Source organism: Agromyces mariniharenae, from assembly GCF_008122505.1.
GTDB classification, from domain to species: domain Bacteria; phylum Actinomycetota; class Actinomycetes; order Actinomycetales; family Microbacteriaceae; genus Agromyces; species Agromyces mariniharenae.
In genome coordinates this window covers 578596-636266 of the sequence record NZ_VSSB01000001.1, presented here as the reverse complement: position 1 = coordinate 636266, position 57671 = coordinate 578596, and the positions used below count along the sequence as shown (strand labels likewise).

42 protein-coding genes and 1 pseudogene (2 of these 43 only partly in view) are annotated in these 57671 nt (G+C 71.9%); 31 read left to right on the top strand and 12 right to left on the bottom strand.

Annotated features, from left to right (window positions below; translation table 11 throughout):
* The 3 genes from FYC51_RS02860 to FYC51_RS02850 all read left to right on the top strand — a co-directional run.
* Positions 1-2162, top strand: the 3' portion of a protein-coding gene (locus FYC51_RS02860; RefSeq protein ID WP_148732169.1) for a DUF4062 domain-containing protein. The gene continues 421 nt to the left of window position 1, outside the view; only the last 2162 of its 2583 coding nucleotides appear in the window; the start codon falls outside the window, past its left edge; the stop codon is at positions 2160-2162.
* Between the two features lie 64 nt (positions 2163-2226).
* On the top strand, positions 2227-4770 hold the full coding sequence (locus tag FYC51_RS02855) for a DUF4062 domain-containing protein (RefSeq protein WP_148732168.1): 2544 nt from the start codon (positions 2227-2229) through the stop codon (positions 4768-4770).
* 96 nt (positions 4771-4866) lie between these two features.
* Positions 4867-7473 carry a DUF4062 domain-containing protein gene (locus FYC51_RS02850; RefSeq protein WP_148732167.1) on the top strand — a complete coding sequence of 869 codons (2607 nt, stop codon included), beginning with the start codon at positions 4867-4869 and terminating at the stop codon, positions 7471-7473.
* A 40-nt stretch (positions 7474-7513) separates the two neighbouring features.
* Here FYC51_RS02850 and FYC51_RS02845 read toward each other — a convergent pair whose 3' ends face one another.
* The 3 genes from FYC51_RS02845 to xylA all read right to left on the bottom strand — a co-directional run bounded on the left by FYC51_RS02845 (position 7514) and on the right by xylA (position 10674).
* Positions 7514-7795, bottom strand: a complete 282-nt coding sequence (locus tag FYC51_RS02845) for a hypothetical protein (protein WP_148732166.1) — start codon at positions 7793-7795, stop codon at positions 7514-7516.
* 114 nt (positions 7796-7909) lie between these two features.
* Positions 7910-9313, bottom strand: coding sequence for a xylulokinase (gene xylB / locus FYC51_RS02840; RefSeq protein ID WP_148732165.1), 1404 nt, complete (start codon positions 9311-9313; stop codon positions 7910-7912).
* 170 nt (positions 9314-9483) lie between these two features.
* Positions 9484-10674, bottom strand: coding sequence for a xylose isomerase (xylA, locus tag FYC51_RS02835; protein ID WP_148732164.1), 1191 nt, complete (start codon positions 10672-10674; stop codon positions 9484-9486).
* A 192-nt stretch (positions 10675-10866) separates the two neighbouring features.
* Here xylA and FYC51_RS02830 point away from each other — a divergent pair, with 192 nt between their 5' ends.
* From FYC51_RS02830 to FYC51_RS02805, 6 genes are all read left to right on the top strand, one after another.
* A complete protein-coding gene (locus FYC51_RS02830; RefSeq protein ID WP_148732163.1) occupies positions 10867-11877 on the top strand; it encodes a LacI family DNA-binding transcriptional regulator in 1011 nt (336 codons plus the stop codon).
* Between the two features lie 117 nt (positions 11878-11994).
* Positions 11995-13287, top strand: coding sequence for an ABC transporter substrate-binding protein (locus FYC51_RS02825; protein ID WP_148732162.1), 1293 nt, complete (start codon positions 11995-11997; stop codon positions 13285-13287).
* 72 nt (positions 13288-13359) lie between these two features.
* Positions 13360-14364 carry a carbohydrate ABC transporter permease gene (locus tag FYC51_RS02820; protein WP_148732161.1) on the top strand — a complete coding sequence of 335 codons (1005 nt, stop codon included), beginning with the start codon at positions 13360-13362 and terminating at the stop codon, positions 14362-14364.
* Positions 14361-15302, top strand: coding sequence for a carbohydrate ABC transporter permease (locus FYC51_RS02815; protein WP_148732160.1), 942 nt, complete (start codon positions 14361-14363; stop codon positions 15300-15302). Before FYC51_RS02820 ends, FYC51_RS02815 begins: the two co-directional genes overlap by 4 nt.
* A gap of 2 nt (positions 15303-15304) precedes the next feature.
* Positions 15305-17446, top strand: coding sequence for an alpha-xylosidase (yicI, locus tag FYC51_RS02810; RefSeq protein ID WP_148732159.1), 2142 nt, complete (start codon positions 15305-15307; stop codon positions 17444-17446).
* A 50-nt stretch (positions 17447-17496) separates the two neighbouring features.
* The gene (locus tag FYC51_RS02805; protein WP_148732158.1) at positions 17497-18522 is read left to right on the top strand and encodes a LacI family DNA-binding transcriptional regulator; all 1026 of its coding nucleotides are present in this window, start codon (positions 17497-17499) and stop codon (positions 18520-18522) included.
* Between the two features lie 93 nt (positions 18523-18615).
* On the opposite strand, the gene FYC51_RS02800 is transcribed toward FYC51_RS02805, so the two are convergent.
* The 6 genes from FYC51_RS02800 to FYC51_RS02775 form a co-directional block, all read right to left on the bottom strand.
* Positions 18616-19179, bottom strand: coding sequence for a DUF4232 domain-containing protein (locus FYC51_RS02800; protein ID WP_187432459.1), 564 nt, complete (start codon positions 19177-19179; stop codon positions 18616-18618).
* 136 nt (positions 19180-19315) lie between these two features.
* Positions 19316-23377 (bottom strand): endo-1,4-beta-xylanase, encoded by a 4062-nt coding sequence (locus FYC51_RS02795; protein WP_187432458.1) that lies wholly within the window; start codon positions 23375-23377, stop codon positions 19316-19318.
* A gap of 161 nt (positions 23378-23538) precedes the next feature.
* Complete coding sequence (locus FYC51_RS02790) at positions 23539-25938, bottom strand: beta-xylosidase/alpha-l-arabinosidase (RefSeq protein ID WP_148732155.1); 2400 nt, start codon at positions 25936-25938, stop codon at positions 23539-23541.
* The gene (locus FYC51_RS02785; protein ID WP_148732154.1) at positions 25935-26828 is read right to left on the bottom strand and encodes a carbohydrate ABC transporter permease; all 894 of its coding nucleotides are present in this window, start codon (positions 26826-26828) and stop codon (positions 25935-25937) included. The genes FYC51_RS02790 and FYC51_RS02785 overlap by 4 nt, the downstream gene beginning before the upstream one ends.
* Before the next feature lies 1 nt (position 26829).
* Positions 26830-27822: a carbohydrate ABC transporter permease gene (locus FYC51_RS02780; protein ID WP_148732153.1), complete on the bottom strand. Its 993-nt coding sequence runs from the start codon at positions 27820-27822 to the stop codon at positions 26830-26832.
* A 2-nt stretch (positions 27823-27824) separates the two neighbouring features.
* Positions 27825-29114: an ABC transporter substrate-binding protein gene (locus tag FYC51_RS02775; RefSeq protein ID WP_148732152.1), complete on the bottom strand. Its 1290-nt coding sequence runs from the start codon at positions 29112-29114 to the stop codon at positions 27825-27827.
* Positions 29115-29259: 145 nt separating this feature from the next.
* Here FYC51_RS02775 and FYC51_RS02770 point away from each other — a divergent pair, with 145 nt between their 5' ends.
* From FYC51_RS02770 to FYC51_RS02720, 11 genes are all read left to right on the top strand, one after another.
* Complete coding sequence (locus tag FYC51_RS02770) at positions 29260-30429, top strand: ROK family transcriptional regulator (RefSeq protein WP_148732151.1); 1170 nt, start codon at positions 29260-29262, stop codon at positions 30427-30429.
* Between the two features lie 190 nt (positions 30430-30619).
* Complete coding sequence (locus FYC51_RS02765) at positions 30620-31894, top strand: multidrug effflux MFS transporter (RefSeq protein WP_148732150.1); 1275 nt, start codon at positions 30620-30622, stop codon at positions 31892-31894.
* Between the two features lie 85 nt (positions 31895-31979).
* Complete coding sequence (locus FYC51_RS02760) at positions 31980-32855, top strand: phosphatase PAP2 family protein (protein ID WP_238476181.1); 876 nt, start codon at positions 31980-31982, stop codon at positions 32853-32855.
* Positions 32856-32911: 56 nt separating this feature from the next.
* Positions 32912-33232: a hypothetical protein gene (locus tag FYC51_RS02755; protein ID WP_148732149.1), complete on the top strand. Its 321-nt coding sequence runs from the start codon at positions 32912-32914 to the stop codon at positions 33230-33232.
* A 5-nt stretch (positions 33233-33237) separates the two neighbouring features.
* Positions 33238-34005 carry a hypothetical protein gene (locus FYC51_RS02750; protein WP_148732148.1) on the top strand — a complete coding sequence of 256 codons (768 nt, stop codon included), beginning with the start codon at positions 33238-33240 and terminating at the stop codon, positions 34003-34005.
* A gap of 89 nt (positions 34006-34094) precedes the next feature.
* Positions 34095-35120, top strand: coding sequence for a LacI family DNA-binding transcriptional regulator (locus FYC51_RS02745; protein WP_148732147.1), 1026 nt, complete (start codon positions 34095-34097; stop codon positions 35118-35120).
* Positions 35121-35467: 347 nt separating this feature from the next.
* The gene (locus FYC51_RS02740) at positions 35468-36796 is read left to right on the top strand and encodes an ABC transporter substrate-binding protein (RefSeq protein ID WP_148732146.1); all 1329 of its coding nucleotides are present in this window, start codon (positions 35468-35470) and stop codon (positions 36794-36796) included.
* A 70-nt stretch (positions 36797-36866) separates the two neighbouring features.
* Positions 36867-37820 (top strand): carbohydrate ABC transporter permease, encoded by a 954-nt coding sequence (locus FYC51_RS02735; protein WP_148732145.1) that lies wholly within the window; start codon positions 36867-36869, stop codon positions 37818-37820.
* Positions 37820-38764, top strand: coding sequence for a carbohydrate ABC transporter permease (locus tag FYC51_RS02730; RefSeq protein ID WP_148732144.1), 945 nt, complete (start codon positions 37820-37822; stop codon positions 38762-38764). Before FYC51_RS02735 ends, FYC51_RS02730 begins: the two co-directional genes overlap by 1 nt.
* A gap of 88 nt (positions 38765-38852) precedes the next feature.
* Positions 38853-40364: an arabinosylfuranosidase ArfA gene (arfA, locus tag FYC51_RS02725; protein ID WP_148732143.1), complete on the top strand. Its 1512-nt coding sequence runs from the start codon at positions 38853-38855 to the stop codon at positions 40362-40364.
* A gap of 67 nt (positions 40365-40431) precedes the next feature.
* Complete coding sequence (locus FYC51_RS02720) at positions 40432-41244, top strand: hypothetical protein (RefSeq protein WP_148732142.1); 813 nt, start codon at positions 40432-40434, stop codon at positions 41242-41244.
* Positions 41245-41259: 15 nt separating this feature from the next.
* On the opposite strand, the gene xdhC is transcribed toward FYC51_RS02720, so the two are convergent.
* Genes xdhC through FYC51_RS02705 form a run of 3 tightly spaced genes read right to left on the bottom strand, consistent with a single transcriptional unit; the run spans position 41260 to position 46039 of the window.
* A complete protein-coding gene (gene xdhC, locus FYC51_RS02715) occupies positions 41260-42090 on the bottom strand; it encodes a xanthine dehydrogenase accessory protein XdhC (RefSeq protein ID WP_148732141.1) in 831 nt (276 codons plus the stop codon).
* 11 nt (positions 42091-42101) lie between these two features.
* On the bottom strand, positions 42102-44570 hold the full coding sequence (gene xdhB, locus FYC51_RS02710; RefSeq protein WP_148732140.1) for a xanthine dehydrogenase molybdopterin binding subunit: 2469 nt from the start codon (positions 44568-44570) through the stop codon (positions 42102-42104).
* Entirely contained in the window at positions 44567-46039 is a 1473-nt protein-coding gene (locus tag FYC51_RS02705) for a xanthine dehydrogenase small subunit (protein ID WP_148732139.1), read from the bottom strand. The genes xdhB and FYC51_RS02705 overlap by 4 nt, the downstream gene beginning before the upstream one ends.
* Positions 46040-46176: 137 nt before the next feature.
* Here FYC51_RS02705 and aceB point away from each other — a divergent pair, with 137 nt between their 5' ends.
* From aceB to menC, 11 genes and pseudogenes are all read left to right on the top strand, one after another.
* The gene (gene aceB / locus FYC51_RS02700; protein WP_148732138.1) at positions 46177-47775 is read left to right on the top strand and encodes a malate synthase A; all 1599 of its coding nucleotides are present in this window, start codon (positions 46177-46179) and stop codon (positions 47773-47775) included.
* 2 nt (positions 47776-47777) lie between these two features.
* Positions 47778-49034 carry a DUF6986 family protein gene (locus tag FYC51_RS02695; protein WP_420797240.1) on the top strand — a complete coding sequence of 419 codons (1257 nt, stop codon included), beginning with the start codon at positions 47778-47780 and terminating at the stop codon, positions 49032-49034.
* Between the two features lie 40 nt (positions 49035-49074).
* The gene (locus tag FYC51_RS02690) at positions 49075-49920 is read left to right on the top strand and encodes a bifunctional allantoicase/(S)-ureidoglycine aminohydrolase (protein ID WP_148732137.1); all 846 of its coding nucleotides are present in this window, start codon (positions 49075-49077) and stop codon (positions 49918-49920) included.
* 8 nt (positions 49921-49928) lie between these two features.
* Positions 49929-51296: pseudogene (gene allB / locus FYC51_RS02685) on the top strand (allantoinase AllB); the annotation flags it as partial.
* Between the two features lie 21 nt (positions 51297-51317).
* Positions 51318-51812 (top strand): 2-oxo-4-hydroxy-4-carboxy-5-ureidoimidazoline decarboxylase, encoded by a 495-nt coding sequence (gene uraD, locus FYC51_RS19400; RefSeq protein ID WP_222863253.1) that lies wholly within the window; start codon positions 51318-51320, stop codon positions 51810-51812.
* Positions 51809-52162, top strand: a complete 354-nt coding sequence (gene uraH / locus FYC51_RS02680) for a hydroxyisourate hydrolase (RefSeq protein WP_148732135.1) — start codon at positions 51809-51811, stop codon at positions 52160-52162. Before uraD ends, uraH begins: the two co-directional genes overlap by 4 nt.
* A 2-nt stretch (positions 52163-52164) precedes the next feature.
* On the top strand, positions 52165-53064 hold the full coding sequence (gene pucL / locus FYC51_RS02675) for a factor-independent urate hydroxylase (RefSeq protein WP_148732134.1): 900 nt from the start codon (positions 52165-52167) through the stop codon (positions 53062-53064).
* An 891-nt stretch (positions 53065-53955) separates the two neighbouring features.
* Entirely contained in the window at positions 53956-54519 is a 564-nt protein-coding gene (locus tag FYC51_RS02670; RefSeq protein WP_148732133.1) for a hypothetical protein, read from the top strand.
* Between the two features lie 537 nt (positions 54520-55056).
* A complete protein-coding gene (locus FYC51_RS02665; RefSeq protein ID WP_148732132.1) occupies positions 55057-56331 on the top strand; it encodes a saccharopine dehydrogenase family protein in 1275 nt (424 codons plus the stop codon).
* The gene (locus tag FYC51_RS02660) at positions 56328-57224 is read left to right on the top strand and encodes a hypothetical protein (protein WP_148732131.1); all 897 of its coding nucleotides are present in this window, start codon (positions 56328-56330) and stop codon (positions 57222-57224) included. Before FYC51_RS02665 ends, FYC51_RS02660 begins: the two co-directional genes overlap by 4 nt.
* Positions 57224-57671 carry the start of an o-succinylbenzoate synthase gene (gene menC / locus FYC51_RS02655; RefSeq protein WP_148732130.1) on the top strand. 779 nt of this gene lie beyond the right edge of the window, so 448 of the gene's 1227 nt are visible here — the first part of the coding sequence; it begins with the start codon at positions 57224-57226; the stop codon falls past the right edge of the window. Before FYC51_RS02660 ends, menC begins: the two co-directional genes overlap by 1 nt.

Below are 57671 nucleotides of genomic sequence, written 5' to 3'. Positions count from 1 at the left end.
CCGACCTCGTCACCGCCGACCTCGCGACCCTGCTGGCCGAGCGCTTCGGCGCGGCCGACGTGCGGCGCACGCCGATCGCCGAACCCGAGCCCGACGTCGCGTCGACCGCGCTCGTGGGGCTGCCGTCGCCGCGGACGGTGCTGCGCGGTCGCGAGAGGGAGACCGCCGAGCTCGCCCGACTGCTCGCCGACGGCCGACGGCTCGTCACCGTCACGGGTCCGGGCGGGATCGGCAAGAGCCGCCTCGCCGTGGCAGCTGCCCGGGCGTCGGAGGCGTCCTTTCCGGACGGCGTCGCGTTCGTCGCGCTCGCCGGACTCGAGGACGCGGCCGACGTGATGGCGGCGGTGGCCAAGGCCCTGGGCATCAGGGACGGGACCTCGCCCGACGACGCCGTTCGGATCTCGCTCGGCGATCGCCGCATGCTGCTCGTGCTCGACAACGTCGAGCAGGTCGTCGACGCAGCCCCCGATCTCGGTCGTCTCCTCGACGACACGGCCGTCGCGATCCTGGCGACGAGCCGTATCCCGTTGCGGCTCGACGGGGAGGTCATCGTGGAGCTCGGTCCGCTCCAGCCGGCTCCGGCGGAGGCCGTCTTCATCGAGCGCGCACGCGCCGCGAAGCCTGGATTCGAGCGGACGGGGGCGAACGCCGGCGACATCGCCACGATCGTCGCCGCGCTCGACGGCGTCCCGCTGGCACTCGAGCTCGCGGCCGCCCGGATGCGCGTCATGACTCCCGAGGCGCTCGTCGATCGGCTCGACGAGGCGCTTCCGCTGCTGGCCCACGGCGGGCGCGACCTCCCCGAGCGCCAACGCACGATCCGGTCGACGATCGAGTGGAGCGTCCGCCTGCTCCGGGACGATGCACGACGCCTGCTCCTGCGCCTCGGAGTCTTCCGGAGCGGTTTCGCCCTGGAGGCGGCCCTCTCGATGGCGCAGGACGAGGACACGACGGAGGCGCTCGACGCGGTCAGCACACTGGTCGAGGCGAGCCTGATCCGAGAACGGGATCACGGCCAGCGCGTCTGGTACACGATGCCGGCCACCGTTCGGGAGTACGCCCTCGACGAGCTCAGCGCCGGCGGCGGCCTCGGGCAGGCCCGCGACGCTCACGCGGACTTCTACGTCGAGTTCGCCGACCGTGCCGGGCGAGCACTGACGACGCCGGAGCAGCGACTCTGGATGCCGCGGCTGGTGGACGAGCGCGACGAGCTCCGAGCCGCGATCGAGCACCTCATCGACTCGCATCGGAACGACGACGCGACGGAGGTGCTCTGGTCGCTGCTGTGGTTCTGGTGGGCCGGCGGGCAGATCGTCGAGGCGACTGACTGGGCCCTCCGGCTCCGGGCCGTCGAGCACGACCTGTCCGCGCGCTCGCAGGCGATCATGGCATTCTTCTCCTCGAGCCTGGCATCGTGGCAGTCGCTCGAGCCCATTCGCGTTCGCCGGCCGCTGGTGAGCGCCGCGAAGGTCTTCCGCAGGGAGGGCGATCGCCGGGGTGAGGGAATGGTGTTCATCGCCCTCGCCGCAGCACGACTCGCGAAGCGCTTCCCCGACTACTTCGGGGCCGTGCGTGCTGCGAACCGGGCCTACGCCCTCATGACCGAGATCGACGACCCGTTCGGGCAGGGGATCGCCGGCACGACGCTCGGCTTCCTCGCGCTCTTCCGTCGTGATTTCGCCGTGGCGCGCCGGAGGTTCGAGGAGGTCATCGACCGTGCGCGGTCGATCGACGACCGCTTCGGGGAGGGCATCGCCCACTACCATCTCGGATGGGTCGGCGTGCTGACCGAGGACCTCGACGAGGCGCGATATCGGTTCGGCGAGCAGATCAGGGTGTCGACCGAGATCGGAAGCGACGAAGGACTGGCCTTCGCCCTCGAGGGGCTGTTCGCCGTGGCCGCCCGGCAGGGTGAGATCGAGCTGGCGGGACGTCTCTTCGGCGCGGCCGAGGTCCTGCGAGAGCGCAAGAACCTCTTCTGGAACCGGCGATTTCTGTTCCATGGCAAGATCCTCGACGGGGTGCGTGCCGGGCCCGACGCCGCCCGGCTCGAGGTCGGCCGTGCGGCCGGCCGCGCGGCCGACCTCGACGACATCGTCGCGATCGCCCTGGCCATGTCGCGGGAGACGGCGCACGACGAGCCGCTCCCCGCGAACCCCTGACCGGCCGTTCTGGGGGAGTGGCGGTGCTGGACACCTGCGCGAGCGGGCGGCGAGACTGTGACGCATGATCCCGGCCGCCGGCGGCATCCGAACGCCCGACCAGCGCCTGCGCGTGTTCGTCAGCTCGACGCTGAAGGAGCTGGCGCCCGAACGCCGCGCGGCACGTGCCGCGATCGAGCGGCTGTCGATGGCGCCCGTGATGTTCGAGCTCGGCGCCCGGCCGCACCCGCCGCGGGAGCTCTACCGCGCCTACCTGGGACAGAGCGACATCTTCGTCGGCATCTACTGGGAGCAGTACGGGTGGATCGCCCCGGGCGAGCAGGTGTCGGGCCTCGAAGACGAGTGGAACGTCGCGCCCGACATCCCGAAGCTCGTCTACCTCAAGCGGAGCGACCGACGGCAGGAACGGCTCGACGACCTGCTCGCCCGCATCCGCGACGCCGACGGCGCCTCGTACGTCGCGTTCACGGATGCCGCGGAGCTCGCCGATCTGGTCACCGCCGACCTCGCGACGCTGCTCGCCGAACGGTTCGACGCGGCGGGCGGCCGGCACGACTCGCTCGGCGATCCCGCCGCCGAGGTGTTCTCGACCGAGCCCGTGCGGCCGCCGTCGCCCCTCACCCGGCTCGTCGGCCGAGCGGGCGAACTCGCGACCGTCGCGAGGATGCTGACCGACGACGGGCAGCGGCTCGTGACCATCACCGGTCCGGGCGGGATCGGCAAGAGTCGCCTCGCGGTCGCCGCCGCACGCGCCGTGGAGGCGGCGTTCCCCGACGGCGTCGTGTTCGTCGACCTCGCGCCCGTGCTCGACGTGGGACTCGTGATCGCGGCGGTCGCCAACGCGCTCGGCATCCGCGACACCGGCGACCGGCCGCTCGCGGAGAAGCTCGCCGGCGCGCTCGGCCGACGGCGGCTGCTCCTCGTGCTCGACAACGTCGAGCAGGTGGTCGACGCCGCGCCCGAGCTCAGCGGGCTGCTCGGCGGGTCGTCGGCGTCCGTGCTCGCGACCAGCAGGATCCTGCTCAGGGTGCGGGGGGAGCAGACCGTGGCGCTCGGTCCGCTCCCGTCGGCGGAGGCCGTGGAGCTGTTCGTGGAGCGCGCCCGTGCGGTCAAGCCCGACTTCGAGCTCACCGACGACAACGCGCCGAAGGTCGTCGCCATCTGCGACGCCCTCGACGACGTTCCGCTCGCACTCGAGCTCGCCGCCGCTCGACTTCGGGTGCTGACGCCTGCTGCGCTCCTCGAACGGCTCGACCACGCCCTGCCCCTGCTCGTCGGCGGCGCACGCGACCTCCCCGAACGCCAGCGCACGCTGCGGGCGACCATCGACTGGAGCGCGCAGCTGCTGTCGGAACCCGTGCGGGAACTGCTCGTGCGGCTGGGAGTCTTCCGCGCGGGCTTCGGCCTCGACGCCGTCGAATGGGTGGCCGCCGACCTCGCCGACGTGGACGTCGTCGACGCGCTCGGCGCCCTCGTCGACGGGAGCCTCGTCCGCGAACAGGATCGCGGGTCGCGGGCGTGGTTCACGATGCTCGCCACGGTGCGCGAGTACGGTCGTGACCGGCTCGCCGAGGCCGGACGGCTGGCGGCGTCGCTGGAGCGGCATGCCGACTTCTACCTCGGGCTCTTCGTCGCAGCCGGAGCGTCGGCGACCTGGCGCGGGCAGGTCGAGGGGATCACGCGCCTCCTCGACGAGCACGACGAGGTGCGCGCCGCGGTGGACCACCTCTTCGCGGCGCGTCGGTTCGATGCCGTCGCGGAGATCGGCTGGTCGCTCTACACGTTCTGGTGGGGCGGCGGCCGGTCCGGCGAGCTCGTCACGTGGATGGACCGGCTGCTCGAACCGGGCGTCGAGCTCAGCGAGCGGTCGAGGGTGCTTGCCGAGTACTGCCGGAACTCCATCCGGTACTGGAGCACGTCCGACGAGTCGATCGTGCCGACCATGCGCCGGTGCGTCGACCACTTCCGTCGTGAGGGCGATCCCCGCGGTGAGGCCCTCGCGCTCGCCTCGCTCGCCGTCGCGCAGTTCGCACAGGTGCCGCCCGACCTCGAGGGGGTGGAGGAGAGCGCCCGGCGGTCCCTCGACCTCGCCGCGGAGTACGACACCGCGTTCGCCGGTGCGATGCCCGGAGTCATGATCGGTCGGGTCCGCCTCGCGCAGGGCCGGGCGGACGATGCCGTCAGGCAGTTCGACACGAGCCTGACCGTGGCGCGCGGCATCCGCGACCTGCTCGGCCAGGCGATCGCGCTCAGCCACCTCGGATGGGCGCACATGCTGGCCGGCGAACCCGAACGCGCCCGCCAGTGCTTCGGTGAGCAGCTCCTCCTCGCGTCGACGATCGGGCACGAGGAGGGCCTCGCGGACGCGCTCGAGGGGATGTTCGCGGTCGCGACCACCTCAGGCGAGGTCGAGCGCGCCGGCCGGATGCTCGGCGCGGCTGAGGACATCCGGACGCGCAAGGGCCTGCCGACGCGCTCGCCGCTGTCGTTCTTCGAGCCGTTCCTCGAGCGGATGCTGGCGGGGCCTGAGGCGTCGCGGTTCGAGGCGGCACGTCGAGGCGGACGCGAGGCGGAGCTCGCCGACGTCGTCGAGCTGGCCCTCGCGTGATCAGAGGGCGACGGATGCACCGTGGCATCCGTCACCCTCGTTCTCGGGTGCCGCCGGTGCTGGACAGTCGGCGCCGCACGGCAGGAGACTGGCCGCATGGACCGGGTCGCGGGGGGCATCCGAACGCCCGATCAGCGCCTGCGCGTGTTCGTCAGCTCGACGCTGAAGGAGCTGGCGCCCGAGCGCCGCGCGGCCCGGGCGGCGATCGAGCGGCTGTCGATGGCGCCCGTGATGTTCGAGCTCGGCGCGCGGCCGCATCCGCCGCGATCGCTGTACCGCGCGTACCTCGAGCAGAGCGACATCTTCGTCGGCATCTACGGGGAGCAGTACGGCTGGATCGCCCCCGGCGAGGACGTGTCGGGCCTCGAGGACGAGTGGAACCTCGCCCCCGACATCCCGAAGCTCATCTACCTCAAGCGCACCGAGCGGCGCGACGATCGGCTCGAGGGCCTGATCGCGCGCATCCGCGCCGACGACCACGCCTCGTACGCCTCCTTCACGGATGCCGCGGACCTCGTCGACCTCGTCGCCGCCGATCTCGCGTCGCTGCTCGCCGAGCGCTTCGACGCGGCCGATCCCCGTCGTGTGCCGTTCACCGAACCGGCGCCCCAGCCCGCGTCGACGGAATCGGTGCGCCTGCCGTCGCCGCTCACCCGGCTCCTCGGACGCGATGCCGAGCTCGCGACCGTGACCCGCATGCTGGCCGACGACGGCAACCGGCTCGTGACGCTCACCGGGCCCGGTGGCATCGGCAAGAGCCGACTCGCGATCGCCGCCGCCCGCGAGGTCGAGACGTCGTACCCCGACGGCGTGGTGTTCGTCGACCTCGCGCCCGTGGTCGATCCCGGGCTCGTCATCACGACCGTGGCGAGCACTCTGGGCATCCGCGACACCGGCGAGGCGCCCATCGCCGAGACGCTGCGCGTCGCGCTCGCCGATCGACGCATGCTGCTCGTGGTCGACAACGTCGAGCAGGTCGTCGAGGCCGCGCCGACGCTCGCGGCGCTCCTCGGCGCGACCGAGGTGTCGATGCTGGCGACGAGCCGCATCCCGCTGCGGGTGGGCGGCGAGCAGAGCATCGAGCTCGGTCCGCTGCCGCCTGAGGCTGCGATGGACCTGCTCGTCGAGCGTGCCCGTGCGGTGAAGCCCGACTTCGAGCTCACCGACGCCAACGCGGCGCAGGTCGCCGCGATCTGCACGGCGCTCGACTGCGCGCCGCTCGCGCTCGAATTGGCTGCGGCTCGCCTGCGCGTGCTGACGCCTGCCGCGCTCGGGGAACGCCTCGACCACGCGCTGTCGCTGCTGACCGGCGGCGCTCGTGACCTGCCAGAGCGCCAGCGCACGCTGCGGGCGACGATCGACTGGAGCGCGCAGCTGCTCCGCGAGGAGGAGCGCGAGCTGCTGCTGCGGCTCGGCGTGTTCCGGTCGGGCTTCGGACTCGACGCCGCCGAGTGGATGGCGGACGGCCTCGGCGACGTGGACGCGATGGACGCGCTCGCCGCCCTGATCGACGGGAGCCTGGTGCGCGAGCAGGATCGAGGCGATCGGGCCTGGTACACCATGCTCGCCACGGTGCGCGAGTACGGACGCGAGCGTCTCGAGGAGCGCGGCATCCTCACCGCGACGGAGGAACGGCACGCCCGGTTCTACGCGGCGCTCTGCGACACCTCGAGCCGGCAGTACACGTGGATGGACCAGATCACCCTCATGTCGCGGCTCGCGGACGAGCGCGACGAGCTGCGGGCCGCCGTCGACCACTTCCTCGCCACCGCGGAGTTCCGCGATCTCGCCGAACTGGTGTGGCACCTGCACTGGTTCTGGTGGGTCGGCGGACAGCTCGGCGAGGTCCATGGCTGGATGAACCGGATGCTCGAGTCGGGTGCCGAGCTCGACGAGCGGAGCCGCACCATCGCGCGGTTCTACTCGAGCTCGATCCGCTTCGGCGAAGCGACGGATGCCGCGGGAGTCGCCGTGCTGGCCGACTGCGTGGCCTACTTCCACCGCACGGGTGACGTCTACGGCGAGACGCTCTCGCGCGTGATGCTCGCCGTCGCGCAGCTCTCGCTCGACCCGCCCGAGCTGGATTCCGCCGAGGCGAACCTCGACCGGGGGCTCGAGCTCGCCGAGGACCTCGAGAGCACGTTCGGTCGGACCCTGGTGCGGATCATGCTGGCCAGGGCGGCGATGGCGCGCGGTCAGCTGGACCGTGCCTTCGGACTGCTGAGCGACGGCCTCGCGATCGCCCGCGCCGGCGGCGACCGCCTCGGCGAGGCCATCGCCCTCAACCACCTGGGCTGGGAGCGACTGCTGAGCGGCGACGTCGCGCAGGCTCGGGCGGCCTTCGTCGAGCAGCTCGACATCTCCTCGTCCTTCGGCCACGAGGAGGGCTTCGCCTACGGACTCGAGGCGATGTCGGCGGTGGCGGCGGTCACCGGCGACCTCGAGCGGTCCGGGGTCCTGTTCGGGGCGGCCGAGAACGTGCGGGAACGCAAGGGCCTCGCGACGGGCGGGAGCTTCTCGCTGCACGGCCGGATCCTCGAGCAGGCGCTCGAGCGCGGCGGCGCGGACGGCACACGCATGTTCGAGCGGGGCCGACGCGCAGGCCGCAGCGCCGACCTCGCCGACATGGTCGCACTCGCGCTGGCGGCGCCGGGGTCGCAGGACTCGTCAGCGCCGCAGGGCGCGCCGACCACACTCGCCTGACCGGATCGTCGCCCGGTCGGCTCGCCTGATCGGGAGTCCGTCAGACCGTGTGCTTGCCCGGGTGCGGCTTCGGGGGCTCGGTGCGGATGTACTTGCCGTGGCGCTCCGACGGATCGACCGCGTCGGGATGCTCGGCCGTCGAGGTGTAGTCGCCCTCGACCGACTCGTCGTCGGCCACGCCGTCGGTGCGGGTGTACTCGCCGGCGACGCCGCGGACCTCGGGGCCCTCGCCGTCGACCTCGGTGTAGCGGCCCACGAGGCGGTCGGTCGACTCGGTCGCGTCGTCCTGCTCGGCGGGCTCGTTCGGAGTGGAATCGGACATCATCGCTCCCTCGCTCATGGTCCGGGGCGGCGCCGTGGTACGGCGACGTCTCGGCTTCATGCTACGCCCGCGAGCCGCGAGCACGGCTGGAAGACGGCCCTGACCTCGGCGTTCTCAGCCCGCGACGCCTGCAGCCGCCGCCGCGTACCGCTCGCGGATCACCGCGCGCGTGTCGGGCGCGAGCTCCTCGGCGGTCTCGACCGGCCACACCGGCCGCTCGCCCGTGAGCACCCACGCCGCCTGCCGCGCCGCGCCGTCGGCCACGTACTCGCCGGGCGCGGGCACCGTCACCGGCACGTCGAAGACCTGCGCCGCAACCTGCCGCACGGCGGGGTTCTGCGCCGCCCCGCCGATGAGCAGCACGCGCTGCGCGTCGACGCCCTGGCCGCGCACGGCGTCGAGCCCGTCGGCGAGTCCGCACAGCATGCCCTCGATCGCGGCGCGCGCGATCGACGGCCGCGTCGTGTTCGCGAGCGTGAGGCCCGAGAACGACGCGGTCGCGTCGGGCAGGTTCGGCGTGCGCTCGCCCTCGAAGTACGGCACGAGCACGGCGCCGGATGCCCCGGGCTCGCCCTCGAGCGCGATCCGCCCGAGCTCGGCGTGGTCGACGCCGAGCAGGCGGGCGGTGGCGTCGAGCACGCGAGCCGCGTTGAGCGTGGCGATGAGCGGGAGGAAGCGCCCCGTGGCATCCGCGAACCCGGCGACCGTGCCCGAGGCGTCGGCGACGGGGGCATCCGTCACGGCGAAGACCGTGCCGCTCGTGCCGATCGACACCACGACGTCGCCGGATGCCGCGTCGAGGCCGAGCGCGGCCGCCGCGTTGTCGCCCGCGCCGGGGCCGACGAGGATGCCGTCGGGCGTGCGGCCCGCCGCTTCGCCGGGGCCGAGCACGCGCGGGAGGATCGCGTCGTGCCCGAGCGCCCGGGCGAGGAGGTCTCGGTCGTAGCCGTCGGCGCCCCAGTACGCGGTGCCGCTCGCATCCGACCGATCGGTCGTGAGCTCGGTGAGCACCGGACCGAGCGGCGACTCGCCCTCGGGGCCGTAGCCGCGCAGGCGCCACGTCAGCCAGTCGTGGGGCAGCGCCACCGCCGCGACGCGCGCCGCGGCATCGGGCTCGGCGTCGCGCAGCCAGCGGAGCTTCGTCGCCGTGAACGACGCCACCGGCACGACGCCCGTGCGGCGCGCGTACTCGTCGGCGCCCACCTCGTCGATCAGGTCGCGCGCGGCCCCTGCCGACCGGGTGTCGTTCCAGAGCAGGGCGTCGCGGATGACCCGGCCCTCGGCATCGAGCACGACCATGCCGTGCTGCTGCCCGCCGATCGAGATCGCCTCGACGCCGTCGAGCCCGCCGGCATCCGTGAACGCCTGCAGCAGGGCGCCCCACCAGGCGGCGGGGTCGACCTCGGTGCCGTCGGGGTGCGGGGCCCGGCCGGAGCGCACGAGCGCGCCGGTCGCGGCATCCCGGATCACGACCTTGCAGGACTGCGTCGACGAGTCGACGCCGGCGACCAGGGCCATGGGAACTCCTTCGTCAGCGGGACATGCTGATCGTTGCGCCACTTGCGCGTCCTCTGCGCCACTTCACGTGGCGCGTCGGCCGCCGAAGTGGCGCAGAGGGGCGGCGGTGGGTGGGGGAGGGTGGGGGAGGTGGCGGCATCCGCGCGGTGCCGGCGGATGCCTCCAGGGCCTCAGCGCGCGCCGAGCACGTGCTCCGTGGCGAGCTGCTGCAGGCGCACGAAGCCGAAGCCCTTGCCGCCCAGGTACGCCGAGGCGTCGAAGTCCTCGAACGCCGAACGGTCGGCAAGGAGGTCGTCGTAGGACTCGCCGTCGCCGAGGGTCGGCTGCGCGAGCTCGAGCACCTTCGCGGCCTCGAGCGCCTCCTGCACCTCGGGGTCGGCGCGGAAGGCCGCGGCGCGCTCCTTCAGCAGCAGGTAGGTGCGCATGTTCGCCGCGGCGGAGTCCCAGACGCCGGTCTCGTCCTCGGTGCGGCTCGGCTTGTAGTCGAAGTGGCGGGGGCCCTCGTAGGCCGGTCCGCCGTTGGGGCCGCCGTTCTCGAGCAGGTCGACGAGCGCGAACGCGTTGTGCAGGTCGCCGTGGCCGAACACGAGGTCCTGGTCGTACTTGATGCCGCGCTGGCCGTTGAGGTCGATGTGGAAGAGCTTGCCGTGGTACAGCGCCTGGGCGATGCCGGCGGCGAAGTTGAGGCCCGCCATCTGCTCGTGGCCGACCTCGGGGTTGAGGCCGACGAGCTCGGGCCGCTCGAGCGAGTCGATGAAGGCGAGCGCGTGGCCGACGGTGGGCAGCAGGATGTCGCCGCGGGGCTCGTTCGGCTTGGGCTCGATCGCGAACTTCAGGTCGTAGCCCTTGTCGGTCACGTAGTCGCCGAGGAGGTTGACGGCCTCGCGGTAGCGCTCGAGGGCCGAGCGGATGTCCTTGGCGGCGTCGTACTCCGCGCCCTCGCGGCCACCCCACATCACGAACGTCTTCGCGCCGAGCTCGGCGGCGAGGTCGATGTTGCGCAGCACCTTGCGGAGCGCGAAGCGGCGCACCTGGCGGTCGTTCGACGTGAAGCCGCCGTCCTTGAAGACGGGCGCGCTGAACAGGTTGGTCGTGACCATCGGCACGATGATGCCCGTCGCCTCGAGCGCACCCTTCAGGCGGTCGATCTGCGTCTGGCGCTCGGCATCGGACGAGCCGAACGCGAACAGGTCGTCGTCGTGGAAGGTGAGGCCGTAGGCGCCGAGCTCGTCGAGCTTCTCGACCACGTGCACGACGTCGAGGGGCTTCCGCGTCGGGCCGCCGAAGGGATCGGTGCCGTTGTAGCCGACGGTCCAGAGGCCGAAGGAGAACTTGTCGTCGCGGGTGGGCGCGCTGGCCATGGGTGACCGCCTTTCAGCGTCATCGGTGATTTGTTGGCAGATACAACATAAGGCTCCGCCCGGTCGTGGCGCAAGTCCGGAGGCACCGAGAGCCATTTGTTCGAGATTTCCACAAAACACTTGCGAAGCGCTTCGACATGTGCGTACAGTTCCCGACGAACCGATCGAAACGTTTAGACGATGGAGTCCGACATGGCGAAGATCCACGAGGTGGCCAAGGCCGCCGGTGTGTCGATCAGCACCGTGTCGTACGCCCTGAGCGGCAAGCGCACGATCTCCGCCGAGACACGGCGACGCATCGAGCAGGCCGTGCGCGACCTCGACTACCGGCCCAACGCCGGCGCTCGCATGCTCGCCGGCCGCCGCACGAACATCTTCGCGCTCACCGAGCCGTTCCGCGCCGACACCCACGCGCCGGCGCACATGGCGTTCGTGCTCGCGACCTCCATCGCCGCCCGGCGCTTCGACTACGACATCCTGCTCCTCACCGAGGAGGAGGCGTCGGCCGGCATGCGCCGGGTCGCCTCGAGCGGGCTCGTCGACGGCGTGCTCGTGCTCGACGTCGCCCCCGACGACGAGCGCGTCGACCTCGCCCGGCGCATCTCGCTGCCGTCGGTCTTCATCGGCGTGCCGAACGACCACGAGGGCCTCGTGTGCGTCGACCTCGACTTCGAGGCGGCGGCGGGCCTCGCCGTCGATCGCCTCGCCGAGCTCGGCCACCGCGTCATCGGGCTGGTCGGCCACCCGCCCGTCGCCTACGAGAAGTCGAACTTCCCGCCGCGCGTGCGGTCGGGCTTCGAGCGCCGCGCCGCGGAGCTCGGGCTCGTTGCATCCGTCGAGCTGCCCGAGCCGAACGGCCGGCGCGGCGAGGGGGTGCGCGCCTCGGTGCGCGCGCTGCTCGACGCCGGCACGACCGGGCTCGTGCTGCACTGCGACGACGCGGGGCACGCCGCCGCGCTCGACGAGGTCGCCCGGCGCGGCCTCGTCGTGCCGCACGACGTCTCGGTCGTGTCGGTCGGCGCGACGTTCGACACCACCGCCTTCCATCCGCCCATCGACTCGGTGCCGCTGGTGCCGCAGGCGTCGTGCGACCTCGCGGTCGACCTCGCCATGCGCCTCGTGGAGGGCGACGACGTCGCCCCCGGCGTGCACCTCATCGAGCCCGGGTACCAGGACCGGGGCTCGACCGCGCCGCCGCCCTGACCGGCGCGGCGCCACCCTGTCGGGGTGCTTCGCGGCTTCCTATCGAAGCGCTTCGACAATTCACCACCATCCACGCACCACACGAACACCCCAACCACATCCCCCACGGAGGTAGCAATGAAGCACACCAAGACCCTCGCGGTCGCCGCGTCCCTCGCGGCCGCCGCGCTCGCCCTGAGCGGTTGCTCGGGCGGCGACGCAGGCGGCGACGCCGACACGCTCCGCCTCTGGCACTACGAGGGCGCCGACAGCGCGATGGGCAAGGCCTGGGACGAGGCGATCAAGGTCTTCGAGGAGGAGACCGGCGCGACCGTCGAGTTCGAGGAGAAGAGCTTCGAGCAGATCCGATCGACCGCCAGCCAGGTCCTCAACTCCGACGAGGCCCCCGACCTGCTCGAGTACAACAAGGGCAACGCGACCGCGGGCCTCCTCTCGAGCCAAGGGCTGCTCACGCCGCTCGACGACGCGGTCGAGGAGTACGGCTGGGACGACGCCCTCGCGCCCTCGCTGCAGACCACGGCGAAGTACGACGAGGACGGCATCATGGGCTCGGGCAGCTGGTTCGGCGTGCCCAACTACGGCGAGTTCGTCGAGGTCTACTACAACAAGGACGCGTTCGCGGCCGCCGGCCTCGAGGTGCCGACGACGCTCGACGAGTTCGAGGACGTGCTCGCCGCCTTCGCCGCGCAGGGCGTGACCCCGCTCGCCGAGTCGGCCGCGGAGTACCCGCTCGGCCAGCTCTGGTACCAGCTCGCGCTCTCCAAGGCCGACCGCCAGTTCGTGAACGACTACCAGCTCTACGAGAACCCCGTCGACTGGACGGGCGACGAGATCACGTACGCGACCGAGACCATCGCGGACTGGACCGGGAAGGGCTACATCTCCACCGACTCGAGCGGCCTCAAGGCCGAGGACGCGGGCGTCGGCTTCATCAGCGGCGACTACCCGATCTTCTTCTCGGGCAGCTGGTGGTACGGCCGCTTCGCGAGCGAGATCTCCGACTTCGAGTGGGGCACGTTCCTGTTCCCCGAGACCGAGCTGTCGCCGGGATCCGCGGGCAACATGTGGGTCGTCCCCGAGCAGGCGAAGAACAAGGAGCTCGCCTACGAGTTCATCGACATCACGATGCGCCCCGAGATCCAGGCGATCCTCGGCAACAACGGCGGCGTGCCGGTGGCGGCCGACGAGGCCGACATCACCGACCCGAAGTCGCAGGAGCTCATCGCGAACTTCAACGCGCTCACCGAGAAGGACGGCATCGCCTTCTACCCCGACTGGCCCACGCCGACGTTCTACGACGAGCTGAACGCCGCGCTCCAGGAGCTGGTCAACGGCACCAAGTCGCCCGCCGACGTCCAGCAGCAGCTCGGCGAGCAGTACCAGGCCGGTGTCGAGGACATCGTCGGCTGACCGATGACGGATGCCGCGGGCGCACGTCGGCCCGCGGCATCCGCCCCTCGACCCACCTCGGAAGGAACCATCATGTCCGAAGCCCTCGACACGCGGGCGGCGACCCTGCCGGAGCGCGGCGACGCCGCCGCGCGACGCGAGGCGCGTCGCCCCGCGCGCGGCGGCCGGAGCCTCATCCCCGGCTCGGGCCGGAACGCGTTCTGGCTCTACCTCGTGCCGGGCCTCGCCCTGCTCGCCGTCATCGTCGTGATCCCGCTGGGGTGGAACGTCTTCCTCACCTTCACGGAGTACCGCGGCATCCGCCCGCCCGAGTGGATCGGCCTCGACAACTGGGTCGAGCTGATGGGCGACGAGGTCTTCTGGACGTCGTTCGGCAACTCGATCGCGATGATCGTCGCGATGGTGGTCGTGCCGACGCTCGTCGGCCTCGTGCTGGCCGCCATGCTGTTCGACCTCATCGGCAAGAAGTTCGGCGGGAAGCTCGCGAGCTTCCTGCGCGCCACCTACTACCTGCCCCAGATCCTGCCCGCCGTCATCGCCGCGATCGTCATCGGCTGGATCCTGCGCCCGCAGAACGGCGCCCTCAACCAGGTGCTCGAGGCGATCGGCCTCGGCGACCTCTCCCACAACTGGCTCGGCAGCCCCGACACCGCCCTCGCCAGCATCATGGTGATCATGGTCTGGGTGCAGCTCGGCTACCCGATCGTCATCTTCATGGCCGCGCTGCAGCGGGTCGACCCCGAGCTCTACGAGGCGGCCGAGCTGGACGGCGCGAACTGGTTCCAGCGGTTCCGCGCGATCACGCTCGGCATCATCCGGCCCGAGATCTTCGTCGTCACCCTGACCTGCACGATCGCCGCGCTCAAGGTGTTCGGCCCCGTCTACGCCCTCACGGGCGGTGGCCCGGGCACGGCCACGATCGTGCCGGCCTACTACGCGTACAGCGAGTTCTTCCAGTCGCAGCAGGTCGGATACGGCGCCACCATCGCGACGGCCCTCACGATCGTCATCGCGGCGGTGAGCGTGGTGTTCATCCTCGTGCAGAACCGCGTCGAGAAGCAGGAGGAGGAGCGATGACCGCCATCATCGAGGAGCTCGACCCCGACCACCGCGCGGTCGAGCTGCCCCCGCCCCCGTCGAGCCGCCGTCGCGCGTCGCGCCGCGGGTCAGGCCGCGGCGCGAACGGCCCCACGAAGCGCACGACCGGCGACTGGGTCGTGCTCGTCGTCGCGATCGTGCTCGGCTTCTTCATCGCCGTGCCGTTCCTGCTCATCCTGATCAACTCGTTCAAGTCGCCGGCCGACTACAACACGTCGGGGCCGCTGACACTGCCGACCGAGTTCTACGTCGACGGCATCGTCGCGTTCTGGGAGCGCGTCGACTTCCCGCAGAAGCTCTGGAACAGCGTGTTCATCTCGGGGCTCGTCGCGGTCTTCGCGGTGGCGCTGTCGATGTTCAACGCCTTCGCGCTCGGCATCGGCCGGGTGAAGGGCCGGCTCTGGATCGTCGTGCTCATCCTGCTCGCGAACATGCTGCCGCAGGAGGTGCTGCTCTACCCGCTGTACTTCATGTTCAAGGAGGTCGGCCTCTACGACAGCCAGTGGGCGGTGATCATCATCTTCACCGTCATCCAGTCGGCGTTCGGCACCTACCTGCTCGCATCCGTGTACTCGACGTTCCCGAAGGAGATGCTCGAGGCGGCCTCGCTCGACGGCGCGAGCCGGTGGCAGATCCTCTGGCGGGTCGTGTACCCGATCTCGCGGCCGACGCTCTCGGTGCTGCTGATCTTCTTCTTCATCTGGACGTGGAACGAGTTCCTGATCCCGCTCACCTTCCTCGTGTCGAACGACACGCAGACCGTGCCGGTGGCGATCACCGTGCTGCAGGGCGACCGGCTCATGGACGTCACGACGACGAGCGCCTCGGCGCTGCTCGGGCTCATCCCGACCCTAGTGTTCTTCCTCATCTTCCAACGCACCCTCACCCGGGGCATCACCGCAGGAGCAGTCAAGTAGTCATGAAGTTCACCGATGGGTTCTGGCACACCCGGCCCGGCGTCGAGGCGCTCTACGCGCAGGAGGCCCGCGACCTCGCGGTCGACGGCGACGAGCTCGTCGCCTGGGCGCCGACGCGCGTCGTCGCGACGCGGGGCGACACGCTCAACCGGCCGATGCTCACGGTCTCGCTCGCGAGCCCGGCCGAGGGCGTGATCCGGGTGCGCATCGAGCACCACTGCGGCACGCCGCGCGACGTCGGCTTCGGCATCGGGTCGGATGCCGCGCACCGCCCGGTCATCGCGATCGACGACGAGGGCGGCGTGGTCGACGCCGGCTCGCTGCGCGCGCGCATTCGACGCGGCGCGCCGTGGGACCTCTCGTTCGAGCACGACGGCGGCACGTACACGTCGAGCGGGCACAAGTCGGTCGGGTACATGCGGCTGGAGCCGGGTGCCCCCGTGGCGGCCGAGCCCGCGGGCGTGGCCGGCATCACGACGACGGGCCTCGCTGCGGCATCCGCCTACCTGCACGCGCAGCTCTCGCTGGGCGTGGGCGAGCTCGTCTACGGGCTCGGGGAGCGCTTCGGCCCGCTCGTGAAGAACGGCCAGACCGTCGACGTGTGGAACGCCGACGGCGGCACGTCGAGCGAGCAGTCCTACAAGAACGTGCCGTTCTACCTCACGAATCGCGGCTACGGCGTGCTCGTGAACCACGCGGGCCACGTCTCGTTCGAGGTCGGCTCCGAGGCCGTGGAGCAGGTGCAGTTCTCGGTCGCGGGGGAGTGCCTCGAGTACTTCGTCATCGCGGGTCCGACCCCTGCCGAGGTGCTCGACCGGTACACGCGGCTCACCGGCCGACCGGCGCAGGTGCCCGACTGGTCGTACGGCCTCTGGCTCTCGACGAGCTTCACGACCGACTACGACGAGGACACCGTCAACGCGTTCATCGACGGGATGGCCGAGCGCGACATCCCGCTCGAGGTGTTCCACTTCGACTGCTTCTGGATGCGCGAGTTCCACTGGACCGACTTCGAGTGGGATCCGGCCGTGTTCCCCGACCCCGAGGGCATGCTCGCGCGCCTGCACGACCGCGGCCTGCGCGTGAGCGCGTGGCTGAACCCGTACATCGCGCAGCGCTCGAGGCTGTTCCGGGAGGGCGTCGAGCACGGCTACCTCGTGCGCCGGCCCGACGGCAGCGTCTGGCAGTGGGACCTCTGGCAGGCCGGCATGGCGCTCGTCGACTTCACGAACCCCGAGGCGACGCGCTGGTTCCAGGCGCACCTGCGGCGCCTTCTCGCGCAGGGCGTCGACGCGATCAAGACCGACTTCGGCGAACGCATCCCCATCGACGTCGCCTGGCACGACGGCAGCGACCCCGAGGCGATGCACCACCGCTACACGCAGCTCTACAACCGGGCCGTGTTCGACGTGCTCGAGGAGGTGCGCGGCCCGGGCGAGGCGGTGCTGTTCGCCCGGTCGGCCACGGCCGGCGGCCAGTCGATGCCCGTGCACTGGGGCGGCGACAACTCGTCGACCTTCACCTCCATGGCCGAGAGCCTGCGCGGCGGCCTGTCGCTCGCGCTCAGCGGCTTCGGCTACTGGAGCCACGACATCGGCGGCTTCGAGGGCGACCCCGACCCGGCGGTGTTCAAGCGCTGGCTCGCGTTCGGGCTGCTCTCGAGCCACTCGCGGCTGCACGGCTCGACGAGCTACCGCGTGCCGTGGGCGTTCGACACCGGCGACGAGGCACCGGGCCAGAGCGCGGTCGAGGTCGCTCGCGCGTTCACGAAGCTCAAGGCTTCGCTGCGCCCGTACCTCGTCGCCGCGGGCGACGAGGCGCACCGCACCGGCCGGCCGGTCATGCGACCGATGCAGCTCGAGTTCCCCGACGACCCGGCGACGGCCTACCTCGACCGGCAGTACCTGCTCGGGCCGAGCTTGCTGGTGGCGCCGGTGTTCTCGGCGTCGGGCGAGGTGGACTACTACCTGCCCGCGGGCCGGTGGACGAACTGGTTCACGCGCGAGGTCGTCGAGGGCGGTGGCTGGCGCCGCGAGGTGCACGGCTTCGACACCGTGCCGCTGTGGATCCGCGAGGGCGCCGTCGTGCCCGTCGTCGACGAGGAGGGGCGTGCCGGCGAGGTGCGCGGTGCCGCGGCATCCTGAGTCGGCTGCGCTGTTCACGGATCGCAAGTTTCGGCGATAGGCTTCGAAACATGGCAACGGATGTCGCGGGGGAGCGGGTGACGCTGGCCGAGGTCGCCGAGGAGGCGGGCGTCTCGCTGTCGACCATCTCCAAGGTGCTCAACGGACGAACGGATGTCGCGCCGGCGACGCGTTCGCGCGTCGAGCAGCTCCTGCACGATCGTGGGTACGTCCGTCGCGGCGCCGGCCGCTCCGAGGCGCACGCCGACCTCATCGAGCTCGTGTTCCACGAGCTCGACCCGATCTGGTCGATGGAGGTCATCGGCGGGGTCGAGTCGGTCGCGAAGGCGGAGGGCCTGAGCGTCGTGCTCACCGTGAGCGGCAGCCGGCACGCGCCCGATCCCGACTGGATCGACGGCGTCATCCGCCGCCGGCCCGTGGGCGTCGTGCTCGTCTTCTCGGAGCTCGCGCCCGAGTACCGGGAGCAGCTGCGCGCACGGGCGATCCCCTTCGTCATCGTCGACCCGGCCGGCGACCCGTCGCCCGACGTGCCGAGCGTGGGCTCGGCGAACTGGTCGGGCGGCCTCGCCGCGACCCGGCACCTCATCGAGCTCGGACACGAGCGGATCGCGGCGATCACGGGGCCCGAGGACATGATGTGCTCGCTCGCGCGCCTCGACGGCTATCGTTCGGCGATGAACACCGCGGGACTCCCCATCCGCGAGGAGTGGATCCGGTTCGGCGACTTCCACACCTCCGGCGGCCGCGACCGGGCGCGCGAGGTGCTCGACGGCCCCGAGCGGCCGACCGCGATCTTCGCCGGCAGCGACATGCAGGCGCTGGGCGTGCTCGAGGCGGCGCGGGAGCGCGGCATCCGCGTGCCCGAGGACCTCTCGGTCGTCGGCTACGACGACATCCCGCTCGCGCGCTGGCTCACGCCGAAGCTCACGACCGTGCACCAGCCGCTCCGGCGCATGGGCGAGGAGGCGGCACTGCTCGCGCTGCGGCTCGCCGAGGAGGCCGTGGAGTCGACGCCGCGCATGGACCTCGCGACGAGCCTCGTGGTGCGCGACAGCACGGCGCCCCCGCGAGCCTGAGCGCGGGTCACGCGCCTGGCTTCGACCCCTTCACGTGATCATCCTCCGGTCGAAGCAGGTCGGGCTTCTGAATCGATGGGGCCGACCTGGAGGTCATCCTCGTCGGCGTCCAGGCACACTTCGATGTCGACCGGCGCGACGATCGGACCGGATGCGTCGGGCAACACCAGGGTGACACCCCGTCGCGGCGACCGGGAACTGGCAGGGGTCATCGCTCGCCCGATCGGCCGTCTGCGCGATCCGGGCCCAGATGTAGGCGCGTTGCCCGGGAGCGATGGTCACGACCTCGCCGGCGCGGCCGTAGTCGTCGGCCGTTGCAGCGCCTTCGACGCCGTAACCCACGGTCTCGATCGGCCCGGACGCGCCCAGGAACGCCGTCTCGCTCGGGAATCCGGAAAGGGAGCAGTCCGTGTCGCCGGTGTTGGTGAGCGCGATGTACGCGGTCTGCGGAGCGGCCGGATCGGTTCCCCACTCGATCTGCGCGATGAAGTGGTCTTGGCACGCGACGCCTTCAGACGGCGTCGGAGTCGGTGCCGCGAGCGTGGTCGGCGAAGCGGACTGCGGTGGCGGATCGGTCGACGCTGTGCACGCGGCCAGGGTCGCGACTGCCCAGGCTGCCAGCAGACCCACCGCGAATCGGGATGCTGCGCTGCTCATGTCCCGCATCGTAGCGGTTTGCCCGGCTTTATGGGCATATATCTTCCTATAATCCGGGCTCTGGTCGCGGCATCCGACGCACGGCGCCGCCGGCCGGGTGGGGAGTCCCGGCCGGCGGCGCCGCCGATCGCCCGCGCTAGGGAAGCGGGCGGCCGATCCCGGGAACGGTGACGGGCGAGGTGGCCGCGACGCCCGCGTCGAGCCCGTCGGCCGTCGCGGTGACGATGACCGTCAGCGCCGAGCCGCGGTCGAGGCCGTGCACGCGGTACAGCGCACCGGTCGCCCCGGGGATGTCGACGCCGTCGCGCTGCCACTGGTACGACAGCTCCACCGGCGACGGGCTCCACTCGCCCGGATCGGCCGTGAGCACGCGACCCGCGAGCGACTGGCCCTGGATCGACGGCGCGACGACGTTCTCGACGGCGGTCGGCGCGGCCGGGCCGACGAACTCGCCGACGCCCCAGCGCGCCGTCGACTGGTACCCGGCACCCGTGGGGTCGGCCCAGTTGCGGATCGCCGTGCGCTGGCCACCCGACGCGTCGTTGACCTGGAAGTCCAGCCCGTGGAAGGTGCCGAGGCCCGCAGCGTCGCCGAGGTCGACCGACAGCTCGACGACGTACCCGCCGTCGACGAGCGCCGTGGCACTCTGCACGCGTGCCCGCTGGAACCCCTCGTCGCCCGTGCCGAACGACACCGCGTTCGCGGCGCTCACCCGGATCTGCGTGTCGTCGTACCGGTACGAGCCGTTCTTCGCGTTCCCCGGGTCGACGTAGACCTCGACCGAGTCCTGGATCCAGGGGTCGGAGCCCGAGACGTCGACGATCGGGTCGGCGACCTCCGCGAGCACGTACAGCGTGTCGCCCGACCAGAGCGTGCGGACGTCCGCGGTCGCGCCGGTCTCCCCGAGCACGGGCTTCTCGGTGCGCACGGTGTTCGCGTCACTCCACGCGGCCTCGATCGCGCCGTCCACGGCGGGTGCCGCGTCGGCCTCGACGACCTCGAGGACGGACAGCGGCTCGACGAGCGTGAGCGTGCCGAGCACGCCCGGCGCGTTCCAGCCCACCGTCTCGCCCGAGGCATCCGTCACCCGCAGGTCGAACGCGAGCGTGTCGCCCTGCACGGCACCCGACAGCGGCAGGTGCGCGACGAGGTCGTAGCCGCCCTCGTGCTCGGTCACCTCCGCCGCGACGCCGCCCGACCCGTCGCGGCCGACGGTGATCACGGCGTCGCCGAGCCGCAGCTCCACGCCGTCCACGGCATCCGTCGTCGCGTCGTCGACGCTCGCGAACACCGTGAGGTGGTCGCTCGCCCAACGGAGCTGGAACTCCGCCACGCCCTCGACGGCGTGCCGCGGCAGCCGGTCCCACTCGGGCGACGCGGTCGCCGCATCGTCGAGCGGCACGTCGCCGGCGAACACGTTCGCGGTGCGCTGCGGCGCGGGAAGGTCGCCGTCGATGGCACCGTGGTACGCGGGCTTGGCCCGGTACTGGTCGTCGAAGATCAGCGGCGCACCCGAGCCGGCACGCCAGCTGCGACCGTCGGTGAGGCCCCACACCGTGACCGAGTACAGCGAGTCCGCGTGCTCGCGGAACACCCGGAACGCGTCGCGATAGTAGTAGCCCTGGTCGACGAGCTTCGCCTGCGCGACCGGGGTGCCGGTCGTGACGTCGAGCTCGGTGACCGCCTGCGTGACGGGCAGGTCCTCGAAGGCGACGATCGCCTGCTCGAGGGCCGAGACGGGCATCGCGAGGCTCACGTGGAACTGGTGTCCCACGCCGTCGACCGGCACGCCACGTGCGAGCAGCCGCTCCACGAGGGCGCGGTAGCGCTCCTGCTTGCCGCCCTGCTCGGTGTTGTAGTCGTTGATGAAGAGGGCGACCGGCCGGTCCGCGCCATCCGCCGCGTGGACCTCGTTGAAGGCCTCGTCGGCGTATGCGAACGCGAGGTCGATGAACTCCTCCCCGAGGATCCGGTACCACTCGCTGCGGCGCAGGCCGTCGGTGAACTCGCCGCCGTCGGAGACGACCTCGTTCACGACGTCGAACGCGGTGAGCGGGTTGGTGTCGGAACCGAACGGACCGTACTTCCCGGCGAGGTACTCGGCCACGTCGAAGATGTGCGTTCGCATCCGGTCGCGCAGCACCGCCCTGCCGGCGTCGTCGGCCGCGAGCGGCTGACCCGCGTCGTCCTGGAAGAACCAGGCGGGCGTCTGGCTGTGCCACACGAGCACATGCCCGTACACGCGCAGGTCGTGCTCCTGCGCGAAGTCCATGACGGCGTCCGCCTCGGCGTTCGCGGCGACGAAGTCGCCGTCCGCGTCGTACCAGGCCTCGGGCTTCATGAAGTTCTCGGGCGTCACCTGGTCGAAGTGGCGCAGCAGCAGCTCGGATGCCGCACCCGACGTCTCGCGGCTGTCGATCGCGACGCCCACCGGGAAGTCGACCGTCTCCCGGATGCCCGTGAGGTCCTCGATGACCGGAGGCTCGGGCACGCGGAGCACGATGTCGTCGACGTAGAGGTCGCTGATATTGCCCACCGCGCCGTTGTCCCACCGGGTCTCGAAGTAGAGCAGCGAGCCGTCGGCGTCGGAGCCCTGGAAGGTCGCCGTCACCTCGGTCCATCCGCTGTTCGTGACGGTGTCGAACTGCGCGAGCGTCGCGAAGGCGGTGGTGCCGCCGGTCGTGTTCGCGCGGCTCAGCCAGACGTCGTCGACGTCCTGGCCCTCGCCGAAGCGCAGCCAGGCGGTGAGCTCGTAGGTCACGGACGGGTCGAGCAGCCCGGTCACGTCGTGGCCGATTCCGTCGCCCTGGGTCGACCGGTCCGTCACGACCGCCGCCTGCGCGCCGCCGTGCGCCTGCGCCGTCGAGAGCTCGACCGTCGCGGTCGTGGTGCCGCTGCCGCCGCGCAGGCCCCAGCCGTCGAGCCCGTCCTCGAAGTCGGTGTCGAGCACGACCTCACCCGCGGCCGGCGGCGTGCCCTTCGGGAAGACGAACTGCCAGCCGTCGGCGAGCCGCTCGGCGACCACCGTCTGCACCGCCGCGAGGGTGCCCGACCGGTCGCCGCCGCCGTCGTGCGCGAGCACGACCTCGCCCGGCTTCATGGCCGTGCGGAGGTTCCCGGTCAGGGTCGCCACATCCTGGGTCGCCCAGTCGTCGATCGTGTTGACCACTGCGAGCGGCTGCATGCCGAGCGCGACCGCGACCGCCGGCGTGACGCCCCAGCTGCCGTTGGGGGCGCGCCAGAACGGCACGGGCTGGTTCGGGTCGCCGAGCGCGGTGCGGATGATCTGCAGGTTGGCCTTCAGGTCGGCCTCGACCTGCGCCGCCGACCACGAGCCCATGTCGGCGTAGCCCGTCGAGTGGTTGCAGAGCACGTGGCCCTCGTCGACGATCCGCTGCAGGATCGCGGCGCCGCCCGGTGCGGTGATGTTCTGCCCGATGACGCAGAACACGGCCTTCAGGTCGTGGGCGGCGAGGAAGTCGAGCAGCGCAGGCGTCGTCCCGGGGTTCGGCCCGTCGTCGAACGTCAGGGCCGAGACGTTCCCTGTGCCCTCCGCCAGGCTCACCGGCGTGACGACGGGGTTGATCGCGCCGCCCGGCACGAAGTCGGGATCGGGCACCGTGCCTCCGTCCTCGGTCGTGATGAGGAGGTCGTCCACAAGGAACGACGGGTTCCGGTCGCCGATCGCGGCCGCCTCGATGTACAGGTTCGCGCCGGCCAGCGCGTCGGGGAACACGTAGGCGCCCCCGATCTGCACCCAGCCGTCGGCCGTGGTGTCGACGGACCCGCCGATCCACGTGTAGGTGTTCGAGCCGCCGCCGGCGGGCGTCTGCTCCGCGGTGAAGTGGATGCCGGTCGTGCCCGCCTCGCCGGCGGGCAGCTTCACCCACGCCGAGAACTGGTAGGTGCCACCCGGTTGCAGGCCCAGCGTCGCGGAGCTCGCCGACACCCCCTGCCAGTTCGCCGTGCGGTTCGTCACGGCGAGGCTCTTGGCGCCGCCGTGGGCCTCGGCCTCGGTCACGGTGAGCGAGACGCCCCCGCGCGGACCCCAGGGGCCGGTGGTGCCGTCCTCGAAGTCGGCCGCACTGACCATGACCGGGTCGGCACTGGCCGGGGCCGCGATGGCGACGCCGAGCGCGGCCGACACGGCGGCCGCAGTGGCGAGGGCGAGTGTTCTCAGGATCCTGCGTCGTTGCATGATGAGCGCTCCTTCGCGCGTCGATGGCGGTCGGCGTCGCGCGAGGCGACGCCGACCCGTCCTGGTGCGTGGTGATGCGAGGGGATCCGGTGAGGGACCGGTAGGGCTGTCCTCCTTCTGGGTGGGTCCTATCTGCATCGGGGGCTTCTGCGAGCGCGGCCTCAGTCCATGACGGATGCCGCGGCGGCACCGGTGTGCGCCGCGATGCGCTCCACCGTCACCTCGGGGTGCAGCCGGCGGGTGTGGTCGACGGTGCGGATCGGCCCGGTGAGCCGCACGGAGTGCGCGTACGGCAGGTCGCCGCTCGAACGGCCCGCGCTCAGCACGAGCTCGCCCGGCTCGACGATCCGCTCGCCCGGGCGCACGGTGAACGACGCCAGGTCGGCCGGCACGATGAACCGCACATCGGCCTCCTCGCCCGGGGCGAGCTCGATGCGGGCGAACCCGATGAGCCGCTGCACGGGCCGCACGATCGTCGCGACCGGATCGTGCAGGTACAGCTGCACCACCTCGACGCCGCGACGCTCGCCGGCGTTGCGGACCCGCAGGCGCACCGCGGCCGAACCGTCGGTGCCGATCTCGGCCTCGTCGCCCGCGAAGTCCGACCACTCGAACGTCGTGTACGTGAGGCCGTGGCCGAACGGGTACCGCGGCGTGGGATCGATGTTCGAGACGCCGTTGCGCTGGTCGAGCGGCGACGCGAGGTAGGTCGACGGGTGCACGCCCGCCGACGCCGGCACGGAGACGGGCAGCCGCCCGCCGGGTTCGACGCGGCCGCTCAGGATGCCCGCGAGCGCGCGGGTCCCCTCCTCGCCGGCGAAGAACGCCTCGAGGATGGCGGCGGCACGGTCGGGCGCGGTGCCGAGCGTGTACGGGCGTCCCGCGAGCATCGTCACCACGGTGGGCACGCCGGCGTCGAGCACGGCCTCGAGCAGCACGGCCTGGGCGCCCGGGAGCTGCAGCGACTCGGCGTCGCAGCCCTCGCCGCTCGTGCCCCGGCCGAACAGCCCCGCACGATCGCCGAGGGCCAGCACGACGACGTCGGCCGAGGCCGCCAGCGCCGTGGCATCCGGGATTCCGTCGACCTCGTCGCCGTCGATGCTCGTTCCGGCGGCGTGGACGATCTCGGCGTCGGGGAACTCGACGCGCAGCGACTCGAGCAGCGTGGGCAGCTCGATGCCGTCGCCCGACTCGGGATGGTGGACGCCCACGTGCGTCGGGAAGGCGTAGCACCCGAGCACCGCGAACCGGTCGTGGGCGGTCGGGCCGATGACCGCGATCCGCCGCGGCGCAGTGAGCGGCAGCGTGCCGTCGTTGCGCAGGAGCACGATCGCGCGCTCGGCGATCTCCGCGGCGAGCGCCCGGTTCACGGGCGGATCGAGGTCCACCGTTCCCCGCACGGCGTCGATGTCGTCGGCGCGGCCGGCGAGGGCCGGCGGCATGGCATCCCACTCGGCGTCGAGGAGACCGAGTTCGAGCTTCTGGGCGAGCACGCGCCGGAGCGCTCGGTCGAGCACTGCCTCGTCGAGACGGCCGTCGGCGACGGCCTCCAGGAGCGGGGCGCCGAACGCGTGGACGGTCGGAAGCTCGACGTCGATGCCCGCCTCGAGCGCGGCCGCCGCGGCATCCGCCAGCGACCCGGCCGTGCCGTGCAGGGTCTGCAGGAACGCGACCGAGAAGTAGTCGGCGACCACCGTGCCCGTGAAGCCCCACACGTCGCGGAGGAGCTCGGTGAGGATCGAGGCATCCGCCGCCGTCGGGACCCCGTCGAGGTCGGTGTACGCGTTCATGACCGACCGCGGTCGGCCCTCGCGCAGCACCATCTCGAACGGCGGCAGCAGCACGTCCGCGAGTTCGCGGCGTCCGATCGACACCGGGGCGAGGTTGCGCCCTGCGCGCGAGGCCGAGTAGCCCACGAAGTGCTTGAGCGTCGCGACGATGCCGGCGGACTCGAGCCCGCGCACGTATGCCGACCCGATGGTGCCGATCAGGTACGGGTCCTCGCCCATGGTCTCCTCGACCCGGCCCCAGCGCGCGTCGCGCACCACGTCGAGCACGGGGGCGAGGCCCTGGTGGATGCCGACCGATCGCATGTCCTCGCCGATCCGGCGGGACATCCGTTCGATGAGCTCGGCGTCGAACGTGGCAGCCCACGACAGCGGGACCGGGTATGCGGTCGCACCCCACGCGGCGAAGCCGGCGAGGCACTCCTCGTGCGCGACCGCCGGGATGCCGAGCCGGCTCTCCGCCGCGATGCGGCGCTGCGTGCGGGCCAGGGAGAGCGCACCCACGCCGGGGTCCACCGGTGCGGTGCCGAACGGGCGCGTGAGCTGGCCGAGCCCCTTCGGGACGAGCTCGTCGAGGTCGACGTCGCCGATCATCTCGTGCTGGTTCGGGGCGACGTCCTCGCCGTCGGCGGAGGCGCCGACCCAGACGCCGTAGAGCTGTGCGATCTTCTCCTCGAGCGTGAGCTCGGCGACGAGGGCCTCGACGCGGGCGGTGGCGGGCAGGCTCGTGTCCTGCCACGGGCGCACGACCCGGGCGGTCTGCTGGTCGGTCATCCCTTCACCGCCCCGGTGAGGCCGCCGACGATGCGCTTCTCCGCGAGGAGGAAGAACACGAGTGCCGGGATCATCGCGAGGGACGTGTAGGCGAGCACGGCGCCGGTGTCCTGCGAGTACTGCGTGGAGAACTGGGTCACGCCGAGCGGCAGCGGCCACAGCTCCTGGGGGAGCGTACCGGTCGAGATCACCAGGAGCGGGAGCAGGTACCCGTTCCAGCTGCCGATGAACGCGAGGATGCCGACGGTGACGAGGCCCGGCATCGACAACGGCAGCAGGATGCGCCAGAAGAACCCGATGCGGCTCGTCCCGTCGATGGCGGCGGCCTCCTCGAGCTCGTCGGGGATGGCCCGGAGGAACGGCACCAGGATGATGATCGTGGTCGGCAGCGCGAACGCGACGCTCGGGATGATCACGCCGAGGTAGGAGCCGTGCAACCCGAGCGTGCGCAGCATGAGGGTCAACGGCAGCGCAGCGACGGTCAGCGGGAACATGAGGCCGGCGGCGAACAGCCCGTACAGCCCCTGGCGTCCACGGAAGGTGTACCGGGCGATGACGAACGCGGCCATGATCCCGAAGACGACCGTGCCGGCGGTCGTGGCGACCGCGAGGATCATGCTCGCGAAGACATTGCCCCAGAACCGGGGCGAGCCGAGCACGGTCGACCAGTTCTGGAGCGTCCACGGGTCGGGCAGGCCCGCCGGGTTCGCGTTCAGGTCGGCCGTGGTGCGGAACCCGCCGATGAACACGTAGAGCACGGGCCCGATGGCGACCGCGACGATCACGAGCGCGATGACGTAGACGAACGGCTGGCCCCAGTCGAACCGGCGTCCGGCCGGCTCGTGCGGAGCGCCCCGGCCGTCGGTGGTGATGGCGGTGGTGGCGGTCATGTCAGCGCACCCCTCTGGTGACGGCGCCGGCGAGGTCGCGACGCAGGGCGAAGCGCTGGTACACGAGCGCGATGACGAGCGAGATCAGGAACAGGATCACGGCGATGGCGCTGCCGTAGCCGGGCTGCCCGCCGAACTGGCCCTTCTCGACCATGTAGGTGGCCATGGTCTGGGTCGCATTCAGCGGACCGCCGCGCGTGGTGACCCACACCATGTCGAAGAGCTGCAGCGAGCCGATGATCGACAGGAACGCCCAGATGCGGATGGTCGGACCGAGCAGGGGGATCGTGATGTACCGCTGCACCTGCCACCAGCTCGCGCCGTCGATCGACGCGGCCTCGGCGAGCTCCTCGGGCACGCCCTGGAGCCCCGCCAGCATCAGCAGGATGGCGAAGCCGACGTACTTCCAGGTCAGGATGAAGAACATCGTCCAGAGGGCGATCGCGGGGTCGGCGAGCCAGTTCTGCTGGAGGGCGCCGAGGCCGAGCGCCTCGAGGAGCGCGTTCACGCCGCCGTTGGGCTGGAGGAGGAGCTTCCACGAGAGGCCCGCGATGACCTCGGCGAGCACGTACGGGACGAAGATCAGGAGGCGGAACGCCGTGCGGCCGCGCATGCGCCGATTGAGCAGCAGCGCGACGCCGATGGCGATCGGGCCCTGGATGAGCAGGCTCATCCCGAGGATGAAGAAGTTGTGGCCGACGGCACCCATGAAGACGGGGTCGGCGAGCGCGCGCCGGTAGTTCTCGAGGCCGACGAAGCGTGCGGGGTCCGCCAGGTCGTCCCACTGGAAGGCCTGCGGGAGGTTGTAGAAGCTGTAGACCGCCGCCAGGATCACCGGCAGGATCACGAAGCCGAGGAACAGGATGAGGGCCGGGCCCACGAAGAGGGCGATCTCGGCCCGGGTGCGGCGGGCGGCCGACCTGCGCCTGGCCGGGGGAGCGGGGGCCGGGCCCGCGGAGACCGCGGGCCCGGCCGATTCGAGGAGCGTTGCCATGGCTAGAGCGTGGCCGCCGCGTCCTGCATCATCGTGACGACGTCCTCGGGGGAGCCGACGCCGCCGAACAGGTTGACGATGCCCTCGTTCATGGCGTTGCCGACCGTCGTGCCGAACGCCGTGTCGAACCAGAGCTGCACGAAGGACGCCTCGGCGAGGCCTTCGGCGACCGCCTTGAGGTTCGGGTCCTCGAGCGATGCCGTCGCCGACGGGACGGTCGGGATGCCCGAGCCGCTGGCCGCGAACTTGGCCTGCACGTCCTCGCTCATGATGTACTCGAGGAGCTCGGCGCACTCCGGCGGAGCGTCCTTCGAGCAGCCGAATCCGTCGCCGCCGCCGAGCGCCGCGGTCGGGTCACCTGCGGAGCCCTCGATGCCCGGGAAGGGGAACCACCCGAGGTACTCGGGGACCGTCTGGTCGGGCGTCAGCCCGCCGATCACGCCCGCGTTCCAGTGGCCCATGAGCTCCATGGAGGCCTGGCCGTTCGCCACGAGGCCGGCCGAGCTGCCGGCGCCCTGCTGGGCGGGCGTGCCGAGGAAGCCCTCCTGGAACGGGTTGGTGCCGAGGAACTCCTGCAGCTGCTCGCCGGCCTCGACCCAGCAGTCGTCGCTGAAGTCGTAGTCCGTCTCGGCCGCCTGCAGCGTCTCGGGCGAGCAGGAGTGCAGCGCGAACTGGTACCACCAGTGCGCGGCCGGCCACTTGTCGCCGGCGCCGACCGCGATCGGGGTGAAGCCGGCCTCGCGCAGCTTGCCGGTCGCCTCGATCAGCTCGTCGAGCGTCGTGGGGGGCGTGTCGATGCCGGCCTGCGCGAACTGGTCCATGTTGTACCAGAAGCCCTCGATGCCGAACGTGAAGGGGACGCCGTAGGTGGCGCCGTCGACCTGCCACGGGTTGATCGTCGCGCCGACGCTCTCGATGGTGTCGGGGATCGCCTCGTCGAGGGGCATGAGGTAGTCGTTCTCGACCTGGTCGCGAAGCTCGCCGCCGGGCCACACCTGGAACAGGTCGGGTGCGTCTCCGGACGCCAGGGCGTTGGGGATGAGCGTGCGCTGCAGCTCCTCGTTCTGGTAGCCGGTCTGCTCGACGGTGACGCCCGGGTGGGCTTCCTCGAACTCGGCCGCGACCTCCTCCCACACTGCGGGGAGCGGGCCGGAGGTGGCGTTGTGCCACCACGTGAGGGTCACGCCGTCGCCCTCGCCGTCGCCGGCGGAGGGGGCGCATCCGGCAAGGGCGACGGCGGCGAGGCCGGCGCTGAGACCCAATGCGACGAGCCTCGTGCTGCGTCTGTTCATCGTTGAACCTCTCGAAAGTTTCGACTTCAACGTCGAAAGTGATCTGGACGCCCCGAATATACGTCAAGAAGCTATTTGGGGTCAACAGCAACAAATTCGGCGCGTCGACGGGACCCGTGCAGGCCCGCGCCCCTAGAGTGGTCGCGTGTCAGAGCGTGTCGGAACGTTCGACGGGGTGCACCGTCGAAACCTCTCGAAACTCCTCGGGCTCGTGCACCTCGAAGGGCCGCTCTCCCGGGCGCGACTCACGGCGGCCACGGGCCTCAACCGCTCGACGGTCGCCGCGCTCGCCGGGGAGCTCGTCGACCTCGGACTCGTCGAGGAGCGCGCCCCCGACCCGACGAATCGCGTCGGGCGTCCGTCGCCCGTGATCGCGCCGCATCCGGGCGTCACTGCCATCGCCGTCAATCCCGAGGTCGATGCCGTGACCATCGCGGCGGTCGGCCTCGACGGGCGCATCCCCGTGCGCGAGCGCATCGAGGTCGACCACCTCGTGACTCCCGAGGAGACGGCCCGCCTCGTCGCCGAGGAGCTCGGGCGCTGGCGGACGGGCGCACTGCGTCGCGCGCGGATCGTCGCGGTCGGCCTCGCGGTGCCGGGCCTCGTGCGCGCCTCCGACGGGCTCGTGCGCTTCGCGCCGCACCTGGAGTGGCGGGATGCCCCGCTCCGCACGCTCGTCGAGGCGGCCACGGGCCTGCCGACCGTCGTCGGCAACGACGCGAGCCTCGGCGCGATGGCCGAGCACCTGTTCGGCGCCGGGCGGGGCGTCGACGACATCATCTACCTCAACGGAGGCGCGAGCGGCATCGGCGGCGGACTCATCGTGCACGGCCTCGCCGTCGGCGGTGCCGGCGGCTATGCGGGCGAGTTCGGCCAGAACCGCCCGGGCATCGCCTCCGCCGACGACCGGCGCGTCCCGAGCGGCGTGCTCGAGGACGAGGTCAGCCGGGCCCGCCTGCTCGAGGTCGCCGGCCTCGCCGCCGCGGACGAGCCGACGCTCGCGGCGGCGCTCGCGGCATCCGACTCGCCCGACGTGACGGCCGAGCTGGCGCGGCAGCGTCGCATCCTCTCGACCGCGCTCGCGAATGCCGTGAACGTGCTCAACCCCTCGCTCGTGGTCCTCGGCGGCTTCCTCGCCACCGTCGCCGCCAGCGACCCCGATGCCCTCGCGGTCGCGGTCGCGGAGCAGGCCATGCCCGCGGCGGCAGAGGACCTGGACGTGCGCGTCGCCGCCCTCGGCGAGGACCGCCTCGCGATCGGCGCCGCCGAGCTCGCCTTCCAGGCCCTGCTCGAGGACCCGCTGCAGGTCGCCTGAATCGTCTCATTCCCGCGATCTCCGCTTGCGCGACCGGGGGGTGCCTCCGCTAGACTCGATCACAGTCGAATCGATTCGAGACCACGAAGGTCCCGATCGCCTCACGACGGCGGCCCACGGGTCGCCGTCGTCCTGTTTCCCCGGCGTCCGAGGGCGTGCGCCGCCGCACTCGAGCACGCCCAGGATCCGCATGTCCGCAACCGCCTCCATCCCCATCATCCGGCCCGACGACTACTCGGCCACGACTCACCCCGGCGACCTCCTCAGCCGCCGCCAGCGCCTCGTCTACGTGCTCATCCTCGGCGCGCTCACGGCGCTCGGCCCGTTCACGGTCGACCTCTACCTGCCTGCCTTCCCGGTGCTGCAGGACGAGCTCGGCGTCTCCGCCGCCGCCGTGCAGCTCACCCTCACGGGCACCATGGTCGGCTTCGGGTTCGGCCAGCTCATCGTCGGCCCGTGGAGCGACAAGGTGGGTCGCCGCCTCCCGCTGATCCTCGCCACGGCGCTGCACATCGCGGCATCCGTCGCGGCGGCGCTCGCGCCCGACATCGTGTGGCTCAGCGTGTTCCGCCTGCTGCAGGGCTTCGGCGCGGCCGCGGGCGGCGTGGTCGCCATGGCCATGGTGCGCGACCTGTTCGGCGGCAAGCCGCTCGTGCGCATGCTCTCGCGCCTCGCGCTCGTGAACGGCCTCGCGCCGGTGCTCGCACCCGTCATCGGCTCGCAGCTGCTCGCGGTCATGGACTGGCGCGGCGTGTTCGTGGTCCTCGCGATCTACGGCGCCGTGGTCGTCACCGCGGTGGCGTTCTTCATCGTCGAGACGCTGCCCGAGTCGCGCCGCCACGTGGCCGGCCACTCGACGCTGCGCGACCGCTACGCGGCGCTGTTCCGCGACCGGGTGTACCTCGGCGCCGCGATCATCGGCGGCATGACCTTCACCGGCCTGTTCGGCTACCTCTCGACGTCGTCGTTCCTGTTCCAGGAGCTCTACTCGTTCACCGCCCAGCAGTACGGCCTGCTGTTCGCGGTCAACTCGATCGGCATCATCATCGGCGTGCAGACGAGTTCCCGCCTCATGCGCGGGCCGGTGCAGCCGCAATGGATCCTCGCGATCACCACGATCGTGCAGTTTTCGATGGCCGTCGCGATCATGATGCTCGACTCGTCCGGCGCGGGCTTCTGGGGCACGGCGATCCCGCTGTGGATCTTCATCCTCTCGTGCGGCTTCGCGTTCCCCGCGGTGCAGGTGCTCGCGCTCGCGCACCACGGCGCCGAGGCCGGCACGGCGGCGTCGCTGCTCGGCGCCCTCAACTTCGGGCTCGCGGGCGTGATCTCGCCGCTCATCGGCCTCATGGGCGTCGGCAGCGCCGTGCCCATGGCGTTCGTCATGCTGCTCGCGGCGGTCGTCGCGATCGTCGCGCTCTGGGCCCTCGTGCGGCCGAAGACGGTGCCCCCGCTCAGCGACTGAGCCGAGCGGATGCCGCGTGCCGAGCCCCACGTCAAGGGGGCGGGTCGCGGCATCCGCTCGCACCCCCTGCGGCTAGCGTGGGGGGATGGTGGGACCGAACGAGCCGTCGCCCGACGACGCGGAGTCCGCGGAGTCGCCCGCCGGTGCGAATCCGGCTGAGACGGATGCCGCCGGGGCCGGCCGCGCGGACGCCGCCGACTCCGCGCGGGGTCTCGATCGCGATGCGCCGGGGGCCGCTGCAGGGTTGCTGCCCGCCCAGCGCGAGCGGCGGGCCCGGATCCTCGGCCGCCGAGCGGCGCTCACGAGCGGCATTGCGGCGGTGCTCGCCGCGATGCTCCTCGGCGCGGTCATCATGATCCGCGAGGGCGGCGTGCCCTTCGAGATCGACGAGGAGTGGGCCGAGGAGGTCCTCACGCTCCGAGGCCCGTTCGGCGACACCGTTGCGCTCTTCATGAACTGGCTCGGCGGTGGAATCGTCGGCGTCTTCGTCATCCCGGTCGGCGTCGCGGTCGTGCTGCTCATCATGCGCCGACCCTGGGGCGCGCTCTACTTCATCGTCGCCTCGGCCGCGAGCGCCGGCGTCGTGCAGCTGCTCAAGGAGTGGTTCGGGCGCGCGCGCCCCGAGGACATGCTCGTGACATCCGACTTCGGCTCATTCCCGTCGGGGCATGTGGCGAACGCCGCGACCATCTCCGTGGCGATCGGCGTCATCGTGCCCATCGTCGGCGTGTGGATCGCGGGCGCCGCCTACACCCTGCTGATGGCGCTCACGCGCACCTACCTCGGCGCGCACTGGTTCTCCGACACCGTGGGCGGCCTGCTCGTCGGCGCGGGCGTCGCGCTCGTGCTCTGGGCCGCCTTCGCGGTGCCGCTCGAGCGCGAGCGGCTCGCCTGGATCGCGCGGGTCTCGGAGCGCAACGCCGCACGCGCCCAGGCGCACATCACACCGCCCGAACGCTGAACCCCTGTCGCCATGGTGCTATCCGTGGTAGCATCATCAACGGAAAGGGACCGATCTTGGCGGTCATCGCACCGCCGCGCCGGCCCGACTCCCACGATGCCGAGTTCACCGTCGAGCCGGACCGGGGTGGCGAAACCTTCGTCGAAGCGTTCAACCGCGTCCTCCACCTCACCGGCTTCGACGATCGGCTGCGCCGCGAGTCCTGGGCGCAACGTGAGATGGTCGCGTTCGAGCCGCCGGAGTACGCGGTCTGCACGTCCGGCGAGGACGAGAGCTTCCCCGACCCGTTCGACATGTGGACCGAGCAGCCGGGCATCGGACGGCTGGGCGTGGGGTTCCTCCCGATCCTGCCCAACGGGGTTCCCGAATGCGCGTGAGTGGGATGAACGAAGAAGCGAAGCGGCGCGCTCGACGCCGGCGGCAACGCGTGATGGTCGTCGCGGTCGCCGTATCGGTCACGGTCGCCGGAGTCGCGATCGCCGCCATGTCCGGCGGTGAGCGCGGCTCATCGTCCGCGGCATCCGGCTCCGGCGCCGAGGAGCGAGGCACCATCGGCGCCCCGGGTGCGGGAGCGGTGGAGCCCATCGCGGCGTGGGGGGTGGTGCACGATGGCTGGGTTCGGATCTATGCGGACGGCCGCGTGCTCTGGGAGAACGACACGGGTCGCATCCTCGAGCGCCGACTCACGCGTACGGGCACGGCGCTCGTCCGGTCCGGGGTGCTCACCGGGGCCGACATCGACGATGGTCGGCACGACGTGCTCGCCTCGCGAATCTGGGCGGAAGCGGAGTTCCGACCGTTCTCGCCGACGGTGTACGCCGTCTGCTTCTGGGTCCAACTGGAGGAGACGGGTTACCACATCCCCGCCACGGCGGTCGTCGACGAGCTCCCTCGGGCTGCGCAGACGCTCGTGCGCGGCACGGAGCGGCATTTCGAGGCGAGGTGGGGGCACTTCCCATCCCAGCGCGATCCGGGAGCCGAATGCTTCAGGCTGAGCCCCGCCACCCTCGAAGCCTTCCAGGCGTCCCTCGACTCGGACGATCGGCGGTCGTGGGACGTCGAGGGCGACCCCCCGACGCCGGAGCCACGCATCTTTCCGGAAGTCAGTCCCGTGATGCCCGACGGAACGCTCATGTACTGGGGCGGCTGACGATCGGAACGCCATCGCCGTTGGGATCGCCGCGTCGCCCAGCCAGCGGCTTACAACGTTGTAGACTGCCCACGAACGAGGAGGGCCGCATGGCATCGACGCTGCACGACGTGGCGCGACTGGCGGGGGTGTCGATCAAGACGGTCTCGAACGTCATCAACGACTACCCCCACATCCGGCCTGCCACGCGCGCGAAGGTCGAGCAGGCCATCGGCGAGCTCGGGTACACGCCGAACCTGACGGCACGCAGCCTGCGTTCGGGCCGCACGGGCGCGATCGCCCTCGCCGTGCCCGAGCTCTCGCTCAGTTACTTCGCCGAGCTCGCCGCCGCGGTCATCGAGGCGGCCGAGGAGGCCGGCCTCGTCGTACTCGTCGAGCAGACCGGCGGCGACCGCGACCGCGAGCTCGACCTGCTGCGGAGCCCTCGCCTGAAGCTCACCGACGGCCTGATCTTCAGCCCGCTCGGGATGGGCCAGGAGGACGTCGACCGTCTCGACGTGCCCTACCCGCTCGTCGTGCTCGGCGAGCGCATCTTCGACGGCCCCGCCGACCACGTGACGATGCGCAACGTCGATGCCGCGCGCGCCGCGACGGAGTACCTCATCGCGTCGGGGAGGCGCCGGATCGCGCTCGTCGGCGCCCACGAGGGCGAGGTCATCGGCTCGGCCGGGCTCCGACTCCGGGGCTACCGCGAGGCGCTCGACGCGGCGGGGATCCCGTTCGATCCGAGCATCATCGGCCACACCACGCTGTGGCATCGCGCCAATGGCGCCCGCAGCATGCGGGAGCTGCTCGACGCCGGCGCCGAGTTCGATGCGGTGTTCGGCCTGAACGACACGCTCGCCCTCGGCGCGATGCGCGTGCTGCAGGAGGCCGGCCGTCGTGTCCCCGAGGATGTCGCCGTCATGGGGTTCGACGACCTCGACGAGGCGCGGTACTCCATCCCGTCCCTCACTACCGTCGACCCCGGCCAGCCGTGGATCGCGCGGACGGCCGTGCGCACGCTCATCGAGCGGATCGAGCATCCCGACGACTCGGGCGAGCCGCGCCGGCTCCTCGCCGATTTCCGCATCGCCGAGCGTGAGTCCGCGCCGAGCGCCGCAGCCGCGAGCTGACGGACGTCGCATTCCCGCCGGCATCGACCCACCCATGATCTCGGGCTGCAGGTCGCGATCGTGCGATCCGGGTGACTCGATGAGCGCCGGAGGTCGGTAACCGTACGACCCGGAATCGGCCGTCGACGAAACCCGACGTATGCTCGGACAGCGATTTCCCGAGGCATCCGTCGCAGTTCGCGACACGGACTTGACAGCATCGACCGCAGCGGTCACCATGTCTCTACAACGTTTACTTTACAACGTTGTACAACCTCGGACCTCGACGCGGAGCCCCCTCTCCGCTGCGGCTCGAGCCCATCGCCCAGAGACAACGGTGTCCAACACCGCGAGAGGAAGCACACAGCATGAAGTCGAAGCTCCTGGCCGCGTCCGGCGTCGTCGCCGTCGCCGCGGCCGCCCTCACCGGCTGCTCCACCGGCGCCTCCGAGGAGGCCTGCACCAACAAGATCGTGAACGCGGATGCCACGCAGGTCAGCGTGTGGGCCTGGTATCCCGCGTTCGAGGAGGTCGTCGACCTCTTCAACGAGAACCACGACGACGTCCAGATCTGCTGGACGAACGCCGGCCAGGGCAACGACGAGTACACGAAGTTCTCGACCGCCCTCGAGTCGGGCTCGGGTGCGCCCGACGTGATCATGCTCGAGTCCGAGGTGCTCTCGAGCTTCTCGATCCGCGACGGCCTCGTCGACCTCACCGAGTACGGCGCCGACGAGGTGAAGGACGACTACACCGAGGGTGCGTGGAAGGACGTCTCGAGCGGCGACGCGGTCTACGCGATCCCCGTCGACGGCGGCCCCATGGGCATGCTCTACCGCAAGGACATCCTCGACCGGTACGGCATCCCCGTGCCCACCACCTGGGACGAATTCGCCGCCGCCGCGCAAGCGCTGAAGGATGCGGGCGCCCCGGGCGTCCTCGCCGACTTCCCGACCAACGGCCGCGCCTACAACCAGGCGCTCTTCGCCCAGGCCGGCTCGGTGCCGTTCGAGTACGACAGCGCCGAGCCGACCGACATCGCGATCGACGTGAACGACGACGGCTCCAAGCGCGTCCTCGCGTACTGGGACGACCTGGTGAAGAAGGGCCTCGTCGCAACCGACGACGCGTTCACCGCCGACTACAACACCAAGCTCGTCGACGGCTCCTACGCCATCTACGTCGCCGCGGCCTGGGGCCCCGGCTACCTCTCGGGCCTCGCCGATGCCGACAGCGACGCCGTCTGGCAGGCCGCGCCGGTGCCGCAGTGGGATCCGGCCGACCCCGTGCAGATCAACTGGGGCGGCTCGACCTTCGCCGTGACCAGCCAGGCGAAGGACAAGGAGGCGGCCGCGACGGTCGCCAAGGAGGTCTTCGGCACCGAGGAGGCGTGGAAGATCGGCATCGAGGAGGCCGCGCTCTTCCCCCTGTGGAAGCCCATCCTCGAGTCGGACTACTTCCGCGACCTGGAGTACCCGTTCTTCGGCGGCCAGCAGATCAACAAGGACGTCTTCCTCGAGGCGGCGGCCGGCTACACCGGCTTCACCTTCAGCCCGTTCCAGAACTACGCGTACGACCAGCTCACCGAGCAGCTCTACGCGATGGTGCAGGGCGAGAAGAGCTCCGACCAGGCGCTCGACGACCTGCAGGCCTCGCTCGAGCAGTACGCGACCGAGCAGGGCTTCACCCTCCAGTGACCGAACGGCGGGCCGGGCGTGAGCGCCCGGCCCGCCATCCCGTCGCACCCTCCCTCCGGAAGGCAGCACCATGACCACCACCATCTCCGCCGAGCGCGCGACGTCGGCGTCGCCCGCGGCGGCCGGCCCGCGCCGCCGCGGGCCCAGCCTCGAACGGCGCCGCCAGCGCGTCGGGTGGCTCTTCGTCACCCCGTTCCTCGTGATCTTCGCGCTCTTCCTCGTCTTCCCGCTCGTCTACGCGTTCGGGATGAGCCTGTTCACGTCCACCCTCGCGACCGGGACCCAGTTCACCGGCATCGCCAACTACGTCAAGGCGTTCACCGACCCGCTCTTCCTCGAGGGCCTCCTCCGGGTCGCCGCCTACGCGCTCGTCATGATCCCGATCCAGCTCATCGTGGCGCTGGCCGCCGCGCTCGTGCTCGACACGCTCGCCACGAAGCTCTCGCAGCTCTCGCGACTGCTCATCTTCGCGCCGTACGCGATCCCGGTCGTGATCGGCGCGCTCATGTGGAGCTTCCTCTACAGCCCGCGCTTCGGCCCGGCCGGCACGCTGTTCGACGTCGTCGGCCTGTCGACGCCCGAGTTCCTCGCTGCGGACACGATCTTCGGCAGCCTCGTGAACATCGTCACGTGGCAGTGGTCGGGCTACTACATGGTCGTGATCTACGCCGCGCTGCGGTCGATCGACCCGTCGGTGTACGAGGCCGCCCGCATCGACGGCGCGAACGGCTGGCAGACCGCGCTGCGCATCAAGGTCCCCATGATCTCGTCGTCGATGGTCATGGTGATCACCTTCGCGCTCATCGGCACGCTGCAGTTCTTCACGGAGCCGACCGTGCTCCGCAACATCGCGCAGGGCGCCATCGACGCGGCCTACACGCCGAACATGTATGCCTACGCGCTCGCGTTCTCGTACAGCCAGTTCAACTACGCGTCGACCATCGCGTTCTCGCTCGGCGTGCTGGTGTTCGCCGGCTCCTACCTGTTCCTCTTCCTCACCCGCAAGCAGAGCGGACTCAAGTGATGACGATCGCAAGCCAGACCACCCGACCGCGCACCGACGCGCGCACGACCGTGACCGGCGTGCCGGCCCGCGAGGACCGCGGCGCCGGCCGCTCCCGTCGCACCGGCGGGCGCCGCATCGGATCCCACGTGTTCCTCGTGATCCTCGCGATCTACTTCGTGATCCCGATCTGGTGGCTCTTCGTCGCCGCGACGAAGAGCACCGCGGGCCTGTTCTCGAGCCCCGCCTTCTGGTTCGAGGACCCGATCAACCTCTTCTCGAACATCGCCGGGCTGTTCACACACCAGGGCGGCATCTACTGGCGCTGGCTGCTGAACTCGTTCCTCTACGCGTTCGCGGCCGGCATCGGCGCCACGATCCTGTCGATCCTCGCGGGGTACGGCTTCGCCAAGTACCGCTTCCGCGGGCGCGGCGTCGTGTTCGGCGTCATCCTCGGCTCGATCATGGTGCCGCTCACCGCCCTCGTCATCCCGACGTTCATGCTGCTCAGCCAGTACGGGCTCATCAACACCCCGTGGGCCGTGATCCTCCCGTCGCTGCTGAGCCCGTTCGGCGTCTACCTCATGCGCGTCTACACGCAGGATGCCGTTCCCGACGAGATGCTCGAGGCCGCCCGTATCGACGGCGCTGGGGAGTGGCGCACCTTCTTCCAGGTCGCCCTGCCGCTCCTGAAGCCCGCGATCGTCACCGTGCTGCTGCTCTCGGTCGTCGGCACGTGGAACAACTTCTTCCTCCCGCTCGCGGTGCTCACCGACCCGCAGCTGCTGCCCGTCACCGTCGGCCTGAACCGCTGGACGGCGCTCTCGAACGCCGGTGCCGGCGGCGAGCAGGTCTGGAACCTCATCACCTCTGGCGCGTTCATCTCGGTCGTGCCGCTCATCCTGTCCTTCCTGTTCCTGCAGCGGTACTGGCAGGGCGGGCTGGCGATCGGCAGCGTGAAGTAGCCGGCAGCCACGAACGACGACCATCGGATGCCGCGGCTGCGCGGCATCCGATCGAAGCCCACGCACCTCGAAACAGAAAGCACCGCACATGCCCATCGCACGCCTGACCATCGATCCGCACTTCACGATCGGGCGCGTCCAGCGTCGCCTCTTCGGCGGCTTCGTCGAGCACCTCGGACGGCACGTCTACGACGGCATCCACGAGCCCGGCCACGAGTCGGCCGACGCCGACGGGTTCCGCGCCGACGTCGTCGAGCTCGTGAAGGAGCTCGGCGTCTCCACGATCCGCTACCCGGGCGGCAACTTCGTCTCGGGGTTCCGCTGGGAGGACTCGGTCGGGCCGCGCGAGCAGCGCCCGCGTCGCCTCGACCTCGCGTGGCACTCGACCGAGACCAACGAGGTCGGCCTGCACGAGTTCTCCGACTGGCTCGAGAAGGTCGGCAGCGATCTCATGCTCGCGGTGAACCTCGGCACCCGCGGCACGCTCGAGGCGCTCGACCTGCTCGAGTACGCGAACATCGCAGGCGGCACGGCGCTGTCGGAGCAGCGCATCGCGAACGGCCGCACCGACGCGTTCGGCGTGAAGATGTGGTGCCTCGGCAACGAGATGGACGGCCCGTGGCAGCTCGGCCACCGCTCGGCCGACGACTACGGCAAGCTCGCGTCGCGCACCGCCAAGGCGATGCGCCAGCTCGACCCGTCGGTGGAGCTCGTCGTCTGCGGCTCGTCGAGCGCGCACATGCCCACGTTCGGCGAGTGGGAGCGCGTGGTGCTCACCCACACGTACGACGACGTCGACTACATCTCGTGCCACGCCTACTACGAGGAGAAGGACGGCGACCTCGGCTCGTTCCTCGCCTCGGCGGTCGACATGGACGGCTTCATCGACACGGTCGTCGCGACGGCCGACCACGTGAAGGCGGTGCTCGGCAGCGACAAGACCGTGAACATCTCGTTCGACGAGTGGAACGTCTGGTACCTCTCGCGCTTCCAGGACGTCGACAAGGTCGAGGGCCTCGACAACTGGCCCGTCGCGCCGCGCCTGCTCGAGGACGTCTACTCGGTCGCCGACGCGGTCGTGTTCGGCAACCTGCTGATCTCGCTCATCCGGCACGCGGACCGCGTGACGAGCGCCTCGCTCGCGCAGCTCGTCAACGTCATCGCGCCGATCATGACCGAGCCGGGCGGCCCCGCCTGGCGCCAGACCACCTTCTTCCCGTTCTCGATCACCTCCCGCCTCGCGCAGGGCGACGCGCTCGAGCTGAAGCTCGACGCACCCACGTACGAGACGGCGCAGTACGGCGAGGTCTCGCTCGTCGACGCGGTGGCGACCCACGATCCGGAGGCCGGCCGTTCGGCGGTGTTCCTCGTGAACCGCAGCCAGGACGAGGCCGTCACCCTCACGGTGGACGTCGCCTCGCTCGGCGACGTGTCGGTGCTCGAGTCGCACACCCTCGCCGACGACGACGTGTACGCGAAGAACACGCTCGAGGACCGCGAGCGGGTGGCGCCGCGTGCGAACGACAGCGTGCGGATCGAGGGCGGCGAGCTCACGATCACGCTGCCGCCCGTGTCCTGGACGGCGCTCTCGCTCGGCTGACCCCCTTCCCCCTCCCGCGCGCTCGGAGGAAGCTGGTTCATACCGGTGCCATCGGAGGGACGGGACCATGGCGGTCGACACGCGCGATCGCGTGCGGCGACGCCGCACGACGGTCGTCGGCGTGTCCGCGGCCATCGCGATCGCCGCGGTGGTCGCGATCACGGCCGTGGGCGGTCGTGCCGGGGCATCCGGGGACCTGCGGTCGGACCGCGATCCATCGGATGCCCCGCCCGGCGCCGCGGCCGAACAGGGCCCGGTCGGAATCGTCGACGCGTGGGCGGCATTCCACCAGGGCTGGGTCCTGGTCTACGCCGACGGTCGCGTGCTCCGGTACGCCGACTCGGGCGCGACGCTGTACGGCGAGCGGACGCGCGACCTGCTCCTCGAGCGGCGGCTCTCGGCCGACGGGCTGGCGCGCCTCAGGACGGGAGAGCTCTCCGCGGCCGACTTCGGCGTGGTCCTGCCCGCGCTGATGCCCGACGACGTGTGGGCGGACCCGGCCTTCCGGCCCTTCGTGCCGTCGGCGTATGCCGCCTGCGCCTGGGAGGGCGGCGACGGACCGCGCGGGTGGATGAACGTGGCGGGCGTGCTCGACGACCTGCCCGGCGCCGCGCAGTCCATCCTGCGCGGCACGCAGCGCGAGTTCGCGGGGTACGCGTTCGACGCCTTCCAGGTGCCGCACGAGCTGCTCGGTCCGGTCACGTGCTTCGGGGTGTCGCCCGAGGCCGCGGAAGTCGTCGTCGGCATGAGCGAGCACCCGTCCGACCGCTACCGCGCCGAGGGCGACCTCCTCACGTTCCCGTCGCGCCACGGCGAGCCGATCTCGCTGGTCATCCTCCCGGTGATGCCGCACGGCCAGTTCGTGATCTGGGGCGGCTGAGGCCGCGGCATCCGGCTACGACGCGCGCGCGGCCGCGGCCTCGACCTGCTGCAGCACGCGCGCGGCGACGCTCACCGCGATCGCGGCGGGCTCCTTCGACCGGATGCCCTCGATGCCGATGGGCGTCGACACGCGCGCGAGGTCGTCATCGGCGAACCCGGCCTCGCGCAGCTGCGTCGTGAACCTCGCCCATTTCGAGCGCGAGCCGATGAGCCCGATCGAGCCGAGCCCGGGCGCGCGCAGTGCGGACTCCACGATCGCGAGGTCCTCGACGTGGTCGTGCGTCATGACGAGCACGTGCGCGCCCGGCGGCAGCTCGGCGAGGGCCGACTCGGGTACGGGCAGGTGGTGCACCCGCACGGTCGCGACGGCGTCGGCGAGCACGCCCGTCGAGCCGGGGACGCCGAGGCGCTCGGCCGTGAGCATCTCGGCGCGCGAGTCGACGAGGTCGAGCTCGATCCGCTGCCGGGCGAGGATGCGGGCGAGCTCCAGCCCGACATGCCCCATGCCGAAGATCGCGACCGCCGGCACGACCGGCACGGGTTCCAGCAGCATGGTGACCTCTCCTCCGCAGCACTGCACGCCGTACTCCGTCGTCGCCTTGTCGCTGAGCGTCAGCGTCAGCAGCTCGGGCTCCGCGGCGCCCTCGGCGAGCAGCTCGCGGGCGCGCCGGACCGCCGTGGCCTCGAGGTTGCCGCCGCCGACCGTGCCGTACTGCGCGGTCGGCGCGACGATCATCTTCGCGCCGCCGTTCCGCGGCGCGTGCCCGCGCACCATCGCGAGCGTCACGATGACGGCGGGTCGCCGGGCGGCGCGGAGGTGCTGGAGCGCGTCCACCCAGTCCACGGCCGGCCGCCTCAGGATTCCGACGACAGGAAGCGGCTCCTGACGGCGGCGCCGACGGATGCCGCGGCATCCGTGCGCGTCGCGGCATCCGTCGACGCTGCGCTCGAGCCGACAGCCGGCTCGGCGCCCGACTCGGCCGCGCCGTCCGCTTCGGCCGCCGCCTGCGCCGCGAGGATCGCCCGATACGTCGCCTCCGCCGTCGACGGCGCTCCGAGGTCGATCGAGCAGCCCACCGGCCCGAACGCCGCGACGGCCTCCCGGATCGCCTCGCGCACGCTGAACGCGAGCATGAGCGGCGGCTCGCCGACGGCCTTCGAGCCGTAGACCACGCCGTCCTCCGCGGCATCCTCGAGCAGGCGCACGTTGAACTCCTCGGGCATCTCCGAGAAGCTCGGCAGCTTGTAGGTGCTCGCCGACTGGGTGAGCAGCCGCCCGCGACCGGGGCCGTCGGTCTCGTCCCAGCGCAGCTCCTCGAGCGTCAGCCAGCCGGCGCCCTGCACGAACGCGCCCTCGACCTGGCCCAGGTCGATGAGGGGTGAGAGCGAGTCGCCGACGTCGTGCAGGATGTCGACCCGCAGCATCCGCGAGGCGCCCGTGAACCCGTCGACCTCGACCTCGGTGGCCGCGGCGCCGTAGGCGAAGTACTTGAACGGCTCGCCCTGCATCCGCTCGGTGTCCCAGTGCAGGCCGGCCGTGCGGTAGAAGCCCGACGCCCACAGCTGCACGCGCTGGTGGTAGGCGGCCTGCACGACCTCGGCGAACGTGAACGAGGGACCTGATGCTCCGAGCCCCGAGACCCGGCCGTCGCCGAAGCGCACGTCGCGTGCGTCGACCTCGAGCATCCGCCCGGCGACCGCCGCGAGGCGCTCGCGGATCTGCTCGCACGCGTGCTTCACCGCGCCGCCGTTGAGGTCGGCGCCCGATGATGCCGCCGTGGCCGACGTGTTCGGCACCTTGTCGGTGCGCGTCGGGGCGAGCCGCACCGACTCGAGCCGCACGCCGAGCGCCGTCGCCGCGACCTGGAGCATCTTCGTGTGCAGGCCCTGGCCCATCTCGGTGCCACCGTGGTTCACGAGCACCGAGCCGTCCTTGTACACGTGCACGAGCGCGCCGGCCTGGTTGTAGGCCGTCAGGGTGAACGATATGCCGAACTTCACTGGCGTGATCGCGAGGCCGCGCTTCACGTCCTCGTGCTCGGCGTTGAAGGCCGCGATGCGGGCGCGGCGCGCGTCGAAGTCGCTCGATGTGCGCAGGTCGTCCCAGATCGCCCGCAGCCGCTCGGCGTGGCGCACGGGCTGGCCGTAGGGCGTCGTCTGGTCGGGCACGTAGAGGTTTCGCTCGCGGAGGGTTGCGGCATCCAGGCCGAGGAGCGGCGCCACCCGGCCGAGGATGTCCTCGATGACGAACATGCCCTGCGGGCCGCCGAAGCCGCGGAACGCGGTCTGCGAGGTCTTGTTGGTCTTCGCGATGCGTCCCTGTGCGACGAAGTGCGGGATCCAGTACGCGTTGTCGACGTGGCAGAGCGCACGGCCCATGACGGGCTCGGACAGGTCGAGGCTCCAGCCGCCGTCGGCGGTGAGCGTCGTCGCGAGCGCGATGATGCGGCCGTCGTCGTCGAACCCGGCCGTCCAGGTCGCGTGGAACGGATGCCGCTTGCCGGTCATCGTGAGGTCCTGCGTGCGGTTGAGGCGCAGGCGCACCGGGCGTCCCGTGAGCGTCGCGCCGAGCGCCGCCACAGCGGCGAGGCCGTGCGGCTGCATCTCCTTGCCGCCGAAGCCGCCGCCCATGCGCAGGCACTCCACGGTGACGCGGTTCGACGGCAGGCCGAGCACGTGCGCCACGATCTCCTGCGTCTCCGACGGGTGCTGGGTGCTCGACTCGATGAACACCTGCCCCTCGGAGTCGATGCGGGCGAGCGCGGCGTGCGTCTCGAGGTAGAAGTGCTCCTGGCCGCCGACGACGCTGACGCCCTGGAACACGTGCGGCGCCGTCGCGAGGGCGTCCTCGGGGTCGCCGCGGCGGATCGTGCGCGGGATGCCCTGGAAGGAGTCCGCGTCGATCGCGTCCTGGATCGTGACGAGCGAGGGGAGCGGTTCGTACGCGACCTGCACCGCCTCGGCACCCGCACGGGCGGCGTCGGCGGTCTCGGCGAGCACCCATGCGAGGGCGTGCCCGTGGTACATCGCCTCGCTCGGGAAGAGCGGCTCGTCGTGCTTCACACCCGCGTCGTTCACCCCGGGGACGTCGTCGGCGGTGAGCACGCGCACGACGCCCGGCACCTCCAGTGCCGGTGCGACGTCGAGCGTCACGACCGCGTGCGTGTGCGCGGACTGCACGGGCCACGCGGTGAGCACGTGCGCCGTCGAGGGAGCGAGGTCGTCGGTGTACACGGCGGCGCCCGTCGCGTGCTGCACGGCGCTCTCGTGCGGCGTGGCCGTGCCGACCACCGGGTCGCGGGGGCGCGAGGCGAGATCGGTCATGCGGGCACCCCCTCGAGCGGCGTCGAGCGGTGCAGCTTCAGCAGCGCGGTGCCGAGCATCAGCGAGCGGTACTCGGCGCTCGCACGGTGATCCGACATGGGCGTGCCCTCGGTCGCGAGCACGGATGCCGCGTCGCGCACGGTCTCGCGATCCCACGTCCGTCCGGCGAGCGCGGCCTCCGTGGCGCGAGCGCGGATCGGGGTCGCCGCGACCCCGCCGAGCCCGATGCGCGCCGAGGCGACGACGCCGTCGTCGAGGTCGATCGCGAACGCGACCGCCACGCTCGAGATGTCGTCGAAGCGCCGCTTCGAGATCTTGTGGAACGACGCGAGGCCGGCGAGCGGCAGCGGGACGCGCACCGACCGGATGAGCTCGTCGGGGCGCCGCGCGGTCGTGCGGTAGCCCGTGAAGAAGTCGGCGAGGTCGACCTCGCGCTCGCCGTCGGCCGAGACGAGCACGACGCGCGCCTCGAGGGCGAGCAATGCGGGCGAGGTGTCGCCGATAGGGGAGGCCGTGCCGAGGTTGCCGCCGATCGTGGCGCGGTTGCGGATGAGCGGGGACGCGAACAGCGGGAACAGCTCGTCGAGCAGCGGGATCCGCCCGTCGAGGCGGTGCTGCACCTCCGAGAGCGAGAGCGCCGCGCCGAGCTCGATGCTCGCGTCGCCGACCTCGAACGTGCGCAGCTCGGGCAGGCGCTCGATCGCGATCGTGAGCGGTGCGCGGCGACCGCGCAGGTTCACGTCGACGCCCCAGTCCGTCGTGCCGGCGGCGAGCACCGCGTCGGGCTCGTCGCGGAGGAGCTCCAGCGCCTCGTCGAGCGACGCGGGGCGGACGAACCGCTCCCCGTCGTCGCCGAGGCGCGTCGCGACGGCCCCTGGCGCGGGCCGGTCGCGCCGCTCGGCGAGCGGGTCGCCCGACTCGGGGTCGCTGAGCGCGAACGCCGCGTCGCGGATCGGGCGGTACCCGGTGCACCGGCACAGGTTGCCCGCCAGCGCGTGCAGGTCGAAGCCGTTCGGACCGTGGTGCGCGTCGGTGCGGCCGTCGACGGTGTCGGCCGCGTCGGCGGCATCCGCTTCGCCCGCCCGTCGACCGAGGCGGTAGAACTCGCCCGCCATGCTGCACGCGAAGCCGGGGGTGCAGTACCCGCACTGCGAGCCGCCCGCCTCGGCGAGGCGCTCCTGCACCTCGTGGGGCTGCTCGGGCGTGCCGAGACCCTCGGCCGTGACGACCTCCTGCCCGTCGAGTGCGACCGCCGGCACCAGGCAGGCGTTCACGGCGGTCCAGTCCGTGCCCCCGTCGTCTCGCGGCGTCGCGAGCAGCACGGCGCACGCGCCGCACTCGCCCTCGGCGCAGCCCTCCTTGCAGCCCGTGAGGCCGATCCCGCGCAGCCAGTCGAGCGCGGAGGTGTGCGCGGACACGCCGACCATCGGGCGCTGCCGCCCGTTGACCGTCACGCCGATGTGATCCATGGTCGTCTCCTCGGTTTCGGAGTCTACGCCGCCGGGTTCCCGGCGATCCGGTTACGCCGCGATCGCATCTGCGACAAGATGAGGCTGAGCGTGTGGAGCATCATCCCGCAGCAACCCCGGAAGGGAGCGGCCGCCGAATGACCATCGAGATCGCCAGCGCCACCGACGTCGCGGGCGGCGACGAGATCCTCACCGACGACGCCCTCGCGTTCGTCGAGGAGCTGCATCACCGGTTCGACGGGCGCCGTCGCGAGCTGCTCGCCGCGCGCCGCGCCCGCCGCGAGCGGATCGCCGCGGGGGAGCCGCTCGACTTCCTCCCCGAGACGCGCGACGTGCGCGAGGGCGACTGGCGGGTGCCGCCGCCGCCCCCGGCGCTCACCGACCGCCGGGTCGAGATCACGGGCCCCGCGTCGCCGCCGAAGATGGCCATCAACGCCCTGAACTCGGGCGCCCGCGTGTGGTTGGCCGACCTGGAGGATGCCTCGAGCCCGACCTGGTTCAACGTCGTCGGCAGCGTGCGCAACCTCCGCGACGCCGCACGCGGCACGCTCGCCTGGACCTCGCCCGAGGGCAAGGCGTACGCGCTGCGCGACGACGTCCGCCGTCCGACCGTCGTGACGCGTCCCCGCGGCTGGCACCTGCCCGAGAAGCACGTGCTCGTCGACGGCGAGCGCGCGTCGGGGTCGCTCGTGGACTTCGGCCTGCACGTCTTCCACACCGCGCAACTGCTCATCGACGGAGGACACGGCCCGTACTACTACCTGCCCAAGCTCGAGAGCCACCTCGAGGCGCGGCTCTGGAACGACGTGTTCACGTACGCCGAGGAGCGGCTCGGCATCCCGTACGGCACGATCCGCGCGACCGTGCTCATCGAGACGATCCCGGCGGCGTTCGAGATGGACGAGATCCTCTCCGAGCTGCGCGACCACGCGTCGGGCCTCAACGCCGGCCGCTGGGACTACCTGTTCAGCATCATCAAGGTGTTCCGCGACGCGGGACCCGAGTTCATCGTGCCCGACCGGGCATCCGTGTCGATGACCGCGCCGTTCATGCGCGCCTACACCGAGCTGCTCGTGAAGACCTGCCACCGCCGTGGGGCGGTCGCGATGGGCGGCATGGCGGCGTTCGTGCCGAACCGCGCCGACCCCGAGGCCACGGCCACGGCCTTCGAGAAGGTGCGCGCCGACAAGACCCGCGAGGCGAACGACGGGTTCGACGGATCGTGGGTCGCGCACCCCGACCTCGTGCCGGTGTGCCGCGAGGTCTTCGACGGCGTGCTCGGCGACCGGCCGAACCAGCTCGACCGGCAGCGGCCCGAGGTGGACGTGTCGGCGGCGGAGCTCCTCGACGTCGCCTCGACGGGCGGCACCGTCACCGAGGCCGGCCTGCGCACGAACCTCTCGGTGGGCGTGGCCTATACGGCCGTGTGGCTGTCGGGCAACGGCGCGGTCGCGCTGCACAGCCTGATGGAGGATGCTGCGACGGCCGAGATCTCGCGCTCGCAGGTGTGGCAGCACCTGCGCCACGACGTCGTGCTCGCCGACACCGGCCGCACGCTGACGCCCGAGCTCGTGCGCGAGGTGCTCGACGAGGAGGTGGCGGCCCTGCGCGCCGACGTGCCGCCCGATCGCTTCGCGGCCTACTACGAGCCCGCCGCGCGCCTCGTGGCCGACCTCGTGCTCGCCGACGACTACGTCGACTTCCTCACGCTGCCGGCCTACGAGCTCCTGGAGTGAGCGTGCGCACCGCCCTGTCGCCCGTGGTGCACGCCGCGATCGAAGCCCGCCTGGTCTCGACCGATCGGCTGCTCGCAAGCGTGTATCCGGGCGACGACGGCTCGCGGCAGCCGGTGCACACGGTGTACGTGCCGGGCGACCGCTACACGCCCGAGCTCCCGGTCGAGTGGGGTCGGGCGGCGCAGGAGACGCTCGCGTCGGCGGGCGGCGCAGCGGCGCTCGGACTCGACGTGGGCCTCGCCCCCGACCTCGCGGCCCAGGTCGCGCCGCTCGTCGACCGCAAGCTCGGACGCGAGCCCATCGAGGACCTGCGCATCGACTTCGAGGACGGCTACGGCGATCGCGGCGATGACGTGGAGGACGCGGACGCGGTCCGCGCGGCGAAGCGGGTCGCCGCCGCCACCGGTGCGCACTTCGCGCCGCCGTTCATCGGCATCCGGTTCAAGTCCTTCGAGGCGCCGACGCGGGCGCGCGGCATCCGCACGCTCGACCTGTTCGTGACCGCCCTCGTCGACCAGGGCGGGCTGCCCGACGGCCTCCGGCTCACGCTGCCGAAGGTCTCGACGGTCGCGCAGGTCCAGGCGATGGCCGAGGCCGTCGCCGGGCTCGAGCACGTGCATGGCCTGCCCGAGGGGCGCCTCCGGTTCGAGGTGCAGGTCGAGACGCCCCAGCTCGTGCTCGGCGCCGACGGCGTGGTGCCTGTCGCGCGCCTCGCGCTCGCTGCGCCCGGCCGCATCGCCGGACTGCACTATGGCACGTACGACTACAGCGCCGCGGTCGGCATCGCCGCGCCGTACCAGTCGCTCGAACACCCCGCGGCCGACCATGCCAAGTCGGTGATGCAGGTCGCGGTGGCGGGAACCGGCATCCGCCTGTCCGACGGTTCGACCAACATCCTGCCCGTCGGCGACCGCGCGCCCGAGGCGTGGCGGCTGCACGCCCGGCTCGTGCGCCGAGCGCTCGAGCGGGGCTTCTCGCAGGGCTGGGACCTGCATCCGGCGCAGCTGCCGACCCGGTTCCTCGCGACCTACGCGTACTACCGCGAGGGCTACCCCGAGGTGTCCGCGCGCCTGCGGCACGTGCGCGACCGCACGACCGGCGCGGTGCTCGACGAGCCCGCGACGGTGCGCGCGCTCGCGGGCTTCGTGCGCCGCGGCGTGCAGAGCGGCGCGATCACCCCGGCCGAGGTCGCCGCCGACACCGGGCTGGACGCGAAGGCGCTCGCCGAGTGGGCGAGCCCGAGGCCGACGACGACGTGAGCGGATGCCGCGACGCGCGGCCGACGGACGAGGAGGTCCCATGAGCTACTACACCCCGCAGGGCGGGCTGCCCGCCCAGACGGAGCTGCTGACCGATCGCGCCATCGTGACCGAGGCGTACACCGTGATCCCGAAGGGCGTGCTGCGCGACATCGTGACGAGCAGGCTGCCCGGCTTCACCCGCACGCGGTCGTGGATCATCGCGCGGCCGATCGCGGGATTCGCGACGACCTTCGCCCAGCTCATCGTCGAGATCGAGCCGGGCGGCGGCGCCGAGCACCCCGAGGTCGAGCCCGGGGTCGAGGGGGTCGTGTTCGTCACGTCCGGCGCGCTGACCCTCGACGTCGACGGCGAACGCGACGTGCTCGGCCCGGGCGGGTACGCCTACCTCGCCGCCGGTGCGCCCTGGTCGATCGCGAACGAGGGCGACGCGCCCACGTCGTTCCACTGGATCCGCAAGGCCTACGAGCCCGCCGAGGGCATCCCCGCGCCGACGTCGTTCGTCACGAGCGACGCCGACGTCGAGCCGGAGCCGATGCCCGACACCCGGGGCGCCTGGGCGACGACGCGGTTCGTCGACCCCGACGACCTCGCGCACGACATGCACGTGAACATCGTGACGTTCCAACCGGGCGGGTCGATCCCGTTCGCCGAGACGCACGTCATGGAGCACGGGCTCTTCGTGCTCGAGGGCAAGGGCGTGTACCGGCTCAACGGCGACTGGGTCGAGGTCGAGGCGGGCGACTTCATGTGGCTGCGGGCGTTCTGCCCGCAGGCCTGCTACGCCGGCGGCCCGGGCCCGTTCCGCTACCTGCTGTACAAGGACGTGAACCGCCAGGTGCGACTCACGGGGCCCGACCATCGGAGTGCGAGCCGGTGGGGGTGAACGAGCGGATGCCCCACGCCGACGTCGCGCCGCCCGGACGCGCCGCGGCATCCGACGCCTTCGACCTCGTGCTCGCGGGCGACCGGGTGCTCGTCGACGGCGCGTTCGCGCCAGCCGAGGTCGGCGTGCGCGACGGGCTCGTGGCGCGGATCGCCGAGGCCGGCGCGGGCCTCGCCGGCGCCCGCCACGTGCGGCTCGCCGACGACGAGGTGCTCATCCCCGGGCTCGTCGACACGCACGTGCACGTGAACGAGCCCGGGCGCACCGAGTGGGAGGGGTTCGCGTCGGCGACGCGCGCGGCCGCGGCGGGCGGGATCACCACGATCGTCGACATGCCGCTCAACAGCATCCCGCCGACGACCTCGGTCGACGCGCTCGTGGTGAAGCGCGCCGCCGCCGAGGGGCGAGTGTTCGTCGACGTCGGGTTCTGGGGCGGGCTCGTCCCCGGCAACGTGGGCGACCTGCTGCCGCTCGTCGGCGAGGGCGTGTTCGGGTTCAAGTGCTTCCTCGTCGACTCGGGCGTCGCGGAGTTCCCGCCCGTGTCGGCCGACGAGATGGAGCGGGCGATGGCCGTGCTCGCCGAGGCCGGCTCGCTGCTCATCGTGCACGCCGAGGACGCCGCGATCATCGACGAGGCGCCGCACGAGCACGGCGCCGACTACGCCGACTTCCTCGCGTCGCGGCCCCGCGCCGCCGAGCACGCCGCGATCGCCGCGGTCATCGAGGCAGCCCGCCGCACGGGCGCCGACGCGCACATCCTGCACCTCAGCTCGGCCGACGCGCTCGGGCCGATCGCATGGGCGAAGCACGACGGCGTGCGCATCACCGCCGAGACGTGCCCGCACTACCTCGTGCTCGCCGCCGAGGACGTGGCGCCGGGTGCGACGGCGTTCAAGTGCTGCCCGCCCATCCGCGAGGGGTCGAACCGCGACGCGCTCTGGCGCGGGCTCGAGGAGGGCGTGATCGACCTCGTCGTCTCCGACCACTCGCCGGCGCCCGCGGCCCTGAAGCTCGCCGGGGACGGCGACTTCGCCGAGGCGTGGGGCGGCATCGCGTCGTTGCAGCTCGGCCTGCCGATCGTCTGGACCGAGGCGCGGCGCCGCGGCATCCGTCTGGAGCAGGTCGTCGAGTGGATGTCCACGGCGCCCGCACGCCGGGTGGGGCTCTCGTCGAAGGGTGCGATCGAGGTCGGCCGCGCCGCCGACCTCGCGGTGGTCGCGCCCGACGCGGTCTTCACGGTGGATGCCGCGGCGCTGGAGCACCGGCATCCGATCTCGCCCTACGACGGACGAGAGCTCGTCGGCGTCGTGCGGGCGACGTACCTCGCGGGCGAGCCCGTCGATCGCGAGGTGCCGCGCGGACGCCTGCTGCAGCGGGCAGATCGGAGGGTGGCGGCGATGTCGCTCGACGCGTTCAACGAGGCCGATCGCGAGGCGGCGATCGCCATGCTGCGACCATGCCTCGACATCGACCGGTGGTGCGAACAGGTCGCCGATGCACGGCCCTACGGCTCGGTCGACGAGCTCGTCGCGTGGGCCGAGACGGCCGCCTCGCCGTTCACGCCCGCCGAGGTCGAGGGTGCGCTCGCGCACCATCCGCGCATCGGCGAGCGCCCAACGGGTGCGAGCGCCGAGGCCGCCATGTCGCGTTCGGAGCAGTCGGGCGTCGACCCGGCCGACGCCGAGGTGGCCGCCGGGCTCGCCGCGGGCAACCGCGCCTACGAGGAGCGGTTCGGGCGCGTGTTCCTCATCCGAGCGGCAGGGCGGTCGTCGCGCGAGATCCTCGACGCCCTCACCGAGCGGCTCGGGCACACGCCCGAGGAGGAGGATCCCGTCGTCGCCGACCAGCTCCGCCAGATCGCCGTCCTCCGATTGAAGGGACTCGTCGCATGAGCGCCTCCGCACCCGTGTCGCGCATCACCACCCACGTCCTCGACGCCACGCGCGGCCGACCCGCCGAGGGCGTCGCCGTCGAGCTGCTCGCGTTCGACGGCGTCTCGTGGCGGTCGGTCGACACCGCCGCGACCGACGCCGACGGCCGGGTGACCCGGATCGGCCCCGACGAGCTGCCGGCCGGCGACTACCGGCTGCGGTTCGAGACCGGTGCCTGGTTCGCCGAGCACGGCGTCGAGACGTTCTACCCCGAGGTGGTGCTCACGTTCACGGTCGCCGACGACGGCCGCCACGTGCACGCGCCGCTCCTCCTGAGCCCGTTCGCCTATTCGACCTATCGAGGGAGCTGACCATGTCCGAGCCCGCCATCGTCCTCGGCGTCAACCAGTACGGCAAGGCCGAGGTGCGCGTCGTCAAGGTCACACGCGACACCCCGCGCCACGAGATCGACGACCTCAACGTGACCTCGCAGCTGCGCGGCGACTTCGCCGCGGCACACCTCGAGGGCGACAACGCGCACGTCGTCGCGACCGACACCCAGAAGAACACGATCTTCGCGTTCGCGCGCGACGGGATCGGCTCGCCCGAGGCGTTCCTGCTGCGCCTCGCCGACCACTTCACGGGCTCGTTCGACTGGGTGACCGGCGGACGCTGGGAGGCCGAGCGATACGCCTGGCAGCGCATCGTCGCGCAGGGCGCCGAGCACGACCACGCCTTCGTCCGCAGCGGTCAGGAGGTGCGCACGGCCGTGGTGGTCGCCGACGGCGACGAGCGGCACGTCATCGCGGGCCTCAAGGACCTCACGGTGCTGAAGACCACCGCCTCGGGCTTCGAGGGGTACCCGAAGGACCGGTACACGACCCTGCCCGAGACCCGCGACCGCATCCTCGCCACCGACGTCGCCGCGCGCTGGCGCTACGCCACCGTCGGCGTCGACTACGACGCGCTCTACGCGAGCGTGCGTGCGCTCCTCCTCGAGGCGTTCGCCGAGCGCTACTCCGCCGCACTCCAGGCCACGCTCTTCGACATGGGCCGCCGCGTGCTCGAGGAGCACCCCGAGATCGCCGAGATCCGCTTCTCGATGCCGAACAACCACCACTTCGTCGTCGACCTCTCGCCCTTCGGGCTCGACAACCCCAACGAGGTCTTCTACGCCGCCGACCGCCCCTACGGCCTCATCGAGGCCTCCGTCGAGCGCGAGGGCGTTCCGAGCCCGGCCGCGGCCTGGGCGGGCATCGCGGGCTTCTGCTGACGGATGCCGCGTGCCCGCCGCATCCGCCCGGCCGACGTCGGATGCCCCGTGCTCGCGGCATCCGTCGGGCCGACGTCGGCGCGACCCTGGACCCCCCTGCCTCCCACGCCGATCTCGCCACACACTGCGGATGCAGGAAGAACCCGCCGTTCGGCGGCGTGTCGTGCGGTGACACGCCGCACGTCCCCGACTTCCTCCTGCATTCCGGTCGGGCGACCTGTCCTCCCGGGCAACGGATGCCGCGTGCCAGCCGCATCCGATCGTCGCCGGCTTCCCCGGATTCCGCCGCGCGTTTCCGCACCGTCGTCGCGGATGCAGGAAGAACCCGCCGTTCGGCGGCGTGTCGTGCGGTGACACGCCGCACGTCCCCGACATCTTCCTGCATTCCGGTCGCGCGACCTGTCCTCCCGAGCACGGATGCCGCGACTCGCGTCCACCGGAACGTCGGTCCGACCGAAACGCGGTGGAACGACGCAGCACGATGTCGGGATGCCGCAGCTCCTCCCCGAACTCGCCCGGCTCGGTCACGTGGCCCGCGTGCGAACGCTCCGTGCGCGAGGTCTGTCCGAGCGCGTGATCCGTACCGCGATCGCAGCGGGCGTCGTGGCGCGACCTCGGCACGGGTGGGTCGCATCAGCGTCCGCCGACCAGGATCAATTGCGCGCGATCGCCGTCGGCGGTCGCCTGGGGTGCTCGAGCGCGCTCCGACGATACGGGGTCTGGGCGGGCGTGGACCTCCGGCTGCATCTCCATGTGCCACGGACCGCGTCTCGCCTCCAGCCCGACGCCGAGCTCGTTGCGACGAACAACGTCGGCGTGTGGCATCCGTCGGTGCTCGACCGAATGCGAGGCGCTCCGCCGCCGAGGTTCGCGTCGGATGACCCACCCCGCGTGCATTGGGCCGCCGATCGCTCCGAGCGCAATGCACTCGACTGGATCGTGTCGCCGCACACGGCCCTCGCCGACGCCGTGCGCTGCATGGACCCCGAGCATGCGAGCGCCGCGATCGATTCCGCGATCCACGAGCGGGTGGTCACGCGTCGAGACGTCGACGTGATCATCGCGTCCCTGCCCGCAACGGCCGCCCGACTGGTCGACGGATTCACCGGCCACACGGAGTCCGGACCTGAGAGCCTGTTCGTGCGACGCCTTGTCGCGCATGGCTTCCAGGTGCAGGCGCAGGTGCCGCTGGCCGGATTCGGACGGTACGACGGCGTGATCGACGGCTGCGTGCTCTTCGAGGTCGACGGCCGGGCGTTCCACTCCGGCTCGGGCGAGTTCTTCGCGGACCGGGACCGGACGCTCGTGGCGCAGGTGTTCGGGATCCCCGTCGTCCGGCCGAGTGCCCGACATGTGCTCGAGGACTGGCCGACCGTGCTCGAGGCGGTGACGCGCACGGTCGAGGACGCCAAGGTCGTGCGCCGGAGTCGCGGCCTCGATCCCGTCATCGGTTGAGCTCGATCCCTCTCGGAGCCTCGGGCGGGGCCCGGGACGGACTTCCGAGTGGACTCCTGGACGGAGCCTCGGGCGGGGCCCGCGACGTACTCCCGAACGGACTCCAGGACGGAGCCCGGGACGGACTCCAGGAAGGACTTCCGAATGGACTCCTGGACGGAGCCTCGGACGGAGCCCGGGACGGACTCCCGAACGGACTCTCGGACGGAGCCCGGGACGGACCCCCGAACGGACTCCTGGACGGAGCCTCGGATGCCCGAACGAACCGCACCTTGGGGCCGCCTCCGGCGCGGCCGTCGAGCACGAATACAGGAACTTCGACGTGATGTGCGGCGTGTCGGGCGGCGGCACGCCGCACCACCCCCACAACTTCCTGCATTCGGTCACGGATGCCGCGCGCCCGCGGCATCCGTCAGGCCGACGTCGACACGCCCCCGGACCCCCTGCCGCCGCGGCGCGGGACGTTCCGTCCGGCGCGTCCCGGACGCCGGACGGCCCGCCATCGACGGGTCGCCGAGGGAGCGATAGCGTCGGAGCATGCGGATCCTGCTGGTCGGTGCTGGTGGCGTGGGTGATGCGATCGCGAAGATCGCGGCTCGTCGGTCGTTCTTCGAGCTGCTCGTGGTGAGCGACTACGACGAGTCCCGGGCGCAGCGCACGGTCGACTGGATCCGGCGGCGGCACGGCGACGACGTCGCGGCGCGGTTCGCCACCGCACGGATCGACGCGTCCGATCCCGAGGTCGTGGCATCCGTCGCCCGTGAGCACCGCGCGACGCACGTGATGAACGCCGTGGAGCCGAAGTTCGTGCCGTCGATCTTCGCGGGCGCGCTGGCGGCGGAGGCCGACTACCTGGACATGGCGATGAGCCTGTCCGAGCCGCATCCGACCGACCCCTACCGCGAGACCGGCGTCAAGCTCGGCGACGACCAGTTCGCGCAGGCCGGCGACTGGGAACAGGCGGGTCGGCTCGCGCTCGTGGGCATGGGCGTCGAGCCCGGGCTCAGCGACGTGTTCGCCCGGTACGCGGCCGACCACCTGTTCGGCGAGATCGACGAGCTCGGCACGCGCGACGGCGCGAACCTGGTGGTGCGCGACGACGAGGGCAACGAGATCTTCGCCCCGTCGTTCTCGATCTGGACCACCATCGAGGAGTGCCTGAACCCCCCGGTGGTGTGGGAGGAGGAGCGCGGCTGGTTCACCACGCCGCCGTTCTCGGAGCCCGAGGTGTTCGAGTTCCCCGAGGGCATCGGCCCCGTCGAGTGCGTGAACGTGGAGCACGAGGAGGTGCTCCTGATGCCGCGGTGGGTGGACGCGAAGCGGGTCACGTTCAAGTACGGCCTGGGCGACGAGTTCATCAACGTGCTGAAGACCCTGCACCTGCTCGGGCTCGACTCCACGACACCCGTGCGGGTGCGCAGCGCGAACGGCCCCGTCGAGGTCGCTCCCCGCGACGTGGTCGCGGCGGCGCTGCCCGACCCGGCCACGATCGGGCCGCGGATGACCGGCAAGACCTGCGCCGGCCTGTGGGTCACCGGCATCGGGAAGGACGGAGCGCCGCGCGAGGTGTACCTGTACCACGTGTCCGACAACGAGTGGACGATGGCCGAGTACGACGCCCAGGGCGTCGTCTGGCAGACCGCCCTGAACCCGGTCATCGCCCTCGAGCTCCTCGCCGACGGCACCTGGTCGGGCAGTGGCGTGCTCGGCCCCGAGGCGTTCGACGCGCAGCCGTTCCTCGACCTGATGGCACGCAACGAGCTCGAGGGCGGCTACGGTCAGGCCTGGGGCATGCAGGACCGGCTCGCGTGATCGACTCGCCGGGGCTTCCGGCGTCGGTGATCGCCGACGCCGAGGCCACGGCGGATGCCGCGGACGCACGTGCCGGCCTGCGCACGCGTGCCGCCCGTCCCGACGAGATCGGCGGCGTGCTCGCCCGGTTCGAGTCCACCTGGGGCGTGGGACGCGGACCCGACCACGCGATGATCCAGGCGATCGAGCACGCGGGCGCCACCGTGCTGGTGGCCGTGCCCGACGACGCTGCGGCCACCGTTGCCGCCACCGACGACGCAGCCGCGCGCGACGACGCTGCCGCCCGCGACGACGCTGCCGCCCGCGACGACGCTGCCGCCCCCGACCTCCCGCTCGGCGCCGTCCTCGGCTTCCTCGGCTGGAACGACGGCCTCCACATCCACTCGCACATGAACGCGGTCGACCCAGCGGCGCGGGGGCGGGGCATCGGCCTCGCGCTGAAGCTCCGGCAGCGCGCGATCTGCCTCGCGCACGGCGTCGAGGAGGTGCGCTGGACCTATGATCCGCTGATCCGCCGCAACGCCCGCATGAACCTCGTGCGGCTCGGCGCCGAGGTGATCGCGTTCCTGCCCGACTTCTACGGCGAGCTCGACGACGAGATCACGGGCGCCGACCGCAGCGACCGGTTCGAGGTGCGCTGGCGCCTCGACTCGCCGCGCACGCGACGGGCGCTCGCCCGCGGCCCGGTGCCCGAGTGGCGGGCCGAGGGGCACCTCGCGCTCGTCGCCGACTACGAGCAGGTGCGCGTGGCGGATCCCGAGTCGTCGGCCCGCCTCCGCGAGGCGTCGCGCGACGTGTTCGCGGCGCTCGAGCGCGACCCGACCCTGCGCGTCGAGCTCGACGCCGCGGGCGACTACGTCCTCACCCACGACGACCCCGACCGGGAGGCCTGATGAACGCCGTGAACACCGTGCCGACCATCGAGCGCATCGAGCTGCACCGCATCGAGGTGCCACTCGTCCGCCCGTTCGAGACCTCCTTCGGACGCGAGACCGTCCGCGAGGTCCTGCTCGTGCGCGCGCTGACCGACGCGGGCGAGGGCTGGGGCGAGTGCGTGGCGGGGCGCGACCCGTTCTACTCGGGCGAATACGTCGACGGCGCGGCATCCGTCATCGAACGCTACCTCGGTCCGGCGCTCATCGCGGGGCACGGCCGTCACGTCGACGAGCACCGCAGGGCGACGGATGCCGCGGGCGGCCCCGCTGGTGAGGGACCGGGCTCGCGCGGGGCATCCGTGCCGCTCGCGGCATCCGTGGCGCCGTCGCTCGCGTTCGTCGCCGGCCACCGCATGGCGAAGGGCGCGCTCGAGGCGGCCGTGCTCGACGCGGAGCTGCGCGCGC

What these genes read in the sequence shown, in the direction of transcription:
- FYC51_RS02855 (WP_148732168.1), top strand. Translation starts at nt 2,227, where the DNA reads ATGATCCCGGCCGCCGGCGGCATCCGAACGCCCGACCAGCGCCTGCGC.
- FYC51_RS02850 (WP_148732167.1), top strand. Translation starts at nt 4,867, where the DNA reads ATGGACCGGGTCGCGGGGGGCATCCGAACGCCCGATCAGCGCCTGCGC.
- FYC51_RS02845 (WP_148732166.1), bottom strand. Translation starts at nt 7,795, where the DNA reads ATGTCCGATTCCACTCCGAACGAGCCCGCCGAGCAGGACGACGCGACC.
- xylB (WP_148732165.1), bottom strand. Translation starts at nt 9,313, where the DNA reads ATGGCCCTGGTCGCCGGCGTCGACTCGTCGACGCAGTCCTGCAAGGTC.
- xylA (WP_148732164.1), bottom strand. Translation starts at nt 10,674, where the DNA reads ATGGCCAGCGCGCCCACCCGCGACGACAAGTTCTCCTTCGGCCTCTGG.
- FYC51_RS02830 (WP_148732163.1), top strand. Translation starts at nt 10,867, where the DNA reads ATGGCGAAGATCCACGAGGTGGCCAAGGCCGCCGGTGTGTCGATCAGC.
- FYC51_RS02825 (WP_148732162.1), top strand. Translation starts at nt 11,995, where the DNA reads ATGAAGCACACCAAGACCCTCGCGGTCGCCGCGTCCCTCGCGGCCGCC.
- FYC51_RS02820 (WP_148732161.1), top strand. Translation starts at nt 13,360, where the DNA reads ATGTCCGAAGCCCTCGACACGCGGGCGGCGACCCTGCCGGAGCGCGGC.
- FYC51_RS02815 (WP_148732160.1), top strand. Translation starts at nt 14,361, where the DNA reads ATGACCGCCATCATCGAGGAGCTCGACCCCGACCACCGCGCGGTCGAG.
- yicI (WP_148732159.1), top strand. Translation starts at nt 15,305, where the DNA reads ATGAAGTTCACCGATGGGTTCTGGCACACCCGGCCCGGCGTCGAGGCG.
- FYC51_RS02805 (WP_148732158.1), top strand. Translation starts at nt 17,497, where the DNA reads ATGGCAACGGATGTCGCGGGGGAGCGGGTGACGCTGGCCGAGGTCGCC.
- FYC51_RS02800 (WP_187432459.1), bottom strand. Translation starts at nt 19,179, where the DNA reads ATGAGCAGCGCAGCATCCCGATTCGCGGTGGGTCTGCTGGCAGCCTGG.
- FYC51_RS02795 (WP_187432458.1), bottom strand. Translation starts at nt 23,377, where the DNA reads ATGCAACGACGCAGGATCCTGAGAACACTCGCCCTCGCCACTGCGGCC.
- FYC51_RS02790 (WP_148732155.1), bottom strand. Translation starts at nt 25,938, where the DNA reads ATGACCGACCAGCAGACCGCCCGGGTCGTGCGCCCGTGGCAGGACACG.
- FYC51_RS02785 (WP_148732154.1), bottom strand. Translation starts at nt 26,828, where the DNA reads ATGACCGCCACCACCGCCATCACCACCGACGGCCGGGGCGCTCCGCAC.
- FYC51_RS02780 (WP_148732153.1), bottom strand. Translation starts at nt 27,822, where the DNA reads ATGGCAACGCTCCTCGAATCGGCCGGGCCCGCGGTCTCCGCGGGCCCG.
- FYC51_RS02775 (WP_148732152.1), bottom strand. Translation starts at nt 29,114, where the DNA reads ATGAACAGACGCAGCACGAGGCTCGTCGCATTGGGTCTCAGCGCCGGC.
- FYC51_RS02765 (WP_148732150.1), top strand. Translation starts at nt 30,620, where the DNA reads ATGTCCGCAACCGCCTCCATCCCCATCATCCGGCCCGACGACTACTCG.
- FYC51_RS02760 (WP_238476181.1), top strand. Translation starts at nt 31,980, where the DNA reads ATGGTGGGACCGAACGAGCCGTCGCCCGACGACGCGGAGTCCGCGGAG.
- FYC51_RS02750 (WP_148732148.1), top strand. Translation starts at nt 33,238, where the DNA reads ATGAACGAAGAAGCGAAGCGGCGCGCTCGACGCCGGCGGCAACGCGTG.
- FYC51_RS02745 (WP_148732147.1), top strand. Translation starts at nt 34,095, where the DNA reads ATGGCATCGACGCTGCACGACGTGGCGCGACTGGCGGGGGTGTCGATC.
- FYC51_RS02740 (WP_148732146.1), top strand. Translation starts at nt 35,468, where the DNA reads ATGAAGTCGAAGCTCCTGGCCGCGTCCGGCGTCGTCGCCGTCGCCGCG.
- FYC51_RS02735 (WP_148732145.1), top strand. Translation starts at nt 36,867, where the DNA reads ATGACCACCACCATCTCCGCCGAGCGCGCGACGTCGGCGTCGCCCGCG.
- FYC51_RS02730 (WP_148732144.1), top strand. Translation starts at nt 37,820, where the DNA reads ATGACGATCGCAAGCCAGACCACCCGACCGCGCACCGACGCGCGCACG.
- arfA (WP_148732143.1), top strand. Translation starts at nt 38,853, where the DNA reads ATGCCCATCGCACGCCTGACCATCGATCCGCACTTCACGATCGGGCGC.
- FYC51_RS02720 (WP_148732142.1), top strand. Translation starts at nt 40,432, where the DNA reads ATGGCGGTCGACACGCGCGATCGCGTGCGGCGACGCCGCACGACGGTC.
- xdhB (WP_148732140.1), bottom strand. Translation starts at nt 44,570, where the DNA reads ATGACCGATCTCGCCTCGCGCCCCCGCGACCCGGTGGTCGGCACGGCC.
- FYC51_RS02705 (WP_148732139.1), bottom strand. Translation starts at nt 46,039, where the DNA reads ATGGATCACATCGGCGTGACGGTCAACGGGCGGCAGCGCCCGATGGTC.
- aceB (WP_148732138.1), top strand. Translation starts at nt 46,177, where the DNA reads ATGACCATCGAGATCGCCAGCGCCACCGACGTCGCGGGCGGCGACGAG.
- FYC51_RS02690 (WP_148732137.1), top strand. Translation starts at nt 49,075, where the DNA reads ATGAGCTACTACACCCCGCAGGGCGGGCTGCCCGCCCAGACGGAGCTG.
- uraD (WP_222863253.1), top strand. Translation starts at nt 51,318, where the DNA reads ATGTCGCTCGACGCGTTCAACGAGGCCGATCGCGAGGCGGCGATCGCC.
- uraH (WP_148732135.1), top strand. Translation starts at nt 51,809, where the DNA reads ATGAGCGCCTCCGCACCCGTGTCGCGCATCACCACCCACGTCCTCGAC.
- pucL (WP_148732134.1), top strand. Translation starts at nt 52,165, where the DNA reads ATGTCCGAGCCCGCCATCGTCCTCGGCGTCAACCAGTACGGCAAGGCC.
- FYC51_RS02665 (WP_148732132.1), top strand. Translation starts at nt 55,057, where the DNA reads ATGCGGATCCTGCTGGTCGGTGCTGGTGGCGTGGGTGATGCGATCGCG.